At 72.4% G+C, this 57,671-nt stretch carries 49 protein-coding genes and 1 tRNA gene (1 of these 50 running past the window's edge); 35 read left to right on the top strand and 15 right to left on the bottom strand.

Going from position 1 to position 57,671, the window contains the following annotated elements:
* From AB0F58_RS02705 to AB0F58_RS02665, 9 genes are all read left to right on the top strand, one after another.
* A protein-coding gene (locus AB0F58_RS02705) for a hypothetical protein (protein ID WP_357136930.1) crosses the window boundary here: on the top strand, positions 1-326 show its end. The gene continues 472 nt to the left of window position 1, outside the view; 326 of the gene's 798 nt are visible here — the last part of the coding sequence; its start codon lies off the left edge, out of view; the stop codon is at positions 324-326.
* A gap of 237 nt (positions 327-563) precedes the next feature.
* On the top strand, positions 564-821 hold the full coding sequence (locus tag AB0F58_RS02700) for a hypothetical protein (RefSeq protein ID WP_357136928.1): 258 nt from the start codon (positions 564-566) through the stop codon (positions 819-821).
* 438 nt (positions 822-1,259) lie between these two features.
* Positions 1,260-1,332, top strand: a tRNA-Arg gene (locus AB0F58_RS02695).
* 649 nt (positions 1,333-1,981) lie between these two features.
* The gene (locus AB0F58_RS02690; RefSeq protein ID WP_357136925.1) at positions 1,982-2,548 is read left to right on the top strand and encodes an RNA polymerase sigma factor; all 567 of its coding nucleotides are present in this window, start codon (positions 1,982-1,984) and stop codon (positions 2,546-2,548) included.
* On the top strand, positions 2,545-3,309 hold the full coding sequence (locus tag AB0F58_RS02685; protein WP_357136923.1) for a hypothetical protein: 765 nt from the start codon (positions 2,545-2,547) through the stop codon (positions 3,307-3,309). The genes AB0F58_RS02690 and AB0F58_RS02685 overlap by 4 nt, the downstream gene beginning before the upstream one ends.
* Positions 3,310-3,730: 421 nt before the next feature.
* On the top strand, positions 3,731-4,171 hold the full coding sequence (locus AB0F58_RS02680; protein ID WP_357136921.1) for a hypothetical protein: 441 nt from the start codon (positions 3,731-3,733) through the stop codon (positions 4,169-4,171).
* A 217-nt stretch (positions 4,172-4,388) separates the two neighbouring features.
* Positions 4,389-5,306 carry a hypothetical protein gene (locus AB0F58_RS02675; RefSeq protein WP_357136918.1) on the top strand — a complete coding sequence of 306 codons (918 nt, stop codon included), beginning with the start codon at positions 4,389-4,391 and terminating at the stop codon, positions 5,304-5,306.
* Positions 5,307-5,402: 96 nt separating this feature from the next.
* The gene (locus AB0F58_RS02670; RefSeq protein ID WP_357136916.1) at positions 5,403-5,882 is read left to right on the top strand and encodes a hypothetical protein; all 480 of its coding nucleotides are present in this window, start codon (positions 5,403-5,405) and stop codon (positions 5,880-5,882) included.
* A gap of 101 nt (positions 5,883-5,983) precedes the next feature.
* Positions 5,984-7,957 (top strand): peptidoglycan recognition family protein, encoded by a 1,974-nt coding sequence (locus tag AB0F58_RS02665; RefSeq protein WP_357136913.1) that lies wholly within the window; start codon positions 5,984-5,986, stop codon positions 7,955-7,957.
* 225 nt (positions 7,958-8,182) lie between these two features.
* On the opposite strand, the gene AB0F58_RS02660 is transcribed toward AB0F58_RS02665, so the two are convergent.
* From AB0F58_RS02660 to AB0F58_RS02650, 3 genes are all read right to left on the bottom strand, one after another.
* On the bottom strand, positions 8,183-8,356 hold the full coding sequence (locus AB0F58_RS02660) for a hypothetical protein (RefSeq protein WP_357138774.1): 174 nt from the start codon (positions 8,354-8,356) through the stop codon (positions 8,183-8,185).
* Between the two features lie 377 nt (positions 8,357-8,733).
* Positions 8,734-9,312: an ATP-dependent Clp protease proteolytic subunit gene (locus AB0F58_RS02655; protein ID WP_357138628.1), complete on the bottom strand. Its 579-nt coding sequence runs from the start codon at positions 9,310-9,312 to the stop codon at positions 8,734-8,736.
* Positions 9,313-9,469: 157 nt separating this feature from the next.
* A complete protein-coding gene (locus AB0F58_RS02650) occupies positions 9,470-10,069 on the bottom strand; it encodes a helix-turn-helix domain-containing protein (RefSeq protein WP_357138626.1) in 600 nt (199 codons plus the stop codon).
* Between the two features lie 171 nt (positions 10,070-10,240).
* On the opposite strand from AB0F58_RS02650, the gene AB0F58_RS02645 reads away from it, so the two are divergent.
* A complete protein-coding gene (locus AB0F58_RS02645; RefSeq protein ID WP_357136911.1) occupies positions 10,241-11,257 on the top strand; it encodes a potassium channel family protein in 1,017 nt (338 codons plus the stop codon).
* A gap of 59 nt (positions 11,258-11,316) precedes the next feature.
* Here AB0F58_RS02645 and AB0F58_RS02640 read toward each other — a convergent pair whose 3' ends face one another.
* From AB0F58_RS02640 to AB0F58_RS02630, 3 genes are all read right to left on the bottom strand, one after another.
* The gene (locus tag AB0F58_RS02640; protein ID WP_357136909.1) at positions 11,317-12,351 is read right to left on the bottom strand and encodes a 2-oxoacid:ferredoxin oxidoreductase subunit beta; all 1,035 of its coding nucleotides are present in this window, start codon (positions 12,349-12,351) and stop codon (positions 11,317-11,319) included.
* Positions 12,344-14,188: a 2-oxoacid:acceptor oxidoreductase subunit alpha gene (locus tag AB0F58_RS02635; RefSeq protein ID WP_357136907.1), complete on the bottom strand. Its 1,845-nt coding sequence runs from the start codon at positions 14,186-14,188 to the stop codon at positions 12,344-12,346. Before AB0F58_RS02635 ends, AB0F58_RS02640 begins: the two co-directional genes overlap by 8 nt.
* 296 nt (positions 14,189-14,484) lie before the next feature.
* The gene (locus tag AB0F58_RS02630; protein WP_357136904.1) at positions 14,485-15,858 is read right to left on the bottom strand and encodes a hypothetical protein; all 1,374 of its coding nucleotides are present in this window, start codon (positions 15,856-15,858) and stop codon (positions 14,485-14,487) included.
* Between the two features lie 175 nt (positions 15,859-16,033).
* Here AB0F58_RS02630 and ndhC point away from each other — a divergent pair, with 175 nt between their 5' ends.
* Positions 16,034-16,411 carry an NADH-quinone oxidoreductase subunit A gene (gene ndhC, locus AB0F58_RS02625; protein ID WP_357136901.1) on the top strand — a complete coding sequence of 126 codons (378 nt, stop codon included), beginning with the start codon at positions 16,034-16,036 and terminating at the stop codon, positions 16,409-16,411.
* Positions 16,412-16,489: 78 nt separating this feature from the next.
* On the opposite strand, the gene folP is transcribed toward ndhC, so the two are convergent.
* Positions 16,490-17,359, bottom strand: a complete 870-nt coding sequence (folP, locus tag AB0F58_RS02620) for a dihydropteroate synthase (protein ID WP_357136898.1) — start codon at positions 17,357-17,359, stop codon at positions 16,490-16,492.
* A 149-nt stretch (positions 17,360-17,508) separates the two neighbouring features.
* Here folP and AB0F58_RS02615 point away from each other — a divergent pair, with 149 nt between their 5' ends.
* Positions 17,509-18,078 carry a DivIVA domain-containing protein gene (locus AB0F58_RS02615; protein ID WP_357136896.1) on the top strand — a complete coding sequence of 190 codons (570 nt, stop codon included), beginning with the start codon at positions 17,509-17,511 and terminating at the stop codon, positions 18,076-18,078.
* A complete protein-coding gene (locus tag AB0F58_RS02610) occupies positions 18,075-18,572 on the top strand; it encodes an SRPBCC family protein (protein ID WP_357136893.1) in 498 nt (165 codons plus the stop codon). Before AB0F58_RS02615 ends, AB0F58_RS02610 begins: the two co-directional genes overlap by 4 nt.
* Before the next feature lie 21 nt (positions 18,573-18,593).
* Here AB0F58_RS02610 and AB0F58_RS02605 read toward each other — a convergent pair whose 3' ends face one another.
* Positions 18,594-19,439 carry a sterol desaturase family protein gene (locus AB0F58_RS02605; protein WP_357136890.1) on the bottom strand — a complete coding sequence of 282 codons (846 nt, stop codon included), beginning with the start codon at positions 19,437-19,439 and terminating at the stop codon, positions 18,594-18,596.
* Between the two features lie 126 nt (positions 19,440-19,565).
* Between AB0F58_RS02605 and AB0F58_RS02600 the strand changes: the two genes are divergently transcribed.
* The 3 genes from AB0F58_RS02600 (at position 19,566) to AB0F58_RS02590 (ending at position 21,590) form a co-directional block, all read left to right on the top strand.
* A complete protein-coding gene (locus tag AB0F58_RS02600) occupies positions 19,566-20,147 on the top strand; it encodes a DNA-3-methyladenine glycosylase I (RefSeq protein ID WP_357136887.1) in 582 nt (193 codons plus the stop codon).
* Between the two features lie 4 nt (positions 20,148-20,151).
* Positions 20,152-20,745, top strand: coding sequence for a hypothetical protein (locus AB0F58_RS02595; RefSeq protein WP_357136885.1), 594 nt, complete (start codon positions 20,152-20,154; stop codon positions 20,743-20,745).
* 92 nt (positions 20,746-20,837) lie between these two features.
* Complete coding sequence (locus AB0F58_RS02590) at positions 20,838-21,590, top strand: SDR family oxidoreductase (RefSeq protein WP_357136883.1); 753 nt, start codon at positions 20,838-20,840, stop codon at positions 21,588-21,590.
* A gap of 10 nt (positions 21,591-21,600) precedes the next feature.
* Here the strand turns inward: AB0F58_RS02590 and AB0F58_RS02585 are convergent, their stop codons facing one another.
* Positions 21,601-22,392, bottom strand: a complete 792-nt coding sequence (locus AB0F58_RS02585; RefSeq protein ID WP_357136880.1) for an enoyl-CoA hydratase-related protein — start codon at positions 22,390-22,392, stop codon at positions 21,601-21,603.
* A 4-nt stretch (positions 22,393-22,396) separates the two neighbouring features.
* A complete protein-coding gene (locus AB0F58_RS02580) occupies positions 22,397-23,215 on the bottom strand; it encodes a PaaX family transcriptional regulator C-terminal domain-containing protein (RefSeq protein WP_357136878.1) in 819 nt (272 codons plus the stop codon).
* Positions 23,216-23,406: 191 nt separating this feature from the next.
* Between AB0F58_RS02580 and AB0F58_RS02575 the strand changes: the two genes are divergently transcribed.
* Positions 23,407-23,574 carry a DUF3117 domain-containing protein gene (locus AB0F58_RS02575; RefSeq protein ID WP_007455245.1) on the top strand — a complete coding sequence of 56 codons (168 nt, stop codon included), beginning with the start codon at positions 23,407-23,409 and terminating at the stop codon, positions 23,572-23,574.
* A 116-nt stretch (positions 23,575-23,690) separates the two neighbouring features.
* Complete coding sequence (locus tag AB0F58_RS02570; RefSeq protein ID WP_357136876.1) at positions 23,691-25,157, top strand: leucyl aminopeptidase family protein; 1,467 nt, start codon at positions 23,691-23,693, stop codon at positions 25,155-25,157.
* Between the two features lie 135 nt (positions 25,158-25,292).
* On the opposite strand, the gene AB0F58_RS02565 is transcribed toward AB0F58_RS02570, so the two are convergent.
* Positions 25,293-25,901, bottom strand: a complete 609-nt coding sequence (locus tag AB0F58_RS02565) for an O-methyltransferase (protein WP_357138623.1) — start codon at positions 25,899-25,901, stop codon at positions 25,293-25,295.
* Between the two features lie 264 nt (positions 25,902-26,165).
* On the opposite strand from AB0F58_RS02565, the gene AB0F58_RS02560 reads away from it, so the two are divergent.
* Entirely contained in the window at positions 26,166-27,533 is a 1,368-nt protein-coding gene (locus AB0F58_RS02560) for a trypsin-like peptidase domain-containing protein (protein ID WP_357138620.1), read from the top strand.
* Positions 27,534-27,607: 74 nt separating this feature from the next.
* A complete protein-coding gene (locus tag AB0F58_RS02555) occupies positions 27,608-28,012 on the top strand; it encodes a preprotein translocase subunit TatB (protein ID WP_357136874.1) in 405 nt (134 codons plus the stop codon).
* An 82-nt stretch (positions 28,013-28,094) separates the two neighbouring features.
* On the opposite strand, the gene AB0F58_RS02550 is transcribed toward AB0F58_RS02555, so the two are convergent.
* The 3 genes from AB0F58_RS02550 to AB0F58_RS02540 form a co-directional block, all read right to left on the bottom strand.
* A complete protein-coding gene (locus AB0F58_RS02550; RefSeq protein WP_357136872.1) occupies positions 28,095-29,243 on the bottom strand; it encodes an Mrp/NBP35 family ATP-binding protein in 1,149 nt (382 codons plus the stop codon).
* A gap of 171 nt (positions 29,244-29,414) precedes the next feature.
* Complete coding sequence (locus AB0F58_RS02545; protein WP_357136869.1) at positions 29,415-30,002, bottom strand: DUF1003 domain-containing protein; 588 nt, start codon at positions 30,000-30,002, stop codon at positions 29,415-29,417.
* On the bottom strand, positions 29,995-31,314 hold the full coding sequence (locus tag AB0F58_RS02540; RefSeq protein WP_357136867.1) for a CBS domain-containing protein: 1,320 nt from the start codon (positions 31,312-31,314) through the stop codon (positions 29,995-29,997). Before AB0F58_RS02540 ends, AB0F58_RS02545 begins: the two co-directional genes overlap by 8 nt.
* Positions 31,315-31,347: 33 nt before the next feature.
* Between AB0F58_RS02540 and AB0F58_RS02535 the strand changes: the two genes are divergently transcribed.
* The 3 genes from AB0F58_RS02535 (at position 31,348) to AB0F58_RS02525 (ending at position 33,881) form a co-directional block, all read left to right on the top strand.
* Positions 31,348-32,217: a PhzF family phenazine biosynthesis protein gene (locus tag AB0F58_RS02535; RefSeq protein WP_357136864.1), complete on the top strand. Its 870-nt coding sequence runs from the start codon at positions 31,348-31,350 to the stop codon at positions 32,215-32,217.
* Between the two features lie 117 nt (positions 32,218-32,334).
* The gene (locus tag AB0F58_RS02530; protein WP_357136862.1) at positions 32,335-32,850 is read left to right on the top strand and encodes a hypothetical protein; all 516 of its coding nucleotides are present in this window, start codon (positions 32,335-32,337) and stop codon (positions 32,848-32,850) included.
* Between the two features lie 14 nt (positions 32,851-32,864).
* Positions 32,865-33,881 carry a DMT family transporter gene (locus AB0F58_RS02525; protein WP_357136859.1) on the top strand — a complete coding sequence of 339 codons (1,017 nt, stop codon included), beginning with the start codon at positions 32,865-32,867 and terminating at the stop codon, positions 33,879-33,881.
* Positions 33,882-34,073: 192 nt separating this feature from the next.
* Here the strand turns inward: AB0F58_RS02525 and AB0F58_RS02520 are convergent, their stop codons facing one another.
* Entirely contained in the window at positions 34,074-34,997 is a 924-nt protein-coding gene (locus AB0F58_RS02520) for a sulfite exporter TauE/SafE family protein (RefSeq protein ID WP_357136856.1), read from the bottom strand.
* An 826-nt stretch (positions 34,998-35,823) separates the two neighbouring features.
* On the opposite strand from AB0F58_RS02520, the gene AB0F58_RS02515 reads away from it, so the two are divergent.
* The 12 genes from AB0F58_RS02515 to AB0F58_RS02460 form a co-directional block, all read left to right on the top strand.
* A complete protein-coding gene (locus tag AB0F58_RS02515) occupies positions 35,824-43,494 on the top strand; it encodes an SDR family NAD(P)-dependent oxidoreductase (RefSeq protein WP_357136853.1) in 7,671 nt (2,556 codons plus the stop codon).
* Between the two features lie 5 nt (positions 43,495-43,499).
* The gene (locus AB0F58_RS02510) at positions 43,500-48,299 is read left to right on the top strand and encodes a beta-ketoacyl synthase N-terminal-like domain-containing protein (RefSeq protein WP_357136852.1); all 4,800 of its coding nucleotides are present in this window, start codon (positions 43,500-43,502) and stop codon (positions 48,297-48,299) included.
* A gap of 39 nt (positions 48,300-48,338) precedes the next feature.
* Positions 48,339-48,653: an acyl carrier protein gene (locus AB0F58_RS02505; protein ID WP_357136850.1), complete on the top strand. Its 315-nt coding sequence runs from the start codon at positions 48,339-48,341 to the stop codon at positions 48,651-48,653.
* A 2-nt stretch (positions 48,654-48,655) separates the two neighbouring features.
* Positions 48,656-49,534, top strand: coding sequence for an alpha/beta hydrolase (locus AB0F58_RS02500; protein WP_357138617.1), 879 nt, complete (start codon positions 48,656-48,658; stop codon positions 49,532-49,534).
* Between the two features lie 26 nt (positions 49,535-49,560).
* Entirely contained in the window at positions 49,561-50,520 is a 960-nt protein-coding gene (locus AB0F58_RS02495; RefSeq protein ID WP_357136848.1) for a sulfotransferase domain-containing protein, read from the top strand.
* A gap of 80 nt (positions 50,521-50,600) precedes the next feature.
* A complete protein-coding gene (locus tag AB0F58_RS02490; RefSeq protein WP_357136846.1) occupies positions 50,601-52,427 on the top strand; it encodes a hypothetical protein in 1,827 nt (608 codons plus the stop codon).
* Between the two features lie 135 nt (positions 52,428-52,562).
* Positions 52,563-53,645, top strand: coding sequence for a PHB depolymerase family esterase (locus AB0F58_RS02485; RefSeq protein WP_357136844.1), 1,083 nt, complete (start codon positions 52,563-52,565; stop codon positions 53,643-53,645).
* A gap of 40 nt (positions 53,646-53,685) precedes the next feature.
* Positions 53,686-54,819 carry an ABC transporter ATP-binding protein gene (locus AB0F58_RS02480; protein ID WP_357136843.1) on the top strand — a complete coding sequence of 378 codons (1,134 nt, stop codon included), beginning with the start codon at positions 53,686-53,688 and terminating at the stop codon, positions 54,817-54,819.
* Positions 54,816-55,637, top strand: a complete 822-nt coding sequence (locus tag AB0F58_RS02475; RefSeq protein WP_357136841.1) for an ABC transporter permease — start codon at positions 54,816-54,818, stop codon at positions 55,635-55,637. The genes AB0F58_RS02480 and AB0F58_RS02475 overlap by 4 nt, the downstream gene beginning before the upstream one ends.
* Before the next feature lie 38 nt (positions 55,638-55,675).
* Positions 55,676-56,545: a 3'(2'),5'-bisphosphate nucleotidase CysQ gene (locus tag AB0F58_RS02470; protein WP_357136839.1), complete on the top strand. Its 870-nt coding sequence runs from the start codon at positions 55,676-55,678 to the stop codon at positions 56,543-56,545.
* The gene (gene cysD / locus AB0F58_RS02465; protein WP_357136837.1) at positions 56,542-57,456 is read left to right on the top strand and encodes a sulfate adenylyltransferase subunit CysD; all 915 of its coding nucleotides are present in this window, start codon (positions 56,542-56,544) and stop codon (positions 57,454-57,456) included. Before AB0F58_RS02470 ends, cysD begins: the two co-directional genes overlap by 4 nt.
* Positions 57,456-57,671, top strand: a 216-nt coding sequence (locus tag AB0F58_RS02460) for a GTP-binding protein (RefSeq protein WP_357136834.1), incomplete at its 3' end; no start/stop codon positions are given. The genes cysD and AB0F58_RS02460, both read left to right, overlap by 1 nt.

Here is a 57,671-nt window from a genome sequence, read left to right as displayed (position 1 = left end):
CGCTGGCACTCGGGATGACCGCGTTGGCGCTCGCTGCGGCTCTTGCCGAACATGGCCGGAGGGTTGCCCCGGCAGGTGCGGTATTGCTGGCCGTGATCGCGCTGCCCTACATGGACTGGAGCATCGGCGCGGTGCCGTTACCCCTTTACGCGGGCGACGACACCACACTGTTTGCCTGGGGTGCCCTCATGCCCAGCCCGTCTATGCCGCAACCTGTTCCAGCGCTTACGGCGATGCTGGAGTTGACCGCGTACTTGCTGCTCGTCGCAGGCCTGACCGGTTCCCGCCACCGGTCACAAGCTGCAACAACTGAAGCGTCCTCATAGCGGCTGCCGGGAAGCTGCGCCAAAGTGAATAGGCGTGGGCTGCTGTCGCCGGTCGGCTGGTGAGCCCGCTCGTGAGATAAGCGGAGAGGACGTCGCCGTACCGGGCATCCAGCGGTGATCCGATGGATCCAAAGCGGACCATCGCCGACGCGGTCGCCGTCGTTACCTGGCCGCAGTACGCCACCACGTTATGGCACGCCTCGACACACATGATCGGACGTAGTCCGCGCGTACCGGGTGCTGCTGAGCCTGCGTCACTACGGGCCGATCCTGGCCATCCCCGGTGTGCAGCTACGGCTGCATGACACGACGTTGTACGCGTCCATCTTCCGGGTGGAACGCCTCGACGTTGACGAGCGCATCGAGGAAATCCTCCGCCGGTACCCTGCCCAGAGCCCAGTTAACCGGGCGATCCAACATGCCGAGCCCATTCTCGTCGCGCACGTCCGTCGGACACTGAACCGGCTCGACGAGGCAGAGCACGCGGCACAATGACGGTCGCTGGCGACGAGCGTGGATCAGCTTAGGGCTGCGGGAACGGACCCCTGGCGGCCCGTAGCTGATCCAGGCACTGAGCGTCGTGCGGGACTCATCCCGGACGCTGACCCATCGTCGGCGTCTTGACCTGAGCCAGCAGACGAAGCTGGCGGAGGGTCGCCACCGAGCCGCGCTCCCGGCTGGTGGGTCCCGGGCCGGAGGAGCGCACGCCATGACCTTCGATGATGTGCGCGGCGTGTGCTCTCCAGCGGATGCCAACCCGGGTTAACGGGTGCCAGCGCGGGTCACCGTGGCGCACGACCGGTCGCAAACGGGGGTTCGTGTGCTCGGGGTGTGGTCCTGGCTGGGAGAACAGGGGTCCGGGTGACGTGGGTGAACGTGGGCCACTCCCTGCCACCCCGGGTGAACCCGCAGGTCGCTAGACTGGGCACTCGCGCCCTCGTAGCTCAGGGGATAGAGCATCGGTTTCCTAAACCGTGTGTCGCAGGTTCGAATCCTGCCGGGGGCACCTCGAAGATCAGCCAAAACGCCATCTGAGCAGCGGATACGTCACCGCGTCGATCGACCGACCTGTTGCAGTGGTGCGCCGCCCGCAGCCGCCGTTCATCGCCGTCCACGGGCTATTCACGGGCTGATCTTGGCGGAGTTTTCCCAGGTCACGCCCGCTGCTTTCGCCAAGGTCCGGACTGTCCAGGACACCGCCGAGACTCCGCATCCGAGCCTCGCAACGCAGCCTAGATCCGCTGGTTGACGGTCACCTCCTGGCCGTCGATGCACTTTCGGCCCCTGCTCGCCGAGTGGCGACCCAGCCGGCCCGGGGCCAGTGCAACAGATCTTCGCCGCAGTCGAACGCTTCCGCCGGGCGATATCCCGGTAAGCCTGAAGGGCTGGTCACGTCGCCTGGCCGACACCTTCAAACGTATGACACAAACTTGACCAAGTGATGTGCGACGGGGCCGGCGATCGAGGGGCGGCAGAGGGCAGCCACCGATCGACATCCTGTCATGCCGAGAAGAGTGCGTTGATAGCTTATCGATCGGTACGGCGCCAGAGTCGGCGGGAACGCCGCATGATCACTGTCCTGAGGGGCCTGCACCGGTTCGACCTCTCGGAGTTTGTCGCCGTAAGTTTCGGAGGGTGGTCGGACACTACGTGGTGTGAGAGAAGACCACGCGGCTGAACGGTATGAACAGCGATTCGTGGCGCTGTGGACCGAGCACGGACCACGGGTGATGGCGTACGCGTTGCGACATGTTGACTCCGATTCAGCGCAGGATGTGGTGTCGGAGACGTTCCTGGTGGCATGGCGGAAGCTCGCCAGCATCCCGGACGAACCCTTGCCGTGGTTGCTCGTGGTCGCCCGCAACACCATCTCCAACCTGCGTCGGTCAGGACGTCGGCAGGCGCGGGTGGCCGTCGAACTAGAACGGTTGCGGCAGGTCGCGGAGCCGGCGGCCGCCGCGGACGTTCTCGCCACGGAGCGCGCAACCGTACTGACCCAGTTGGCGGCGCTGACCCCCAAGGAGCGGGAGGCGCTACTGCTGATCACCTGGGACGGCTTGACCCCGGAGCAGGCGGCGCGAGCGGCAGGCTGCTCACTCCCGGCGTTCCACGTGCGTCTGTTCAGGGCGCGGCGGCGACTGCGCGTTGATGGCGAGCCGGATGCGCCGCCCCACGCCGACGCCGCCCAACGTCCACAGCCACTCGCAGGAGGCACCAAGTGACCACGGATCGTGACGCGATGATCATCGTTCAGAAACTCAGGCCGGTTACCACGATCGATGATCACTGGCCTGCCTCGGCGAGGAAAGCGGCGCTGGAACGTCTGTTGATCGCCACCGCCGCCGAACCGCCGGAGGCACCTCAACGGTCGCGCAGGCGACGAGTCGTGCTCACCGCCGCGTTGACCGCCGGGCTTGTCGTGTCGGGTGCGAGCGTCGCCGCCGCCGGAGGACTGCTGCCTGAGTCGTTCACCAAGCCGTTGTCGTTCTGGGCTAGCGAAACCGGCGGCCTGGTGGATGTCCAGACAGCACGACGAGTTGCCCAGGCCCCGGGCCCCGACGGCACTGTGCTGACCGTCTGGTCAGCCAAGAGCCAGGGCGGGACCACCTGCATCGCTCCGATGTTCGAGCCACCCGGTGACCTCGACCGGCCAGCCCCGACACGTTTCACGCTCGCCGGTGGGCAGTGTGCTGACGGCGACCAGGGCAAGGAGTCATTCGGGAGCATGGGCGGGTCGGCGGACGGTCAGGGAATACACACGATGTGGGCGGCCGCCGGTAATGCGGTACGGGCGGAACTGCGACTGCCCGACGGCACTGTACGGTCAGCCGTCCGCGCCGAGGAGCTGTTCTTCTTCTGGTATCTCGCCAACGAGAGCGTCGATCCGCCGGTCTTGGTCGCGTACAGCGCTGCTGGAGTGGTGCTGGCGGAACGGTCGCTGCCCAACCTGAAGACGCTCGGGCGCCCCAGCGCCGGCGGTTGAGTCTCAACGACGCGCACCGACCCGGGGTGGCTGGGCTCCATCGAGAGACAGAACTCCTATTCCCTGCTCTCAAGGCTTGGCTGGACAGCCATACGTACAGCCAAGCCGGCCGACGGACGCGGTCCGCGGCCGACGAGAGACGACACGGCGAGCAGGCCATGGGCAGTGAGCGACGCCGGCCGACAGAAGTCTTGATCTTTCCAGAGCAGGGGTCGGCTCCACGGCTTGCCTCCCGCGCTTGCGGCCCCGTTCTGCGGGCGGCCTCCGGAGTCCTGGCTGTCATCGGCATCGCGCGGTACAGCGCCGTGAGTCGAGACGGACGGGGCAGGAGCGCGATCCCCTGCACCCCTCCTTCGGACTGGTGGCGCTCGCTGCGGTCAGGATTGTCGCCAGCCGGGGGCTGACAGGCTAGTTTGCTCGGATGAGTCTCCTCGATGACGTCGCAAGGCGTGACAGCTGGCGGTGCTGGGTGTGCGACGAGCCGGTCGATGCCGACATGTCGGTGAACGACCCGCGTGGCCCGAGCGTCGACAGCCGTACGGCCGACAGGAAGGCCAAGGTCGTCGAGCGACTCGCGCATCGCGCCTGCAACACCCGCAAGGGTGCGGTCAAGGTGGTCATCGCCTGGCCGGACCGGCTGCACGTGGTGGAGCCCGCGCCGCTGATCACCGTCGCCGAGCGACTCGAACGCAAGGGTGGCCGCGAGTTGGTGGCCCGCTGTCCGAGCAAGAGGGACGCCCAGGAGGCGGCGGACTGGCTGATCGACCGGTTCTCTCGGCTGGTGCCCGGATTGCCGGTGACCGCAAGCGTCGACGCGGGCGGCGGCCAGTACCTCGTCACCCTGGCCACCGGCCGCCGCTGACCGGCTGCCCTGGTCTCCGGCCGGGACCCGCAGCGTTTCGCAGGAATTCCCAGTGCGTCGTGGATATCGTTTCGCGCGACTACAATGACTCCCGTCGTTGCCTTGACCGCCCTACCGTGGCGCAATAGCCTGCACTCGACGACCTGTGGGGCGCTCGGCCCCGGGTCGTCGGGAGTCCGAGGAGGGCAATATGCATTTTGGCAGACGACTGGCGATCATGGTCGCGGTGGTCATTGGTTCTTTGGTCCTGTCCGGAAACGCGGCTCACGCCGCTTATTACAATACGTACACCGACATCGCCAGCACACCCGATACCAGCTGCTGCACCGGGGTTCAGGGCTTCGCCGCCGGCGCCACCTATCTCTACTCGATCAAGAACCGCACCAATTACGACGACGTCTCCGTCATCTACCGTGTCAACAAGAGCACCGGTGACCGAGTGGTGATGAAGAACGGCACGAACAACACGTCGACCAACCCCTGGCTCGGGCACGGGAACGACATGACGATCGTCGACATCGATGGGCAGCACCACATGTTCATCGTCACCATGAAATCGAGCGGCGCGCAGCTCGTGAGGCTCCGCTACGACGGCACCACCTACTACCATGCCGGGTCGTACCAGGTCCGTCTCAACGGGGCGGTGTCGACGCCGTCCGGGATCAACCGGGTTTCGGTCACCGGCACGACGATCACGTTCATGTTCAAGAGTGGCAGGACGATCTACAACGGCAGTCTCCCGCTGCGCGCCTCGTCCGGGACCATCAACCTGACGAAGGCGTTCAGCCTGCAGGTCGAGGGCGCTCTCGTCAACGGTGCCACGGTGCCGGACCTGGGGACCTTCACCAACCAGGGGTTCTTCTACGACGAGGGCAAGAAGGTCCTCTACTACCCGCTGACCAAGGACAACCGCAGCATCGTGCTCGTCTACCGGAACGTGTCGCCGACGACGACGGGGACCGCGCCCGCGGCCACTGACCTCTCCTTCCGCATCACGTCGTCGAAATACTCGTCCAAGTTCGAGATCGAAGGTGTGGGCCTCAGCGGCGGCAAACTGTATTTCAGCACGAACCGGGCGAACTCGAGCGGTGCCTACGACGGGGTCCACGTGTTCAACGGATACGTCGCTGCCTGACGCACGCGACGGCGGGACCTGTTGCGGCGGCGATGGAGCCACAGCAGGTCCCACGGCCGGTTGCCGCTCCGACGGGCGGGTAGGGTGTCCGGCGCCATGCGTACGCTCGTGGGTGTCCTCTTCGCCGGCCTCGTGCTGCTGATGCTGGCCTGGCCGGTGCCGGCGGGGCTGGCCGTCGTCCTGGCGGTGCGGGCGGCGTTCGCCCTCCAGGACGGCCGGAGCGCACGACCGAGGGCGATGCGGCTGTCGATCGCCGTGGCGGCGTCGACGGCTCTCGCCGCCTACGGCTACGGGCTGGGCACGACCACGTTCGGTCTGCTCACCGATGCCGACGACCGGTGCGGGATCGCCCGGCCCGACCGCTACGGGTACGGGCACGACGGGCCGGCCGACGGGACGCACAGCATGTGGCCCCTGCGGGACACCACCTGCGGCCCGGACCTGGTGCCCTGGTTCGTCAACCCCCTGGTGGCCGGCTCGGTCGTCCTGCTCGTGGGCCTCGTGGTCGTCATGGTGGTGGCACGCGTCAGGTCCCGCCGTCGCGGAGCGGCTACCCGCCGTCCCGGGTGCGACTGAAGATTTCCTTCGTCGCGAGGTCGTACGCCGAAGGGTATTGACCCGAACTGATTACCGGGTAAGGGTGAGCCTCGGAGTCATCAATCCGACCAGGAGGCTCGATGCCCAGCGTGACGCCCCCGACGAGCAGACGCATCCTGCTCGCGGCCGTCGTGGCTGCTGCCACGGCGATCGTTCCCCTCACCAATACCCCTGCCGTCGCCGACGCGTCCGTCACCCGGCAGCAGCAGTACGCCGCCGCGGCGGCGGAATACGGCGTGCCGGAGAGCGTGCTGCTCGGCGTCTCCTACCTACAGTCCCGGTGGGACACCAACGCCGGCACGCCCAGCACCAGCGGTGGCTACGGCCCCATGCACCTGACCGACGCCGAGTACGTGGTGTCCCTGCCGGGCGGCAACCACCACGACGACGACGAGGACCCGCGCGGCGACGACTCGCGGCCGGCGCGCAAGGTCGACTCGGGCGGGGACGCGCCGCCGGCCGCGTCCCTCCAGACCCTCGACGCCGCCGCCACCCTCACCGGCACCAGCGAGCAGGCGTTGCGCGGCGAGCCGGTCGCCAACATCCGGGGCGGGGCGGCGCTGCTCGCGTCGTACCAGCGGGAACTGGCCGGTCCGACCGGGCGCACGAGCGACCCGGCCGCCTGGTACGGCGCGGTGGCCCGCTATGCCGGCGCGGACAGTGCGGACGCGGCGGCCGCCTTCGCCAACGAGGTGTACCGGACCATCCGGGAGGGCGCCAGTCGGACCACGGACGACGGCCAGCGGATCACCCTGGCCGCGCACGCGAACCTGGTCCCGGTCACGTCCTGGCTGGACAAGCTCGGGCTGCGCAAGCTGGCCCGCCCGGACGGCCTGGAGTGCCCGGACGACATCTCGTGCGAGTGGATCCCGGCCCCCTACCAGGAGCTCGGTGCCGGCGACTACGGCAACCACGACCTCTCCGACCGGCCCGGCCGGCAGAAGATCGAGTACATCGTCATCCACGACACCGAGGGCAGCTACGCGGGCACGGTGCGGATGGTCCAGGACCCGACCTACGTGAGCTGGCACTACACGCTGCGCTCGGTCGACGGGCACATCGCCCAGCACGTGAAGTCCAAGGACGTCGCCTGGCACGCCGGCAACTGGTACGTCAACTCCAAGGCCATCGGGCTGGAGCACGAGGGCTTCGCCGCCCAGGGCACCTGGTACACCGAGGCGATGTACCGGACCTCGGCGAAGCTGGTGCGGCACCTCGCCACCCGGCTCGGCATCCCGCTGGACCGGAACCACATCATCGGCCACGACAACGTCCCCGGCACGGTCGCGGCGAACGTACGCGGCATGCACTGGGACCCGGGACCGTACTGGGACTGGGACCACTACTTCGAGCTGATGAAGGCACCGGAGATCAACACCGGGACGCACCGGACCGGCCTGGTCCGCATCGAGCCGGACTTCGCCACCAACCGGCCGGCCTTCACCGGCTGTGTCACCGCCGGCGTGCCGTGCCCCTCGCGCGGCTCGTCCTCGGTGATCCTGCGCAGCGCGCCCAGCCAGGACGCACCGCTGGTCAACGACATCGCCCTGCGTCCGGACGGGACGCCGAACACCATGCACATCTCCGACTACGGCGCGCGGGCGTCGACCGGTCAGACGTACGCGGTCGCGGACCGGCAAGGTGACTGGACGGCGATCTGGTACCTCGGGCAGAAGGCGTGGTTCCACAACCCGGCGAGCGCGCCGACCGCGAAGTGGACGGTCGGTCTGGTCGCCGTCCCCAAGCCGGGGAAGGCGACGATTCCGGTGTACGGGCGGGCGTATCCGGAGGAGGCGGCGTACCCGGCGGGCGTGCCGTACCAGACGATCTCGCCGCTCCAGTACACCCTCTCGGCGGGCCAGCGGTACGCCGTCGGCAACGTGCTGGACAGCGAGTACTACCGGTCGACCACCTTCGACGGCTCGGCGCCGGGCGACTGGACCGTGATCCGGGGCGAGAAGCGGTACGTCCAGATCCAGTTCGGTCACCGCATCATGTTCGTCGACCGGGACGACGTGCAGCTGCTGCCCTCCGTCCTGGGGGCACCCCGGTAGGTCCGGTGACGCGGAGGGTTCCCGGCCGTTGTCCGGGAGCCCTCCCCACCCGGGCGGGACCACCGGTCCGGGTGCGTGCCGTCCCCGGTGTCCGGCTGGAAACACCGGCCCGGGTGTGGACGACCCCGGTGTCCGGGTGGAAACCCCGGTCCGGGTGCGGACGACCCCGGTGTCCGGGCGGAGACGGAACGGCCCCGCGTCCCCAGGGGACGCGGGGCCTGCTGGTCAGCGGGCCAGGATGCCCACCAGCGTTCCGATGCTGGCGACCATCGCGGCGATGATGGGACTGAGCGCCTTGATGTACGCCAGGATGAGCCGGTGCCGTCCGTCGTGGTCGGCCTCGGTCTCGTCCTCGGAATCCGGCGTCTCGATGTCTGGCCCTTGAGGGGCTACAGTCAACACGACTCCTTCCGTTGCGTGCGGTCGAGTCGATGCGGCGTCCGGTGCCAGCCGGGCGCCGCCTCTTTTGGGCGGCGCTGCGCCGTTCGACCGTTAGAGCATCCTCCCGCCGGGCGGCTAGCACAAGGGTCGACTTTTCACTGTCGTGTAGCTGACAGTCCGATGAAACGGACTAAGAAAATATCGGTGCAACTCCTTGCGTGACGGGGGATGACCATGCTGCCGTACAGCGGAAGGTGACCGCGCCACCACCTGTCCGTGAGTGCTGGTGGGAGTCGGATCCCTCAAGCGGGACGCCGCCGCCCGTACGGTGGCGGGCGGCGGCGTCGGTCGGACCGTTCCTACCCGGCCGCCCCGTGCCGGCCGGACGGGAACGGTCAGGTCGTGGGGAGTTGTGCGACGTGCTCCAGCACCTGGTCGATCAGGCCGTACTCCCGGGCCTGCTCGGCGGTGAACCAGCGGTCCCGGTCCGAGTCGCGCACGATGTCGGCGAAGGACTGGCCACTGTGCCGGGCGATCAACTCCTGCATGGTGCGCTTGACGTACAACATGTTCTCGGCCTGGATGGTGATGTCGGCGGCGGTGCCGCCGAAGCCGCCGGACGGCTGGTGCATCATGATCCGCGAGTGGGGGAGGGCGTACCGCTTGCCGGCCGTCCCGGTGGAGAGCAGGAATTGCCCCATCGAGCCGGCGAAGCCGAGCGCCAGGGTGGCCACGTCGTTGCGGACGTAGCGCATGGTGTCGTAGATGGCCAGCCCCGCGCTGACCGAGCCGCCCGGTGAGTTGATGTAGAGGAAGATGTCCCGCTCGGCGTCCTCGGCGGCGAGCAGCAGGATCTGTGCGCAGACCTGGTTGGCGGACGCCTCGGTCACCTCGGTGCCGAGGAAGACGATCCGCTCCCGCAGCAGCCGCTCGAAGACCTGGTCGCCGAAGGGCGGCTGGTTGACCTCCACCATGCGTACCGTGTAATCGATCGTCACCGTCGGCCTCCCCGCGTATTCGCCGGCGGGCGGCGCTCACCACCCGGTGTACCGGCCCGTCCAGCGTGCCGGCGGTGCGGGCGGTCGACCGAGGGTTTCTGCCGGCGGCAGATATGCCGACGGCAGAAGCCGGTCAGCAGCGTGGCGAGGGACCGGTGGCGAGCAGGACGTGAGGCTGCCCGGGGCCGCTCCGCAGGGCCCGGGTGACCCGCGCGGGGGAGCCGGGTCGGCGGCGGGTGGTCAGGGCGGGACGACGACCGGTCGTCAGCCGGGCGTCGGGGAGCCGGTTCGTGGGGCAGGTGGATCCGCCCGCCGCCGGACGGGTGACCGGGGCGGGACGGGTGACCGCGGTGGGGCGCCCAGCGGCCGGGGTGGGTCGGCCGGCCGGCAGGACCCGCCGACCCGCCGGAACCCGACCCGCCGGAACCCGACCGGTCGGGACCCGACCGGTCGGGACCCGACCGGTCGGGACCCGGGGCGGCGCGACCGGGGTCCGTGGCTCCACCCGGCGCAGGTCGTCACGGGCCTCTTCGAGCAGGTCGGAGAGGCGGATGCCGAGGGCCCGGCAGATCGCCGCGAGCACCTCCGAGGAGGCCTCCTTGCGCCCCCGCTCGACCTCGGAGAGATAGGGCACCGAGACCCCGGCCACCTCGGCGACCTCGCGCAGGGTGCGCCCCTGCCGGACCCGGAGCCGGCGCAGGACCCCACCGATCACCCGTCGTAGCAACGACATCCCGGCCTCCTCGTCGGCGGTGCGGTAGCCGACCCTGCTCATTGTGCCGGTTTCCGCCGGTTGCGGTTACCCGGCCCGCCCCGGCGGGGTCGTCACCTGCACGGCCGGTCTCCGGCGTACCGGCTATGTTGTGCACGTGCAGGTGGCAGCGGAGACAGGTCGGACCCGACGGTGATCCATTTTCCCGCGCAGCGGCGGGGGCCGCTCAGTGCGCTCAGCCTGCGACTGGCCGCCGCCGTCGCCCTGGTCTGTGCCGTGGTCGGCGCGGTCTACCTGGACCGCGAGGGCTACCGCGACGTCAACGAGGACGGCCTGACCCTCCTCGACTGTTTCTACTACGCGGTGGTCTCGCTCTCCACCACCGGCTACGGCGACATCACGCCGGCCTCGGACTCGGCCCGGCTGATCAACGTCCTCTTCGTCACGCCGGCCCGGGTGCTCTTCCTGATCATCCTGGTCGGCACCACTCTGGAAGTCCTGACCGAGCAGTACCGGACCGGCCGTCGGCTGAGCCAGTGGGGGAGAACCGTGAAGGACCACGTCATCATCTGCGGCTACGGCACCAAGGGCCGCAGCGCGGTCTCCGCCCTGCTGGAGAACGGGCTGGACAAGTCCCGGATCGTCGTCGTGGAGCGCAGCGGCGCCGCGATCCGGCAGGCCACCTCGGCCGGACTGGTGGCCATCGAGGGATCCGCCACCCGGTCGACCGTACTCAACGAGGCGCACGTCCGTACCGCCAAGGCGGTGATCATCGCGACCGACAGCGACGACGCCTCCGTGCTGGTGGCGCTGACCGTCCGGCAGCTCACCGCCGGGCAGGTCCGGATCATCGCGGCGGTCCGGGAGGCGGAGAACGCGCCGTTGCTCAAGCAGAGCGGCGCGCACCACGTGATCGTCTCCTCCGCCACCGCCGGCCGGCTGCTCGGCCTCTCCACCTCCGCGCCACCGTTGATCGACGTGGTCGAGGACCTGCTCACCCCCGGGCAGGGGATGGCGCTGGCGATGCGGTCGGCGGAACGGGCCGAGGTGGGCCGCTCGCCCCGGGAACTGGAGTCGCTGGTCATCGCCCTGGTCCGCCGGGGCAAGGTGGTCACTCTCTCCGACCAGGCCGGGGCCGTGATCGAGACCGGCGACATGCTGGTCTACGTCCGCGACGACCGGCCGCAGGCGGCGACGACCTCCTCCTGACGGTACGACGAAGGGGCGGCCCCGGACGGGACCGCCCCTTCGTCGTGTTCCGTGACGACCTAGAGGATGGTCCAGGTGTCGCCGCTGTTGAGCAGGCCGGCGAGCTGCTGCTCCGGCGTCTCGGTGGCGGCGGCCTTCGCCTCGGCGACCTGGGTCTGCACCACGCTGTCGTAGGTGGGGCGGTGTACCGAGCGGAACACGCCGATCGGGGTGTTGCTCAGGTCCGGCCTGGGCAGTCGGCTCAGCGCGAACGCGTAGGCCGGGTCGGTGACCGTCGCGTCGTGCACGACGATCTGCTCGGCCGGGGTGGACGCGGTCTCCCGGACCTCCAGACCGAAGCCGCCCGGCGGGTGGACCACGCAGAACCGGCCCTCGGCGCCGAACGTGATCGGCTGCCCGTGCTCCAGCCGGATCAGGAAGTCGTCCCGGGTGGCCGGCTCCTTGAGCTGCTCGAACGCGCCGTCGTTGAAGATGTTGCAGTTCTGGTAGATCTCCACGAACGCCGAGCCCTCGTGCTCGGCGGCGGCCCGCAGCACCGACTGGAGGTGCTTGCGGTCGGAGTCGATGGTGCGGCCGACGAAGGACGCCTCCGCGCCCAGTGCCAGCGAGATCGGGTTGAACGGCGCGTCCGCCGAGCCGGCCGGGGTCGACTTGGTGATCTTGCCGACCTCGGAGGTGGGCGAGTACTGCCCCTTGGTCAGCCCGTAGATCCGGTTGTTGAAGAGCAGGATCTTCAGGTTGACGTTGCGGCGCAGCGCGTGGATGAGGTGGTTGCCGCCGATGGAGAGGGCGTCACCGTCGCCGGTGACCACCCAGACCGACAGGTCCGGCCGGCTGACCGAGAGGCCGGTGGCGATCGCCGGGGCCCGGCCGTGGATCGAGTGCATCCCGTAGGTGTTCATGTAGTACGGGAAGCGCGAGGAACAGCCGATGCCGGAGACGAAGACGATGTTCTCGCGCGGGATCCTCAGCTCGGGCATGAACTGCTGCACGGCGGCGAGGATCGCGTAGTCACCGCAGCCGGGGCACCAGCGCACCTCCTGGTCGGACTTGAAGTCCTTGGCGGTGAGCTTGAGGGCGACGGGCTCAGACATTCTTCAGGACCTCTTCCAGCATCGTCTCCAGCTCCGCGGCCGTGAACGGCAGACCCCGGACCTGGTTGTACGCGATCGCGTCGACCAGGTAGCGGCCCCGGATCACCTGGGCGAGCTGGCCGAGGTTCATCTCGGGGACGACGACGCGGTCGTAGGAGCGCAGCACCGTGCCGAGGTTGGCCGGCATCGGGGCGAGGTGCCGCAGGTGCGCCTGGGCGATCGAGAGGCCGCGCTGCCGCAGCCCCCGGCAGGCCGCACCGATCGGCCCGTACGTCGAGCCCCAGCCGAGCACCAGCACCCGGGCGTCGCCGTCCGGGTCCTCCACCTCGACCTCCGGCACCGGGATGGTCTCGATCCGGGCGGCCCGGGTACGGACCATGAAGTCGTGGTTGGCCGGGTCGTAGGAGATGTCGCCGGTCTTGTCGGCCTTCTCCAGCCCGCCGATCCGGTGCTCCAGGCCCGGGGTGCCCGGGATGGCCCACGGGCGGGCCATCGTCTCCGGGTCACGCAGGTACGGCAGGAAGGTGCCGTTCTCGCCGTTGGGCTCGGTGGCGAACTCGACCCGCAGGTCGGGCAGGGAGTCCACCTCGGGCAGCAACCACGGCTCGGAGCCGTTGGCGACGTAGTTGTCGGAGAGCAGCAGCACCGGGGTGCGGTAGGTCAGCGCGATCCGGGCCGCCTCGATGGCCGCGTGGAAGCAGTCCGAGGGCGACTTCGGTGCGATCACCGCTACCGGGGCCTCGCCGTGCCGGCCGTAGAGGGCCATGTTCAGGTCGGCCTGCTCGGTCTTGGTGGGCATGCCCGTGGACGGGCCGGCCCGCTGCACGTCGACGATGACCAGGGGCAGCTCCAGCGCCACCGCCAGGGAGATCGTCTCGCTCTTGAGCGCGACACCCGGGCCGCTGGTGGTGGTGATGCCGAGCGCCCCGCCGTACGACGCGCCGAGCGCCGCGCCCACCGCCGCGATCTCGTCCTCGGCCTGCACGGTGACCACGCCGAAGCGCTTGTGCTTGCTCAGCTCGTGCAGGATGTCCGAGGCCGGGGTGATCGGGTACGCGCCGAGGAAGACCGGCAGCCCGGAACGGACCCCGGCGGCGACCAGCCCCAGCGAGAGGGCGGCGTTGCCGGTGATGTTGCGATAGGTGCCGGGGTGCATCTTCGCCGGCTTGACCTCGTACCGCACCGAGAAGGAGTCGGTGGTCTCGCCGAAGTTCCAGCCGGCCTTGAAGGCGGCGATGTTCGCGGCGACCAGCTCGGGCCGCTTGGCGAACTTGCGCTCCAGGAAGCGCAGCGTGGATTCGTACGGCCGGGAGTACATCCAGGAGAGCAGGCCGAGGGCGAACATGTTCTTGGCCCGCTCGGCGTCCTTCTTCGACACGGCCTGGTCGGCGAGCGCGCCGACCGTCATCGAGGTCAGCGCGACCGGGTGCACCACCCAGCCGGCGAGGGTGTCGTCCTCCAGCGGGTTGCTCTGGTAGCCGACCTTGGCCAGGTTGCGCTTGGTGAACTCGTCGGTGTTGACGATGATGTCCGCGCCCCGGGGCAGGTCGTGCAGGTTGGCCTTGAGGGCGGCCGGGTTCATCGCGACCAGGACGTTCGGCGCGTCACCCGGGGTGAGGATGTCGTAGTCGGCGAAGTGCACCTGGAAGCTGGAGACGCCGGGCAGGGTGCCGGCGGGGGCCCGGATCTCGGCGGGGAAGTTCGGCAACGTGGAGATGTCGTTGCCGAGCTGCGCGGTCTCCGAGGTGAACCGGTCGCCGGTGAGCTGCATGCCGTCGCCGGAGTCACCGGCGAACCGGATGACCACCCGGTCGAGTTGGCGGATCTGCTTGGTCACGCCTGAACCTCGTTTCGCGTGGCCCGGTCGCGCGGGCGGCCGAACCTGATGCTGGCCTCGCCTTGCCCGGCCACCTGACCTCCTTGGACGCACTGCTGGGGCGGGCCATCCGGAAAACCGACCCGGCCCGCTTCGCTCAACATCTAGGAGCCTACGTCGGGCAGGGGGTCCCATCGGGCCGCAGGTCCGCCGAATGGGACCGCCTTACCCTGGAAACTGTACGGTTTTGTGACGTTTCGCGGCTAGGGCCGTAATCGAAATCACCGGTCGGGCTTCCGTCAGTCGATCGATGGAGATCATTTGGAGCCGTCGCCGGCCCCGGCCGCCCCGCCCGGCACGCCGGTCAGCCGCCGACGCAGCGACGTGGTCGCCAGCGTCAGTGCCAGCACCACCAGGAGGCCGGAGACACCGATGAGGATGATCGCGGTCCGCTGCGCCGGGCTCAATCCGTCGTCCGGACCCGAACCTCTGGTCGAACCGGTGAGGACACCCTGCGAACCGGTCGGCTGGGGCGCGCCGGCCACCGGGGTGGTCAGCGCGGCGGCGGCGGTGATCCGGAAGCTCATCTGCACCCGGCGGCTCTCGACGTTGCGCGGGTCGAGCTGGCCGACCACCCCGCCGGAGAACGGTGCCCGCCGCTGCGCCTCCGGCGTCGCGACCACCGGAAGCCGCAGGACGGCCGTCCGGCCGGCCGACACCGTCCCCACCTCGCACCGGGTGCGCCCGGTGGCCGGCTGGGACGTGCAGCCGGCCGGCGGTTCGGGCACGCTCACCCCGTCGGGCAGGACCACCTCGACCAGGCCTGCGGCGTCCACCGAGCCGGTGTTGCCGAGCCGCACCTCCAGCGTGCTCGGCCCGCCGCCGATGTCGAAGGCCACCTCGTCGGCCTCCAGCGCGATGCCGGGCACCGGTGGGCCGGGCGGGAACAGGACTGCGAAGCCCTCGTCGTCGCTGACCGGGGCGGGCTGCCCCGGGGCGGTCGCGGTGACCGACACCGTGCCGCTGAGCGGCATCTGCCGCCAGGCGTCCCCGCTGACCCGGACCCGGATCAGGGTGCTGAACCGCGCGCCCGGCGCGACCGTCCACGCGCCGCACCGGTGGCCACCGTCGCCGGCCGGGGCGCACCCCGGCGTACCGGCGTCGGTGACCCCGGCCGGCAGGGCGTACGCCAGGCCGACCTGGCCGGTCACCTCGCCGGTGTTGGTCACGGTGACCCGGAGGGCTGCCGTGGTGCTCGCCGCGTTCCAGTACTCGGTGGTCAGGTGGACGTCCCCGGTGGTGACCCGGACGCCGAGCCGGGCGGCGGTCGGCTCACCCGGGGCGGACGTCGTCGGCAGGGAGTGGGTCGGCAGCGGCGGCCGGGGCGTCGCGCTTCGGGTGGGGGTGGGCGGCGGACCGGCCGTGGTCACCGTAGGTAGTGGGTCGGGTGCGGCGGTGGTCGGTGGCGGTGGCGTCTCGCCCGGCGGTTCCTCGGTGGGCGGCGCGGTGGTGGGCGCCGGCTCGGTCGGGGTGGGCGGATCCGTCGGCGGCTCCGGGTCGCCGTTGCCTGCCGGATCGGTGACCGGCGCAAACGCCTGCCCGGCGGTGACCGGCGCGGCGGTGGCCAGGCCCGGGGCCACGGCCGCCGCGGTGGCGGCGCCGACGGCGAGCGAGATCGACAGCAGGGACACCACCCACCGGTCTCGGAGGCGCTCACCGGGGCGTGCGTCGGGGCGCGTCATCTCTCCTCCGGTCACAGTGGGTGAGGATTCATTATTCGGTAACAGTTGTCGCATGACACTGGTCCGCCGGGAAACAGTTGCGTAACGGGTCGGGGCCGGCGGGTGGGCGGTAGGCTGTCGGGCCATGGGCGGGTACCTGGGCTCGTACGCGACGCTCGGGCTGTTGCTGGCCGCGAGCGTCCTCTTCTTCGTAGTGGCGTTCTCGGCCAACCGGGTGTTACGTCCCGCCCGTCCGGCCGATCCGCCGGGCAAGCGCGTCAGCTACGAGTGCGGCCTGGACCCGGTGGGTGGCGACTGGGCGCAGATGCAGATCCGCTACTACGTCTACGCGTACCTCTACGTGCTCTTCGCCGTCGAGGCGGTCTTCCTCTTCCCCTGGGCGGTGGTTTTCGACCGGCCCGGATTCGGCCTGGTCACCGTCGCCGAGATGGGCATCTTCGTGGCCGTGCTCGCGCTCGGCATCCTCTACGCCTGGCGGCGGAACATCCTGCGCTGGACCTGACCGGCGACGGTGCCGGTCCCGACCGGCGTCGTCCTCGCCGACCCCGCGAGAGATGGGTGGCGGGGCCGGGCGGCCGGCTCAGGCCAGGCCGCGTCGGGTGAGGGCGGGCGGCCGGTCCCCCCGGATCGAGGCCACCATGTCCAGCACCCGCCGGGTCTGCCGGACCTGGTGGGCCCGGAACACCCGGGCGCCCAGCCAGGCCGACACGGCGGTGGCGGCGAGGGTGCCCTCCAGCCGCTCGGCCACCGGCAGGTCGAGGGTCTCCCCGACGAAGTCCTTGTTCGACAGGGCGACCAGCAGCGGCCACCCGGTGCCGGCCAGCTCGCCGAGCCGCCGGGTGATCTCCAACGAGTGCCGGGTGTTCTTGCCGAAGTCGTGTGCCGGGTCGATGAGGATCCCGTCGCGGCGTACCCCCAGCCCCACCGCGCGGTCGGCCAGGCCGGTCACCGTGCTCAGCACGTCCGCCACCACGTCGTCGAAGGCGGCCCGGTGCGGCCGGGTCCGCGGCGCCAGCCCGCCGGCGTGTGAGCAGACCAGCCCCGCGCCGCTCTCGGCGGCCACCCGGGCCAGCGCCGGGTCCGCGCCGGACCAGGTGTCGTTGAGCAGGTCCGCCCCGGCGGCGACCGCCTCCACCGCCACCTCGGCCCGCCAGGTGTCGATCGAGATGACCACCTCCGGGAAGGCGGCCCGGACGGCGGCGATGGTGTCGACCGTACGGCGGATCTCCTCGGCGACGTCCACCTCGTCGCCGGGACCGGCCTTCACCCCACCGATGTCGACGATCTCGGCGCCCTCGGTCACCGCCCGCTCCACGGCCCGCAGGGCGCTGTCCGCGGCGTAGGTGGCACCCCGGTCGAAGAACGAGTCCGGGGTGCGGTTGACGATCGCCATCACCACCAACTCGCCCGGGGCGAACGTACGCCCGCCGAGCCGCAGCGTCCCGGTCATGCCCGCCTCCCGAACCCCGCCCGTAACCGACCGTCTGCGACGCTAGCCGGTCCGCCCGCCCCCGCGTGCCCCGGACACCGTCCGAACCGGTCGACGGCACGCGGTGATCCGGGGTCGCCCGACGGCGATCGTCATGCCACGATCTGTGCATGGGTCAGCTTCTGCTCCTGCTGGTCGTGGCGTTGACCGTCGCGGCGGTGGTGTTCGGTGTGACGGTCCTGGTGAGCGGTCGTGATCCGGGCCTGGTCCCGGTCGAGCCGGACGGCCGGTCGGTGCCGCTGCCCGGCGGCCGTCCGCTCGCCGAGTCGGACATCGGCACGGTTCGTTTCGACACCGCGCTGCGGGGGTACCGGATGGACCAGGTCGACCAGGCGCTGCGCCGGGCGGCCTACGACATCGGTTACAAGTCCGAGTTGATCGGCGTGCTGGAAGCGGAGGTCGCCGCCTTGCGGGAGGGACGCACCATCGAGGCCGACCAGCTGCGGGACACCCGGCTGGCCGCGCTGACCGGCGCCTCCGCCGCCGTGGCTGCCGACGACGTCCCGGGCGCCGGTCCCACCCCGGCCGACACGGACTCCCCGGCTACCGTGGCCAGCCCCTCCGCCGACGCCACCGCCCCGGCCGGTGACCCCCGGCGGGACGGCGACGCGGACGACGCCGGAGCGGAGCACCCCCCGGCCGGCCAGTCCGACCCGGTCGTCCGGTCGGAGTCGGCGTGACCGCACCGGGAGGCTCGGAGGAACTGCGGGAGGCGGCCCAACCCGGTGCCGGTGAGGTCACCGCGACGGTGATCGTCGACGCGCCCGCCGAACGGGTCTTCGCCGCCCTCACCGCGTGGGAGCGCCAGTCGGAGTGGATCCCCTTCACCCGGGTCCGCGTCGTGGAGGGGGACGGTGGCGAGGGGAGCCTGATCGAGGCGGTCACCACGATCGGGCCGGCGGCGCTGCGCGACGAGATGCGGGTGGTCCGGGTCGACGCGCCGTACGAGGTGGGTGTGGTCCACTGCGGGCGGCTGCTGCGCGGCCCCGGAGTGCTGCGCTGCACCCCGATGCAGGGCGACCGGACCCAGGTGGTGTGGCACGAGTGGTTCCACCTGCCCGGTGGCGCGGCCGGCCGGGTCGCCTGGCCGGTGCTCTGGCCCGGCTCGAAGTTCAGCCTGACCGGGGCGCTGCGGAAGTTCGGCCGGCTCGTCGAGCAGGGCCGCCTGCCCTGACCGGTGCGACGTCGGCGGCGGTCAGGAGCCGTCGGCGGGGTCGGGCCGCCAGCCCGGGGAACGCAGCAGGTGGCCGGCACGGTGCCGCCAGGACGCTGCCGCCCGTACGTCCCGGGCGATCGCGACGTACTCGTGGAACGCCACCCGCAGCGGGTTGTGGGTGGCGATGTTCGTGGTCAGGCCGTAGACGCAGCGGTCCCGTTCGGGGGCGAACGTGCCGAAGAGCCGGTCCCAGACGATCAGGATGCCGCCGAAGTTGCGGTCCAGGTAACCGCCCTGCGAGGCGTGGTGCACCCGATGGTGCGACGGGGTGTTGAAGACCGCCTCGAACCACCGGGGCATCCGGTCGATGCGCTCGGTGTGGATCCAGAACTGGTAGAGCAGGTTGACCGAGCCGCAGAAGGCGACCACCGCCGGATGCACCCCGACCAGGACCAGCGGTACGTAGAAGACCCAGCCGGCCGCGCTCGTCCAGGGCTGGCGCAGCGCGGTGGAGAGGTTGAACCGCTCCGAGGAGTGGTGCACCACGTGCGTCGCCCAGAGGATCCGGACGACGTGGTGGCCCCGGTGCGACCAGTAGTAGCAGAAGTCCTGCGCCAGCAGGATCAGCGGCCAGGTCCACCAGACCTCGCCGATCCGCAGTGGGGTGAGCGCGTACAGCAGCGCGTACGCGGCGGTGATCGGGATCTTCCAGAGCAGGTCCGCCCCGACGCTGCCCAGGCCCATGGTCAGGCTGGTGGCGGTGTCCGCCGTCGAGTAGCCGAGCTCGTCGTCGTCGCGGTGCAGCAGGTAGGAGACCCGTTCCAGCACGATCAGCAGCAGGAAGGCCGGGATCGACCAGGCGATGACGTCCGGGAAGTCCTTCATCGGGCCGCGCCTCCCACCGCCGTCGGCCGCGCCGGAGTGGCGCTGCTACCGATCGGTAACCAGCACGATAGGCAGCCCGGCGGGCCGAGGCAATGGTCCGGCACCGGGTGACCTACGGTGGATGCCGTGGACGACCTGGTGACCGGTGCCGACGGGCTGGCCCGCTGCGGATGGGGTGCGGGCACCCCGGACTACGCGGCCTACCACGACGGGGAATGGGGTCGGCCGCTGCGCGGCGACGACGCGCTCTACGAGCGGATCACGCTGGAGGCGTTCCAGTCCGGCCTCTCCTGGCTGACCATCCTGCGCAAGCGCGCGGCGTTCCGGCGGGCCTTCGACGACTTCCGGATCACCACGGTCGCCGGCTACGGCGAGGCCGACGTGACCCGACTCCTCGGCGACGCGGGAATCGTGCGCAACCGGGCCAAGATCGAGGCGGCGATCGCCAACGCGCGGGCCGCCCTCGACCTGCCCGAGGGGCTCTCCGCGCTGCTCTGGTCCTACGCCCCGCCCGCCCGGTCGATCCGTCCCGGCCGGCTGGCCGAGGTGCCGGCGGTGACGCCGGAGTCGACCGCGCTGGCCAAGGCGCTCAAGAAGCGCGGTTTCCGCTTCGTCGGGCCGACCACCGCGTACGCGCTGATGCAGGCCACCGGCATGGTCGACGACCACGTCGCCGGCTGCCACGTCGTCCTCGTCCCGGCGGCGTGACGGGATGGCGGACATGACCGGCACCGATCGGGCCTGGGCGGTGCTGCTCCCCGCCGACCGGTACGACGCCGAGCGGCTCGTCCAGCACGACACGCTGGAGCTGACCGGCCTGGAGACCGCGCACCGGCCGGCCCCCGGTGACCCGGTCGCGGTGGTCGTCGACGGGGAACCACCGGTGCTGGTCGCGCTCGGCCGGGTCGCGTCCGGCGTCGGGACCGAACAGGATCCGGACGACCCCGGCGCGGACGACGTGCCGACGCCGCTGGTGGTGTCGTACACCCGGCGGGCCTTCGACGAGCCGCTGCCGGTCGACGGGCTGGTACCCGAGGGTCCGGTCACCCCGCTCGCCGCCGACCGTTGGCAGGCCCTGGCCGACCGGCTCGGGCCCCCGCCACCCCGGCGGACCTGGCTGGTCAGCCTGGACCTGCCGATCGAGGCGGCGAACCCGGCCGAGGCGGTGCGGATCTTCTGGTCGTACGTGCGCGAGTTGGGCCCCCGGGAGCTGCCCGCGTACGTCTCGCCCAGCGGGGACGAGCTGGCCATGCAGGCGTTCGTGCTCGGCGCGGAGGCCAACCAGGACCCGGAGGAGGACGACTAGCACCCGTCCTCGCGGGTACGCAGCCGGCACGGAGCCGGCGCTGCCGGTTCCCGGTACGCCGCCCGAACGCGCGGCGCGGGAGAGGAACGCCGATGCGCTTTCAGGACAGGGTCGTCTTCGTCACCGGCGGTGCGTCCGGGCTGGGCGCCGCCACCGCCCGGCGGTTCGCCGCCGAGGGTGCCCGGGTGGCGATCGCCGACATCAACGCCGAGGGGGCCACGCGGGTCGCCGCCGAACTGCCGGATGCCCTGTGGGTGACGGTCGACACCGGTGACGCCGACTCGGTCGAGCAGGGCATCGCCACGACGCTCGACCGCTACGGACGGATCGACGTGATCTTCAACAACGCCGGCATCGACGGCAAGCAGCAGCCGCTGCACGAGATGGATCTGGAGAACTGGGAGCGGGTCCGGCGGATCAACGGCGACGGCGTCTTCCACGTGCTCAAGTACGGCATCGAGGCGATGCTGCGCGGTGGTGGCGGAGCGATCGTGAACACCTCGTCGACCACCGCGCTGGCCGCCCAGGAGAACGTCTCGCCGTACACCTTCACCAAGGCCGGGATCGTCGGGCTGACCAGGTCGGCGGCCATCGAGTACGCGGCGCGCGGGGTGCGGGTCAACGCGATCGCCCCGACCGTGGTGATGACGCCGCTGGTCGAGCACTTCATCGCGAGCGCACCGGATCCGGCACTGATGCGTCAGCAGATGGAGTCCTTCAACCCGAAACCCGGCATCCCCACCCCGGAGGACATCGCCGGGGTGGTCGCCTTCCTCGCCTCCGACGAGGCTGCCTGGATCACCGGCCACACCGTCCCGGTCGACGGCGGGTACGTTGCCCGCTGATCCCGCCGGCTCAGCGCCCCTCGTAGACCGGCTGCTCCTTGCGGACGAAGGCATGGGTGGCGGCGCGGTGGTCGGCGGTGCCCCCGCAGATCGTCTGCGCCTGCGCCTCGGCGGCCAGCGCGTCGGCGAGGGTGCCCGCGTCGGCGATGGAGAGCTGGCGCTTGATCGCCCCGTACGCGACGGTCGGACCGGCGGCCAGCCGGGCGGCGAGTTCCTGGGCGGTCGGCAGCACCTGCTCGTCGTCGGCCACGAGCTGGTTGAGCAGTCCCAGCTGGCGGGCTTCCTCGGCGCCCACCGGCTCGGCCAGCATCAGCAGCTCGACCGCCTTGGCGTGGCCGACCAGCCGGGGCAGCGTCCAGGACGCGCCGGTGTCGGCGGCCAACCCCACCTTCGCGAAGGCCATCAGGAACTTCGTCCTCGGCCCACCGATCCGGATGTCGGCGAGGAAGGCCAGCGACGCCCCGGCCCCGGCAGCCATGCCGCGTACCGCCGCGACCACCGGCTTGGGCAGGTTGGCCAGGCGGGCGGCGATCGGGTTGTAGTGCGCGCCGACGGTGGCCAGCGCGTCGCCCTTGGTCGACTCCAGGGTCGCCACGTGTTCCCGCAGGTCCTGGCCGGCACTGAACTGCCCGCCCGCCCCGGCGAGCACCACCGCCCGGCAGGTCCGGTCGGTCTCCAGTTCGGCGAGGGTGTCCCGCAGGGCCTCCTTGAGCGCCACGTCGAGCGCGTTCATGGCCGTCGGGCGGTTCAGCGTCAGGGTGACCACGGCGTCGGTGCGGTCGACCAGGAGCGGCTCGGTCACGTGTCTAACGACCCTTCTGTCGTACGGGGCGGCTGCCCAGGTCGAGGCACTGCTCCACGTACCGGTCGGCGGCCGGGCGGAGCCGGGCCGCGTGTCGGTCGAAGAAACTGGCGGCGCTGGTGCCGGGCCAGCGTTCGGGCAGCAGGGCCGGGGGCAACTGCGGATCCTTGAACAGGAAGGTACGCCACGCGTGCACCAGTCGGAATCGCGCCGCGTACGCCTCCTCGTCACCGCTGCGCGCGGTGACCGTGGCCAGCAGGGGGCGCTGTTCGGCGACGAACTCCTCGTACGCCCGGCCGATCTCGGCGAGGTCCCAGGCGCGACGGACCATGGCCACCGCGCCCGGGGTGCCGCCGGCGTGGGCGGCGGTGAAGCGTTCGTACCGGACGCCGCCCTCGGTCAGCACGACGTCGGCGTCCTCGGCGGCCCGGGTGGCGACCCAGGTCTGTTCGTCGAGGGTGCCGTAGCCGAGGAAGCGCAGGGTCGTGGCGAGTCGCTGCCGTTCCCGGCGATTGCTCGGGGCGTCGAGCACGATCAGGTCGAACCGGCCGTCCCAGCCGGTCCGGGCGGTGCGGTAGATCCGGGACGCCGCCTCGTCGAGTCGGCGGGCCGCCTTCGGGGTGATCCCGTAGCCCGGTCCGGAGGCGAGTCGGGTCGGGTCCAGCCAGCCCTGCCGCACCATCCGGGAGACCGCGGTACGCACGGCCGGGGGCGCGATACCGAGCGGTGCGAGCAGTTTGACCAGGGCGGCGACCGGTGCCCGGCCGCCCCGGGGACGGAGGTGGTCGCCGTACAGGTCGAAGAGTGCCGACCGTGCCTGCATGACCGCACATTGTGACAGGCCTATTCGGGATATGCTAGACGCTGTTACACCAATGCTGCTTCGGTTTGGGTCCGGCGGTGTTCATCAGGGAAAATCGTTGGTCAGCACCGCGCGTCGGCGCGTGGTGGGTTTAACGCGAAGTGGCTGTGGGGCAACCCACCGACCCTGGTGTAGGTCTGAGGGGAGACAACATGGCGGCGATGAAGCCGCGGACGGGCGACGGTCCGCTGGAGGTCACCAAGGAGGGCCGGGGCATCGTCATGCGGGTTCCGCTGGAGGGTGGTGGCCGGCTCGTCGTCGAGATGACTCCCGACGAGGCCAACGCGCTCGGTGACGCGTTGAAGGCAGCCGCCGGCTGATGGAGGAGTGGCCCGGGTGGCGTCCGCCGCCCGGGTGGTCCGGAAGAACCTGAGCCACCGGTACACCGGTGGCTCAGGCTCTTCGTGTTCCTGAATCCCAGGAGGTACGGCAAAGCGTGCTGGACATCCGTCTGGTGATCGGTCCCGACCGGTTCGACACCCTCGTCCTACCTGTCCGAAGCGCCGAGGGGACGGACGCCCCGGCGGCGCTGGTCCCGACGACGGCGACACTCCCCGACGACCTGGTCGCGGAGGCCACCGCCCTGGTCTCGGCGGCGGCCCTGACCGGGACCGCCGGTGAGACCCGGCTCCACCTGCGCCCACTGGCCACCCCCGCACGGCTGCTGCTGCTCGGCGTGGGCGACGACGACGAAGCCGGCTGGCGGGCCGCCGGGGCCGCGCTGGTCCGTACCCTCGCGGAGGAGACCTCCGCCACCGTGGCCCTGCCGGCCGGTGCACCGCCGGAGGCGGTACGCGGCCTGGCCGAGGGGGCGCTACTGGCCTCCTACCGCTTCCGGCTGGCCGACGCCACGTCGACCCCGGCGCTGGCCGAACTGGAGATCGCGGTCGACGAGCCGGGACGGTACGCCGCCGCGCTCGACACCGCCGGAACCACCGCCCGGATGACCTGTTTCGCCCGGGACCTGACCAACATGCCGTCGTCGGTGAAGAACCCGGACTGGTTCGCCGGCCAGGTCGCCGGGCTCGCCGCCGACCTGCCCGACGTCGATCTGCGGGTCTGGCAGCCCGACGAACTCGCCGAAGCGGGCTTCGGTGGCATCCTCGCCGTCGGCGGCGGCTCGGCCAAGGGGCCCCGCCTCGTCGAGCTGAGCTGGCACCCGGCCGGCGCGACGACCCACGTGGTGCTGGTCGGGAAGGGGATCACCTTCGACACCGGCGGCATCTCGATCAAGCCGTTGTCCGGCATGAAGCTGATGCGCAAGGACATGGCGGGGGCCGCCGCCGTGGTCGCCGCCACCCTCGGGGCCGCCGCGCTGCGCCTCCCCGTCCGGATCACCGCGCTCGCGCCGCTGGCCGAGAACATGGTCTCCGGGTCGGCCTTCCGTCCGGGCGACGTGATCCAGCACTACGGCGGGCTGACCAGCGAGTCGACCAACTCCGACGCCGAGGGCCGACTGGTGCTCGCCGACGCTCTGGCGTACGCGGTGGACCGGCTCGCCCCCGACGTGCTGATCGACCTGGCCACCCTGACCGGGGCCAACTCGATCGCGCTGGGTTCGCGGCACGCCGCGCTCTACACCGAGAACGACGAGCTGGCCGAGGCGTTGGTCTCGACCGCCGCCGAGGCGGGTGAGCGGTCCTGGCGGATGCCGTTGGTGGGTGACTACGTCGAGTACCTCGGCAGTGACCTGGCCGACTTCTACAGCGCCCCGAACCGGGGCGCGGGCTCGGTGGTCGCCGCCCTGTACCTGCGGGAGTTCACCGGCGACCTGCGGGACCGCTGGGTGCACTTCGACATGTCCGCGCCGGCCTGGTCGTCCGACGCCACCGGGGAACTCGCCCGGGGCGCCACCGGCTGGGGCGTGCGGGGCCTGCTGCGCTGGCTGGCGACACTGGCCTGAGCCGCACCCGGTGGCTGCCCGGTCGGACGTTGCCGCCCGGGGTGGTTGCAGGGGCCCTTCCTACCGCATCCTGCCGAGGAGGGGACCCCTGCACACACCCGGGGACCGTGCGGGGAAGCCCCGGTGGTGCGGCGGTCAGCAGCGGATGGCGGCCAGCAGGCCGTGCCCGACCGGGAGCAGGGCGGGCACCCACTCCTCCGACTCCCGGAGCGCCTTCATGGTCTCGCGCAGCATCACCGTCTCCGGGTCACGGGCGGCCGGGTCGCCGATCCGCCCGCCGGCCAGGGCACCGTTGACGGCGAGCACGCCGCCCGGACGGAGCAGCCGCAGCGCGGCGTCCACACAGGCACTGACCCCGGTCACGTCGGCGTCGACGAACAGCAGGTCGTACGCCCGATCGGCGAGGCGGGGCAGGACGTCGAGGGCACGTCCGGCGATGATCCGGGTACGGCCCGCCGGGAAGCCCGCCTCGGCGAAGATCCGCCGGGCGATCCGTTGGTGCTCGACCTCCACGTCGATGGTGGTCAGCACCCCGTCGGCGCGCATCCCGCGGAGCAGCCAGACGCCGCTGACCCCGGTCCCGGTGCCGACCTCCACCACCGCCCTTGCACTGCCGGCGGCGGCGAGCAGCCGCAGGGCGGCACCGGCCCCGGTGGTCACCGCGTCGACGCCCACCTCCTCGGCGAGACTGCGGGCGGTGCGCAGGACGAGATCCTCGGCGACGTACGACTCGGCGAACTGCAGGGCCTGCGCCGTGGAACTGCCGGAACTGGCGGCCGTGGCGATGGGACACCTCCGGGGGCGGCGGGAGCGGAGCGGGGCGGGTTGGCCGTATGAGCCTAGAGGCGACGGTCGAGGGGCGCAGTCACGCGGTCGGTCGCTGTGGTGTCCGCCGGTACGACCATGGGTCCCGGACCGGGCATCCGTGCAATCCTGGATGGTGATCCCGTCCGTCGCGGCCGGGCCGGTGCCGCCGGCCCGCCCCCGGTGGACGGGGCTCGGGACGGACTGGGAGGCACCGACGTGACCGACGGCTGGGACTGGCGCCGGCCCGCCGCGAACAACCCCGTACCGCCGCAGCCGCCGGTCGCCGGGGGCCTGCCGACGGGCGGGGGGTACGGGGGACCGACGAACGGGGGCGTACCGGCCGGCGGGCACGCCACGGGTACCGCCTCGCCCTGGTGGTCCGACGCGCTCGCCGACCCGTGGCGGGACCCGGCCGCGCCCACCGCCGTGGTGTTGCCGGCCGTGCCGGTGCGGGGAACGGAACCGGAACCGGTGGCCGACCCGGACGCGCCCCGTCGACCGGTGCTGCGCCAGATGTTGCTGATCGTCGTGGTCGCCGCGCTGCTCGCCGGCACGCTCGGCGGCGCGCTGGGCTACGTGTTCGCGGTACGCGGCGGCGCGGGCGGGACGGTGCTCGGGGCCCAGCCGCAGGAGGCGCCGGTGGCCGCCCAGCGCAAGCCCGACTCGCTGGCCGGGGTCGCCGCGCGGGTGCTGCCCAGCGTGGTCACCGTCCGGGTCGGCGGTGCCGCCGGCACCAGCGAGGGCTCGGGCTTCATCGCCAGCGCCGACGGCCACGTGATCACCAACGACCACGTGATCGCCGGGGGCAACGGCAGGGCGACGGTGATCTTCAACGACGGCTCCTCCGCCCCGGCCACCCTGGTCGGCCAGGATCCGGAGTCCGACATCGCTGTGATCAAGGTCGCCCGGACCGGGCTGCGGCCGGTCGAGTTCGGCGACTCGGACGCCCTCGCGGTCGGCGACCCGGTGCTCGCCATCGGTTCGCCGCTCTCCCTGGCGAACACGGTGACCGCCGGCATCGTCAGTGCCCTGGACCGGACCATGCGGGCCGGTGAGCCGGGCGGACCGGTGCGCTACTACGCGGCCATCCAGACCGACGCGGCGGTCAACCACGGCAACTCCGGCGGTCCGCTGGTGGACGGCGCGGGTCGGGTCGTCGGGGTGAACTCGACGATCAAGTCGCTGGTCTCCGACGGGCAGGAGGCCGGGAACATCGGCCTCGCCTTCGCCATCCCGATCAACCAGGCCAAGCGCATCACCCAGGACATCATCGGCACCGGCAAGGCCCGCCGTACGGTGATCGGCGCCGAGGTGCCCGGACCGGGCGCCGCCCCCAGCGCCACCGGTGGCGTACGACTGGTCGCGGTCGAGCCGTCCGGGCCGGCGGCCGGGGCCGGGCTGAGGGCCGGCGACGTGGTCCTCCGGCTGGCCGGGCGACCGTTGTCCGAGCCGACCGACCTGATCGCCCTGGTGCGCAAGTTCGCTCCCGGGTCGGTGGTGACGGTCGAGTACCGACGTGGCTCGTCCCTGGAGACCGCCTCGGTGACGCTGGCCGCGGACGCCAAGTAGGGGACGGCCGCCCCCTCCCGGAAGCTGCCCGGCGTGCGTACGCTTGCCGACAGGTGCCGAGGAGGAGGCTGCGCGTGTTCGACAACCTGGGCGGTTTCGAGATCGGTGCGCTGCTGCTGCTCGCGTTGCTGATTTTCGGCGACCGACTGCCGGCGGTCATCAGCGACGGCCTGCGGATGGTGCGCAACCTGCGCAACATGGCCCGCAACGCCACCACCGACCTGAGCCGGGAGTTGGGCACCGACATCCAGCTGGAGGACCTGCACCCCAAGGCGTTCATCCGCAAGCACCTGCTCAGCGAGGAGGACGAGCAGGCGATCCGGAAGCCGTTGCAGGGCATCTACGACGACCTGCGGGCCGACGTCGACGGGGTGCACAAGGAGCTGAAGGACGTGGCCGCCGCGGCGGACGTGCGCTCCGGTGCCACCGCGGCCAGCACGCCGCCCCGGCCCCGCAGCTACGACGTCGACGCCACCTGACCCCGGTCCGCGAGCGGCGGGGCCGGGCGGCGTCGGTCAGCGTCTGACCCGGCCCGCGAGCGGCGGAGCCGATCGAGGTCGGTCAGCGGCCGGCGGGCTTGAGGCCGAGGGGCTTGCCGAGCAGCGACTCACGACGTACGGCCAGCCGGTCGGCGACCGCGTCCAGTGCCTTCGCGGCCGGGGCGGTCGGATCGGCGAGCACGACCGGGGTGCCGGCGTCGCCGGCTTCGCGGACCCGGGTGTCGAGTGGGATCTGCCCGAGCAGCGGCACCTGCGCGCCGATGATCCGGGTCAGCGACTCGGCCACGGTCGCCCCGCCACCGGAGCCGAAGACCTCCATCCGGGAACCGTCCGGCAGCTCCAGCCAGGACATGTTCTCGATCACGCCGACCACCCGCTGGTGGGTCTGTAGCGAGATCGCGCCGGCCCGCTCGGCCACCTCGGCGGCGGCGGCCTGCGGGGTGGTGACCACCAGGATCTCCGCGTTCGGCAGCAGCTGGGCCAGCGAGATCGCCACGTCGCCGGTGCCCGGGGGCAGGTCGAGCAGGAGGACGTCCAGGTCGCCCCAGTAGACGTCGGCGAGGAACTGCTGCAACGCCCGGTGCAGCATCGGGCCGCGCCACACCACGGCGGCGTTGCCGGCGGTGAACATGCCGATCGAGATGACCTTCACGCCGTGCGACTGGGGCGGCATGATCATGTCTTCCACCCGGGTCGGGCGGGCGTCCGTGCCGAGCATCCGGGGCACCGAGTGGCCGTAGATGTCCGCGTCGACCACCCCGACGGAGAGCCCCCGGGCGGCGAGCGCGGCGGCCAGGTTCACCGTCACGCTGGACTTGCCGACGCCGCCCTTGCCGCTGGCCACCGCGTACACCCGGGTCCGGGAGCCGGGCTGGGCGAACGGGATGACCGGTTCCTCGGTCGAGCCCCCGCCACGCAGCTGGGCCTGGAGCGACTGCCGTTGCTCGGCGCTCATCACCCCGAACTCGATCTCCACCCCGGTCACCCCGGGCACCGCGCCGACGGCGGCGGTGATGTCGGAGCGCAGCTTCTCCTTCAGCGGACAGCCGGCGACGGTGAGCAACAGCTCGATCCGGACGACGCCGTCGTCGCCGACGACCGCGGAGCGGACCATGCCGAGGTCGGTGATCGGCCGGCGGATCTCGGGGTCGTCGACGGTGGCCAGCGCGGACTGGACGGCGTCGGAGACGGTGCTGACGGGTGCGGACATGCCCGCAATGCTACGTCGGTGCCCGTCCGTGACCACGGGCAGCGGGGGCGGTGTGAGCGAGTCGGCGGTCGTCCGGTTGGTCCGGTTCCGGCGACCCGGTCGGTCCGTGCCCGGCCGGTCCGGGCAGAGCGGCTCGACCAGCGGGCTCCGTGCCCGGCCGGTCCGTGTCGGTCAGTCCGTGCCCGGTGGGCCCGCTCTCGGTTCGTCCAAGGGCTCGTCGAGCGGTTCGGGGCGCTGGCCGGGCTTCTCCTGCTGCCGACGTTCGAGCCGGTGGCGGCGCTGCTGGGCCTCGTCCAGCTCCTCGGCCAGCCGGGCCAGCTCGGAGCGGAGGAAGTCCCGGGTGGCCACCTCGCCCAGGGCGATCCGCAGGGCGGCGATCTCCCGCGCCAGGTACTCGGTGTCCGCCTTCTGCGCGGTGGCGCGACGGCGGTCCTCCTCGAGCGAGACCCGGTCCCGGTCGGCCTGCCGGTTCTGTGCGAGCAGGATCAGCGGGGCCGCGTAGGACGCCTGCAGGGACAGCACCAGGGTCAGGAACGTGAAGGTGTACGGGTCGAAGCGCAGCTGGGCCGGGGCCAGGGTGTTCCAGACGAACCAGGCCGCGATCACCACCGTCATGTAGACGATGAAGTTCGCCGTGCCCATCCCCCGGGCGATCCCCTCGGACCAGCGTCCGAACGCCTCCGGGTCGAACCGGGGCAGCTTGATCGTGCGGGGCTCCGCCGGCTGGTCCAGCCGTTCGGAGCGGCGCTGCTCAGCCATGCCCACCGTCCGTCAGCCAGCTCCCGTCCGCCTCCCCGTGCAGGGCGCCGCCGGAGGAGTCGGAGAGGTCGGCCGCGGCGTCCCGGTCCCGCCAGTCCCGGGGCAGGGAGTGGTCCAGTACGTCGTCCACGGTGACCGCGCCGACCAGCCGGTTGTTGCGGTCCACGACGGGCATGGCGACCAGGTCGTAGGTGGCCATCCGACGGGTGATCTCCGGCAGGGGGGTGGTCTCGCGCAGCGGGTCGATGTCGTTGAGCACCACCCCGCCGAGCAGGTCGGCCGGGGGCTCCCGGAGCAGGCGCTGGAAGTGCACCATCCCCAGGTAGCGCCCGGTCGGGGTGGTCATCGGGGCCCGGGAGACGAAGACCTGTGCCGCCACGGCGGGGGAGAGCTGTGGCTCCCGGATCCGGGCCAGCGCCTCGGCGACCGTCGCATCCGGCGGGAGGATCACCGGCTCGGAGGTCATCACGCTGCCCGCGGTACCCGGCGTGTACTTCAGCAACTGGCGCACCGGGTCGGCCTCGTCCGGTTCCATCAGGTCGAGCAGCACGTCCTGTTCCGGCGGGGGCAGTTCGTTGAGCAGGTCGGCCGCGTCGTCCGGGTCCATCTCCTCCAGCACGTCGGCGGCGCGTTCCCGGCCCAGGGCGGTGAGGATCTCCACCTGGTCGCGCTCGGGCAGCTCGCTGAGCACGTCTGCCAGGCGCTCGTCGTCCAGGGCCGCCGCCACCTCGTTGCGGCGCAGGTCGGGCAGGTCCTGGAGGGCGTTGGCCAGGTCGGCCGGGCGCATGTCCTCCAGGACGGCGAGGAGGTTGGCCGTACCCCGGGTGTCGGCGAAGCCGGTCAGCCCCCGGACCTTGTCCCACTCCACCTGGTGCAGGTGTCCCCGACGGGTGAGCCGGCCGCTCTGCTCCCGGACCGCCACCCGGCCGAGCGACCACTCGCCGCCCCGGGTGCACTCCATCGCCACGTCGACCACGGTGCCGGGCCGCCCGTCCGCCTCGAGGTGCACCCGGCGGTCCAGCAGTTCCTGGAGGACCAGCAGCTCGTTGGGGCGCTTCTCGAAGCGGCGCAGGTTCAGCGTGCCGGTGCCGAGTACGACGGCGTCCGCCTCGAGCGTGGTGACCCGGTTGATGGAGAGGAAGATGCGTCGCCGCATCGGCATCTCGGCGACCAGTCCGACCACCTCGGGTGGGCGGTTGGTCGGCCGGAGCCGGGCCACCGCGTCACGGATCCGCCCCACCTGGTCGCCGTTCGGGTCGAAAACGGCCACGCCGGCGAGTCGGGCGAGGTAGATCCGGGTCGGCGTGCTCACGCCGACCAGCCTATGCGCCTAGTGTCTATCAACATGTCGACCTTGGCCTACGAGATCGTGGACGTCTTCACCGACCGCCCGTTCGCCGGCAACCCGCTGGCCGTGGTGTTCGGCGCGGAGGGGCTCGCGACCGAGCAGATGCAGACGCTCGCGCGGGAGTTCAACCTTTCCGAGACGGTGTTCGTGCTGCCCGCCACCCAGGCCGGTGCGACATACCGGGCCCGGATCTTCACCCCGGCGGCGGAGTTGCCCTTCGCCGGCCACCCGAGCGTTGGCGCGGCGGTGACCGCCTGCCGACGGGGCTTGTTCGACACCGGGCAGGTCACTCAGGAGTGCGGCGCGGGGGTGCTGCCGGTCGAGGTGACCGGGATGGCCGCCACGCTCACCGGCGGGATGCCGACGCTGGGACCGGAGCTGGACGTGGAGCCGCTGCTTGAGGTGGCCGGCCTGCGCGCCACCGACCACGCCGGACCGGCGCCCCGGGTGGCCGGCTGCGGGCTGGAGTTCCCCTACCTGCCGGTCCGCCCGGACGCGGTGGCCCGCGCGCGGGTCGACGCACGGGCGGCGGAGCGGTACGGAGTGGAGCATGTCAGCGTCTTCTCCTGGGACGCGGTCACGCAAACCGCCCGCTCCCGGGTCTTCGTGCCCGGGTTGGGGGTGCCCGAGGACCCGGCCACCGGCTCGGCCGCCCTCGGCCTGGGGGTGTGGCTGGTCGCCAGCGGCCTGCTCCCCGGCGAGGGGCGGTCGTCGTACACCGTCGAGCAGGGCTACGAGCTGAACCGCCCGTCCGTGTTGACCTGCACGGTCACCGCGGGCGGCGGCGCCGCGCTGGGGGCGACGGTCAGCGGCCACGTGATGCCGGTCGCCCGGGGCGAGATCAACGTCCCGCCCTTCCTCGGCTGACGGCCCGCTCCACGGCCGACGGCGGGGCGGCTCCCGGGCGGGGCCGCCGGCGGTGGCCCGGGTACGGGCGAAGGTCCGGCGGGCGGGAAGGGGGTCCGGTAGGGCAGGATTCCCGGTGTGAGCGACGAGGTGGGGGACCGGGCGACCACGCCCCTGGTCGACGAGGCGCTGAAGAAGGCCGCCGTGGCCTGGGTCCGGGTGCCGGACGGACCGGCGCTCGCCCTGTGGTGCGTACCGCTGGAGGGGGCGCTGTTCGTGGTGAGCGGTCCGGGGGAGCAGAAGGCGCCCGGACTGGCCGGGGCGACGGAGGCCGAGGTGACCATCCGGGGCGACCACGGCGGACGGATCGTGACCTTCCCGGCGCGGGTCTCGCGGGTGGAGCCGGCGAGCGAACTGTGGGCCTCGGTGGCCCCGGCGGTGGCCGGTAAACGGCTCAACGCCCCGGGCTCCGCGACCGAGATGGTGGACCGGTGGGTGGCGGACGGCTGCGCGCTGAGCCGGCTGGAGCCGGTGGGGACGCCGCTCGCCGGGGCCGCCCTGCCGGACGGCTCGCTGGCCGAGCCACCCCGGGACACCCCCGCCGTCCGGCGGACCCGCAAGCCCTTCCGCCTGCACCGGGTACGCCGCCGCTGACCGGCGGCCCTCCCGTGCAGCCGTCACCGGGCCGCCCGCCCCTCGACCCGCTGACCACCGGGGCGATCGTGCTGGCCGTCGCGGCGGTCTCCTCGTCGGCACCGCTCATCGCGTTCGCGACCGCGCCGGCCCTGGCCGTCGCCTTCTGGCGGAACCTCATCGCCACCGGTGTCATCGCGCCGTGGTCGCTGGTCCGCCGGCGCGCCGAGTTCCGGGCCCTGACCTCGGGTGCCGGGCGGCGTCAGGGCTGGTACTGCGTGCTCTCCGGGGTGGCGCTGGCCGGGCACTTCGCCACCTGGATGCCGAGCGCGCAGCTCACCTCGGTCGCCGCCGCGACCGCGCTGGGCGCCACCCAGCCGGTGTGGCAGGGGCTGATCGCCCGCTGGCAGGGCCGGCGGCTACCGGGCACGGTGTGGGCCGGCATCGGCATCGCGGTGCTCGGCGCGGTCCTGGCCAGCGGTGCCGACGTCGCCGTCTCCGGCCGGGCCTTCGCCGGCGACCTGCTGGCCGTCACGGGTGCCGTCTTCATCGCCGGCTACACCGCCCTCGGCGAGCGGGCCCGCGAGACGGTGAGCACCGCCGCCTACACCACGATCTGCTACAGCGTCTGTGCCGCGGTCCTGCTGGTGGTCTGCCTCGTCGGCGGGGTGCGGCTCGGTGGGTACGACACCGACACCTGGTTGGTGATCCTCGCGCTGGTCGCCGGGGCGCAACTGCTCGGGCACTCGATGTTCAACTACGCGCTGCGGCGGGTCTCGGCCACCACGGTGAGCGTGCTGATCCTGCTGGAGGTGCCGGGCGCGGCGGTGATCGGCTGGCTCTGGCTGGGGCAGCTCCCGCAGCCGGGCTCCCTGCCCGGTCTGGGGGTGCTGCTGGTCGGCACGGTCGTGGTGGTGCTGGGCGGGGCGCGGGCCGGCCGGTCGCAGCCGGTGCCGCTGCCCGGGGAGGTGGGACCGCCGCCGTCCGGTCCTGCCGGGCCGCCGACCGGTCCTGCCGGGCCGCCGTCCGGTCCTGCCGGGCCGGCGACCTGACGGTGGGCCGCCGCACCCCATCGGCTCCTCCGCGACGTACCGGTCGGTCCGGAGGTCACCGGTGCCGTGGGGGCGCGGCGGACCACCCGGGTGCGACCGTGCCGCACCGGAGCCGGCGGGGGCGCGCACCCGGGTGGCCCGGACCGCCCCGACGACGGGTGCCGTCCGGTCCGGATTCGGGGCGGGACGTGGTCAGGGGCTGACCTCGTCGGCCAGTCCGGCCCGTTCGGCGGGGGTGGCCGACGTCTCGTTCCGGGTGGCGAGATGCTGCCGGACCGACCAGAACACCGCTGCGGCCCAGGCGGCCGTCACGACGGCGTAGCAGACGTACCGGACGGCGTCCGGGGCGTCCACCCACTCGCTGCGCAGCAGGGTGCGGCCGTTGGTCAGGATGATCATGCCGCCGACCGCCGAGCCGAGCACCCGGGGCGGCACCTTCCGGACCAGCCACGCCGCGATCGGGGCGGCGGCCATGCCGCCGACCAGCAGGGCGAGCACCCAGCCGTAGTCGATGTTCTGCGAACCGAGTCCGAGCAGGAAGCCGAGGCTGGCGGCCACCGCCACCAGGAACTCGCTGGTGTCGATCGAGCCGATCACCCGGCGCGGCTCCATCCGGCCGCTGGCGAGGATGGCGGGCGTGCCGACCGGACCCCAACCGCCACCACCGGTGGCGTCGACGAAGCCGGCGACCAGACCCAGTGGACCGAGGAACCGCTTGCGCAGCGGCAGCCCGACCCGCCCGGTGGGCAACCCGGCGACGGTGAAGCGGATCAGCAGGTAGCAGCCGAGGGTGAGCAGGATCAGCGACATGACCGGTGCCGCGGCCTCGGTGGAGATGCTGGAGAGGAAGGTCGCTCCCAGGAAGGCCCCGAGGGCTCCCGGTACGCCGACCCGGCGTACCACCCGCCAGTCCACGTTGCCGAATCGCCAGTGGGCTGCACCGGAGGCGAGCGTGGTGCCGATCTCGGCCAGGTGAACGGTGGCGGACGCGCTGGCCGCACTGGTGTTGATGGCGAGCAGCAATGTGGTGGATGTCACTCCATAGGCCATCCCCAGGCTGCCGTCGACGAGTTGGGCGCCGAAGCCCACCAAGGCCAGCATGATGAGTTTACGCACTTTTAACCGCCGATCATAAAGAGGTAATCAAAGTTGGCCGCCGGGACACGGGAGTGCGCCGGCAATCCCGCAGGGGCCGGAGGGTCGGGTATTCGCACTGGTGGCGGGGGTGTTGCCGCGGCGGCGCGGCGACCGTCGGGGGGTGGAGCGGGGCGACGATCGGCCCACGTGGCAGTAAAACGATCGTTAAGGGTCGAATCGGTCGCCTGGTGATCTGTGACAGGGGCCGCATGTCACCAGTTGGGACCGCGTCGGGCGGTGGCTCCCCGGCGTCCCGGGGTGGTGCTGCGGTTTGTCGGTCGGCCGAACGTGCAGGTGGTGGGGGGATTCGGTCCGGCTGGTCAGGGCATCGGGTCGTCGGGGTGTCTCACCTCGCTCTCGCTCAAGTCAGAGCAATTCGATAGGGAATGGCGGCTGCGAGATGGGAAGGGATCGTCCACGGCCGCCGGGCACCCTGACAAGAGCCCGTCCGAATATTGAGACATGTTGATGCTTCAAGTGTTTCCCGTCAATGCGGGGCCGTCGGACCAAATTGTTTCGTGAGTCATTAACAACTTTCTTGCGGCCCGTTCCGGGTCCGCCTCTAGTGGTTCTCGACCGACTCTCGTTGGTTCTTCCTGGCAGCGGTTGAGGCATATCCCGCCTGCTCGGTAGGAATTCCGAGCCCTGCTCACGTTCGCGTCGGCGTTAATCATTCAGCAACAACGTGCCACTAGCTTGTTACGGAGCGCAACATCGATTCATGCGAATTCGGATCTGGTCACTCGCGGTTTGACCGATCCAGCCCGTCGCAACGCGAGACCCTCGCGAACGAAGTGGGAGCCCGATGAGTACTGCAACGTACACGCGCGACCTCGTCATGGTCGTCAACCCCGGCGGCGCCGTGGAGCCCGCCCCACGACTGGCTGCCGCCGCTCGCGTCGGCGGTGGGTTGGGAGTGTTGGACCTGGCGGGTGGCGACGACTGGGTGCTGCGTGCGCTGACCCAGGCCGTCGCCTGGTCGCCGGGGCCGCTGGGGATCCGGGTACCGGCCGGGTGCCAGGCCACGTTGGACGAGGTGGAACGGGTCGTGCCCGGTGGGGTCGACCTGGTGGTCCTGCCGGCGAACTCGCCCTGGACGGTGGCCGAGACCACTCCGCACTACCGGGTGCTGGTCGAGGTGACCAGCCGGGACGAGGCCCGCGCCGCCGCCGGCGCCGGTGCGCACGGCCTGATCGCCCGGGGCATGGAGGCCGGTGGCCGGGGCAGCGACCTCAGCTCGTTCGTCCTGCTCCAGCAGCTCGTCGCCGACGACACCCTCGACCTGCCGATCTGGGTCGCCGGTGGCGTCGGCCCCCGCACCGCCGCCGCCTGCCTGGTCGGCGGCGCGGCCGGCGTCGTGCTGGACAGCCAGCTCGCGCTGATGCCCGAGTCCGAGCTGCCGACCGACGTGCAGGCCGCCGTCCGACGGATGGACGGCTCCGAGACGGTGCTGGTCGACGGGGTCCGGGGGATCCGGCGCGGCGGCCCGCACGACGAGACCTCCGAGCTGGTGCCGATCGGCCAGGACGGCTGGCTCGCCCGCGTCTTCGCCGAGCGCTGGCCGGACACCGCCGCCGCCGTCCGGGGCATCCGGGACCTGCTGCTCGACGCCGCCACCGACGACGCCGCCGGCGAGGTGCTGGCGCCCGGTTCGCCGCTCGCCGTCGACCTCGGCATCCGGGTGCCCGTCGCGCAGGGGCCGATGACCCGGGTCAGCGACGAGCCCGGCTTCGCCGCCGCCGTCGCCGAGGACGGTGGCATGCCCTTCGTCGCGCTCGCCCTCAACGGCGCGAAGCAGACCCGGCGCATCCTCACCGAGACCGCCGCCCGCCTCGGCGACCGGCCCTGGGGCGTCGGCGTGCTCGGCTTCGCCCCCGAGGAACTGCGGGAGGCGCAGCTGGAGATCATCCGTGAGCTGCGCCCGGCCTGCGCGATCATCGCCGGTGGGCGACCGCCCCAGGCGAAGGCGCTGGAGCAGCAGGGGATCGTCACGTTCCTGCACGTCCCGTCGCCGGGACTGCTGCGGCAGTTCCTGCGCTCCGGGGCGCGCCGGTTCATCTTCGAGGGCGCCGAGTGCGGCGGCCACACCGGACCCCGCGCCAGCTTCCCGCTCTGGGAGGCCCAGCTGATGGTGCTCGAGGAGTACCTCGACGCCGAACCGGAGGCGGCCCCGGCGCTCCAGGTGTTCTTCGCCGGCGGCATCCACGACGCCCGCTCGGCCGCGATGGTCGCCGCCATGGCGGCGCCCCTGGCCCGCCGGGGCGCCCGGGTCGGCGTCCTGATGGGCACCGCGTACCTCTTCACGGACGAGGCGGTGGAACACAACGCGGTCCAGTCGCTCTTCCAGCGCGAGGCGATCGCCGCCGAGCGGACCGCGCTGCTGGAGACCGCCCCCGGGCACGTCACCCGGTGCCTGCCCACCCCGTTCGTCGACGACTTCCACCGGGTCCGTGACGAGATGCGCGAGTCCGGGGTGGAGAGCCGCGAGGCGTGGCAGCGCCTCGAGGGGCTCAACATCGGCCGGGCCCGGATCGCCAGCAAGGGCATCGTGCGCGAGGGCGACACGCTGCGCGCGGTCGACGAGGACGTGCAGGCCGCCGAGGGCATGTTCATGGCCGGGCAGGTGGTCGTGCTGCGCGACAGCGCGACCACCATCGCCGAGCTGCACGACTCGGTCAGCGCCGGAGCACGTGCCTACCACGGGAGCAGCCTCGACGCGATCCGGGACCGGCTGGCACCGTCCGTCGAGGTCGAGGACGCCCCCGCGCCGCTGGACATCGCCATCGTCGGGATGGCCTGCATCCTGCCCGGTTCGCCGGACCTGGAGAGCTTCTGGCGTACGGTGCTCAGCGGCGCGGACGCCGTCGGGGAGGTGCCCCCGCAGCGCTGGGACACCGATCTCTACTACGCCCCCGAGGTCGGCCCCGGGCAGACCGGCCGGATCAGCGTCTCCAAGTGGGGCGGCTTCATCGAGCCGGTGCCCTTCGACGCGATCGGCTACGGCATCCCCCCGGCCGCGCTGGCCAGCATCGACCCGACCCAGCTGCTCGCCCTGGAGATCTCCCACCGGGCGCTGGTCGACGCCGGGTACGCCTACGACTCCCCGGGGGTCGACCACTCCCGTACCGGCGTGGTGTTCGGCGCGGAGGCCGGCAGCGACATGGGGCACGCGCAGACCCTGCGCACCATGCTCCCGGCGTACTTCGGCGACGTGCCCGCCGAGATGGAGGAACTGCTCCCCACGGTCACCGAGGACAGCTTCCCCGGTGTGCTGGCGAACGTGATCGCCGGCCGGGTGGCGAACCGGCTCGACCTGGGCGGCCCCAACTACACCATCGACGCGGCCTGCGCCTCGTCCCTGGCCGCCATGGACGCCGCCTGCAAGGAACTGGCCAGCGGCGACAGCGACCTGATGATCTGCGGTGGCGCCGACCTGCACAACGGCATCAACGACTACCTGATGTTCACCTCGGCGCACGCGCTCTCGCCGACCGGCCGCTCCCGCCCGTTCGACAGCACCGGCGACGGCATCGCCCTCGGCGAGGGGGTGACCTGCATCGTGCTGAAGCGGCTCGCCGACGCCGAGCGGGACGGCGACCGGATCTACGCGGTGATCAAGGGCGTCGGCGGGTCCAGTGACGGACGTGCCCTCGGCCTCACCGCGCCCCGGCCGGACGGGCAGCGCCGGGCCCTGGACCGGGCGTACCGCCGCAGTGGTGTCTCGCCGCGCGAGGTCGGCCTGGTCGAGGCGCACGGCACCGGCACGGTGGTCGGCGACCGGACCGAACTGGAAACGCTCACCCGGATGTTCGCCGAGGCCGGCGCGGAGCCCGGGAGCTGCGCACTCGGCTCGGTGAAGTCGCAGATCGGGCACACCAAGTGCGCCGCCGGCCTGGCCGGCGTGATCAAGGTGGCGCTCTCCCTCTACAACGGCGTCCGCCCGCCGACCATCCACCTGGAGCGGCCCAACCCGGCCTGGCACCCGGAGCAGAGCCCGTTCGCCTTCTACACCGAGGCCCGCCCCTGGGCGGTCCCGGCACGGGAGCGGATCGCCGGGGTGAGCGCCTTCGGCTTCGGCGGTACCAACTTCCACACCGTGCTCGCCGCGTACGGCGACGCCCCGGAGCCCCGGCACGCCCGTCGGGCCTGGCCGGCGGAGCTGTTCTGCTTCCCCGGCGTGGACCGGGCCGCGGCCCACCAGGCGGTCGTGCAGTTCGCCGACCGGCTGGCCGCCGACGCGGACCGGAACCGCCCGGAGCGGTTGGCCGAGCTGGCCGCCCAGGTCGCCGGGGAGGCCGCCGGACGGCGGGGACCGACCCGGGTCGCGATCGTCGCCCGGGACGTGGCCGAGCTGGAAACCCTGCTGCGGCGGGCCCTCGCCGGTGAACACGAACCCGCCCGGGGCCTGGTGCAGCCGGCCGGGGACGCCGACCCGGGCAAGGTCGCCTTCCTCTTCCCCGGCCAGGGCAGCCAGCGCCCCGGCGCGCTCGCCGAACTCTTCGTCACCTTCCCCGAGCTGCGGCACTACCTGGAGCTGGACCGGGACGCGGCCGAGCTGCTCTTCCCGCCGACCGCCTTCGACCAGGAGAGCCGTAAGCGGCAGGAGGACCGGGTCCGCGACACCCGGGTCGCCCAGCCGGTGCTCGGCATCGGTGGGCTCGCCGTGGACCACCTGCTGCGCCGGCTCGGCGTCCGGCCGGACATGACCGGCGGGCACAGCTACGGCGAACTCGTCGGGCTCTGCGTCGCCGGGGTGTTCGACGCCCGTACCCTGCTCGAACTCAGCCGGGAGCGGGCTGCGGCGATCCTCGGCGCGACCGGGGAGGACCCGGGGACCATGGCCGCGGTCAGCGCCACCGGCGACCAGGTCGCCCAGGTGCTCGCCAGCGCCGGGCTGACCAGCGAGGTGGTGCTCGCCAACCGGAACGCCCCGAAGCAGATCGTCATCTCCGGCCCGACCGCCAAGGTCGAGGCGGCGGTGGTGGCGCTCCGGGAGGCCCGGATCTCGGCGAAGCTCATCCCGGTGGCCTGCGCGTTCCACAGTCCGCTGGTGGCCGGCGCGGTGGAGCGCTTCGCCGAGGTGCTCGCCGACCGGCGGGTCAGCGAACCGCGCATCCCGGTCTGGTCCAACCTGACCGCCGCCCCCTACGTCGACAACCTCGACCGGCTCCGCCAGCAACTCGCCGAGCAGATCGGTGAACCGGTCCGCTTCGTCGAGCAGATCGAGGCGATGTACGCCGCCGGTGCCCGCACCTTCGTCGAGGTCGGCCCCGGCCAGGTGCTCAGCAAGCTGGTGAAGGCGGTACTCGGCGACCGGCCGTACCGGGCCGTCGCCACCGAGCGGGGCCCGGCCGAGGGACTGCGCGGATTCCTCATCTCGGTCGGCGAGCTCGCCTGTGCCGGCGTGCCCGTCCGCACCGACTGGCTGTTCCACGGACGGACCAACGGCCGGCCCCGCAACGCCGCGCCGCACCGCCGTCCGGTCTGGACGGTCGACGGGCAGCTCGTCCGCGACCAGAACGGCGACTGCCTCCCCGGCGGCATGACCCCTCCCCGAATCGTCAAGGAGTTGCCGATGAGCCCCTCGAACGGTACCCACGCGCCCACCCACGCCCCCGCTCCTGCTCCCGCTCCCGCCCCCGTGCAGCACGTCGTCCAGGACATCCGGGGCGAGTTGCTCCACGAGTTCCTGCGGACCACCCGGGACATGGTCGCCTCGCAGCGGGACATCATGCTCGCCTTCCTCGGTGACGGCGGCAGCGGCGGACGCCTGGTCTGGCAGCCGGCCGACCCGCACCGGACCGACGGGTACCCGAACGGCTCGGCGACCGCGGCGGCTCCGGCCGCGCCCGCGCAGGTCGTCCCGGCGCAGATGGTTCAGGTGGCCGCGCCCGCGCCGGTCCCGGCGATGGCGGTCCACACCAACGGTGGATCGGCGATGGCCGCGACGGCGACCGTCACGTACGCTCCCGCGCCCACCATCGCCCCGCCCCCGCCGGCGCCCGCCGCGCCGGCCGGTCCGTCGGTGGCGGATTTCCAGGCCGCGATTCTGGCGGTGATCAGTGAGCGGACGGGTTATCCGGTGGATCTGATCGAGTTGGATCTGGATCTGGAGGCGGATCTGTCGATCGACTCGATCAAGCGGGCCGAGGTGGCCGGTGAGGTGGCGTCGCGGCTGGATCTGGCGGTGGAGGGTGACGAGTCGGAGCTGGAGGACCTGGTCAAGGCGCGCACCGTCCGCGCCATGGTCACCTGGCTCGACCAGAAGATGGGCAGCACCGCCGCGCCGTTCGCCACCGCGCCCGCCGTCACTGCTCCGGCCGGCCCGGTCGCCCCGTCGGGTGGTGCGTCGGTGGCGGATTTCCAGGCCGCGATTCTGGCGGTGATCAGTGAGCGGACGGGTTATCCGGTGGATCTGATCGAGTTGGATCTGGATCTGGAGGCGGATCTGTCGATCGACTCGATCAAGCGGGCCGAGGTGGCCGGTGAGGTGGCGTCGCGGCTGGATCTGGCGGTGGAGGGTGACGAGTCGGAGCTGGAGGACCTGGTCAAGGCGCGCACCGTCCGCGCCATGGTGACCTGGCTCGAGGCGAAGATGTCCGCCACCGTCACGGTGTCCGCGCCGTTCGCCGCCGCGCCCGTCGTGGCTGCTCCGGCTGGCCCGGTCGCCCCGTCGGGTGGTGCGTCGGTGGCGGATTTCCAGGCCGCGATTCTGGCGGTGATCAGTGAGCGGACGGGTTATCCGGTGGATCTGATCGAGTTGGATCTGGATCTGGAGGCGGATCTGTCGATCGACTCGATCAAGCGGGCCGAGGTGGCCGGTGAGGTGGCGTCGCGGCTGGATCTGGCGGTGGAGGGTGACGAGTCGGAGCTGGAGGACCTGGTCAAGGCGCGCACCGTCCGCGCCATGGTCACCTGGCTCGACCAGAAGATGAACGCCACGGCCGCCCCGGTCGAGGCCACGCCGACCCCGGCCGTCGCCCCGGCGGCGACCGAGGAGCAGGTGAACCCCGGCATCCCGCCGAAGCGGCTGGTGCCCCGGGAGTCGGTCCGGCCCGCGTCCCTCGGCGACGCCGCCGAACTCCTCGCCGGCAAGCAGTTCCTGATCACCGGGGGCGGAGCGGTCGGGGCGTACCTGGCGGAGCTGCTCGGTGAGCACGGCGCGGGTGGTCAGCTCGGCGTCCTCGACAGCGAGCAGGCCGACCAGGGCTTCGACGGGTTCCTGCTGCTCGACGGGCTCACCCGCACCGACGGGCCGCTGCTGCCGTCGGTGTTCCCGCTGGTCAAGCGGGTGCTGGCGACCGGGCCGCGCTGGCTGATCGGCGCCGGAGCGCCGGCCGCCGGCGGCACCGCCGACGGCATGCCCGGCCTGTTCCGCACCATCGCCCGGGAGTACCCGGAGCTGACCGCCCGCTTCGTCGAGCTGGACACCGAGGCGGAACCGGAGGTGCTGGCCCGGCAGCTCCTCGACGAACTGCTGACCGTCGGCGAGGAGAAGCCCCCGGTCGTCGCCCGGCGCGGCGAGGAGCGGTACGTCGCCGACCTGGTCCAGGTGGACCTGGGCGCCCTGGCCTCGCGGGGTGCCGGCCCGGCCGGTGACGGGGCCTCGGAGGTCGCCGCGCTCGGGCTCAGCCACGAGTCGGTGGTCGTGCTGATCGGCGGGGCCCGGGGCATCACCCCCTGGTTCGCCCGTGCCCTCGCCTCGGCGGGCCGGTGCCGGATCGAGCTGGTGGGTCGTACCCCCAGGCCGGCGGGTCCGGAGGACGCGGAACTGGCCGCCGCCCGGGACAAGACCGCGCTGCGCGCCGCACTGGTGAAGCAGGGGCTGCGCGCACCGGCGGAGATCGAGCGCCGGGCGCAGGCCATCATGGCCGGCCGGGAGGTCGAGGCGACCATCGCCGAGCTGACCGAACTCGGCGGCGAGGTGCGCTACCACACCCTCGACGTGCGGGACACGGACGCGACGAAGGCCCTGCTCGCCGAGATCCACCAGCACCACGGACGGCTCGACGGCCTGGTCTACGCGGCCGGCATCATCGAGGACAAGCTGATCGCCGAGAAGGACCCGGCATCGTTCACCCGGGTCTTCGACGTCAAGGTCAACGGGGCGCGGGCGGTGCTCGCCGGTCTCGACGAGCTGCCCGGCCAGCCGAGGTTCGTGGTCTTCTTCGGGAGCATCGCCGCCGCCTACGGCAACCGGGGCCAGGCCGACTACGCCGCCGCCAACGACGCCCTGGACACCATCGGCACCCGCTGGTCGGCCCGGACGGGGATCCGCTGCCTGACCGTCCACTGGGGCCCCTGGGCGCCGGGTGCCGGCCACGGCGGGATGGTCACCGCCGAGCTGAGCCGGGAGTACGCCCGTCGCGGCATCGGCCTGATCGACCCGGAGGAGGGTGCGCTCAGCCTGCTCCGCGAGCTGGCCTGGGCCGAGCCGGGTGACACCTCCGTCGTCTACACCGCGTCGGGCTGGTGACCGCCGTGACCACGCCCGATCAGCAGATCGCGATCGTCGGTATGGCGGCGCTCATGCCGTCCGCCGGTGACCTGGACAGCTACTGGCGCAACCTGGTCGCCGGGGTGGACGCGATCACCGACGTACCGACGCACCGCTGGGACGAGGAGTTCTACGACCCCGAGCAGGCCCACCGGGCGGACCGGATGTACTGCCGGCGGGGCGGCTTCGTCGACGAGTACGCCACCTTCGAGCCGCTGAAGTTCGGCGTGATGCCCGCGTCGGTGCACGAGATCGAGCCCGACCAGCTCATCACGCTGGAGGTGGCCGCGAAGGCGATCGACGACGCGGGTGGCCCGGACCGGCTCCCGCCGGGGGACCGGGTCGGCGTGATCCTGGGCCGGGGTGGCATCCTCAGCCCCGCCCAGGCCCGGTACGCCCAGCGGGTCCGGATGTCCAGCCAGGTCATCAGCATCCTCCGCGAGCTGATCCCGGACGTCGACCCGGCCCGGCTCGAGATGCTCCGCAAGAAGTTCGACGAGCGGCTCGGCCCGTACCAGCCGGAGGGGACGATCGGCCTGGTGCCGAACCTGGCCGCCTCCCGGGTCGCCAACCGGCTCGACCTGCGCGGCCCGGCGTACACCATCGACGCGGCGTGCGCCTCGTCGCTGATCGCGGTCGACCAGGGCATCACCGAACTCCGGAACGGCCGGTTGGACGCGGTGCTGGCCGGCGGCGTGCACCACGTGCACGACATCAGCTTCTGGTCGGTGTTCAACCAGCTCCGGGCGCTGTCCCGGCAGGGCGAGATCCGGCCGTTCGACGCGAACGCCGACGGCCTGCTGATCGGCGAGGGCACCGGCATCGTGGTGCTCAAGCGGTACGCCGACGCGCTGCGCGACGGCGACCGGATCTACGCCGTGATCCGGGGCAGCGGGGTCTCCAGCGACGGCAAGTCGGCGAGCATGTTCAACCCGGCCGTCTCCGGTCAGGTGCTGGCCATCGAGCGGGCCTGGGCGGCAGCCGGGCTCGACCCGACCGCGCCGGACGCGGTGGGCCTGCTGGAGGCGCACGGCACCGGCACCCCCACCGGCGACGCCGCCGAGCTGACCACCATCGGGCAGACCTTCGGGGCGCACCGGGGCGGGCCGAAGCCGGTGATCGGCTCGGTGAAGTCGATGATCGGCCACACCATGCCGGCGGCCGGCGCCGCCGGCCTGATCAAGGCGACGCTCGCCGTCTACCGGGGCGTGCTCCTGCCCACCCTGCACTGCGAGAACCCGCGTGCCGAGATGGCCCAGACCCGGTTCGCGCCGATCACCGCCGCGAAGCCGTGGGAGAGCGACGGCCCGCGTCGGGCCGGGGTCAACGCCTTCGGTTTCGGCGGCATCAACGCCCACGTGATCGTCGAGCAGGTGTCCGACTCGGCCGGGGTCGCCCTGCCGACGTCCGGGCTGACCGCGACGGCCGGCGGGACGGCCGTGGTGCACGAGCCGGACCAGGTGCTCTGGCTGGCCGCGCCGACCTCGGCCGCCCTCGCCGACCTGCTGGCGAAGGACGACGCGACGGTACGCCGGCTCGGCGCCGAGCGGGCCCAGGCCGCACCCGGCCCGGTCGACGGCTCCGAACGCGTCCGGCTCGGCATCGTCAACCCCAGCGACAAGCTGCTCACCGTGGCCCGCAAGACGGTGGCCCGGGGCCAGGCGTGGCGGGGCGGCCGGGACATCTGGTTCACCCCCGATCCGCTGCTGACCGGGGGCGGCAAGCTCATCTCGGTCTTCCCGGGTCTGGAGGCGGAGTTCGCCCCGCGGACCACCGACCTGGCCGCCCACTTCGGGCTGCCGGACCGCCCGTGGTCGATGGCGGACCTCGGGCAGCACGGCGCCGGCCTGATCGAGGTGGGCCGGATGCTGCACGAGGCACTGCGCCGGATGAACGTCTCCCCGGACGCGGTCGCCGGCCACAGCATCGGCGAGTGGACCGCCGCCGCGGTCAGCGGCCAGGCCGACGGGGCCACCATGGACGAGTTCCTCGCCATGTTCAGCGCCGAGTCGGTGGAGGTCTCCGGGTACGTCTTCGCCGCCGCCGCCACGGCGGCCGACCAGGTCACCCCCCTGCTTCCCGACTTCCCCGGGGTGGTGCTCTCGCACGACAACGCCCCGCAGCAGTGCGTGGTCAACGGGCCGGAGCCCGAGGTCGACCGGCTGGTGGAGGTGCTGCGCGGGCGGAACGTCTTCTGCCAGAAGCTGCCCTTCAGGTCGGCGTTCCACACCCCGATCTTCGGTGACGGGCTCCGCTCGATCGGCGACGCGCTGGGCCGGCTGAAGGTGCAGCAGAGTCGGCTCCCGATCTGGTCGGGCACCCTGGCCGCACCGTGCCCCGACGAGATCGACGAGATCCGGCACCTGTTCATCCGGCACATGATGGAGCCGGTCTGGTTCCGGCAGACCGTCGCCAACATGTACGACGCCGGTTTCCGGGTCTTCCTCCAGGTCGGTGCCGGCCAGCTCGCCTCGCTCATCGACGACAACCTGCGCGGCAAGGACCACCTGGCCATCCCGGTCAACGTCTCGCACCGCAGCGGCCTCAACCAGCTCCGCCGGGTGGCGACCGCGCTCTGGGTCGAGGGCGGGTCGCCGGACCTGCGGGTCCTCTCCACGCCGGGCGGTCGCGCCCCGGTGGCGAAGAGCACGGTGGGCAGTGGCAAGCGTGGCCCGACCATCAAGCTCGACCTGGGCGGACCGCTGGTCCGGCTCGGCGAGGACGCGGCCGGCCTGCTCGGCCTCCCCACCGGCGGACCGGTTGCCGCGGCACCGACCGCCGCCGCCCCGACCGCCGCGCCGGCCGGGCCGGCAGCGACCGGCGAGACCGCCGGGGCGTTGGCGGCGCTCAGCCAGCTCGCCGGCCACTCCCGGGCCGCCGCCGAACTCGCCGCCCTGCTCCGCGACACCGCCCAGGGCACGGCGAACGTGCTGGCCAAGGCGGGCGGCACGACCGCGCCCGTCCAGCAGCGGCCCGCCGCGCCGGTGACCCCGCCGGCCGCCCCGCCCCGGTCACCCGTCGTGCCGCCGGCCGCCCCCCGCACCGGCGCCGCGCCCCGACCGGGCACCGTGCCACCGCCGGCCGCCCCCCGGGCCGGTGGCCCGGCGGTCGCCGGGGCCCGTCCCGTCCCGCCGGCCCGTGCCGCCGCGCCGACCGTCGCCGCCCAGCGGCCGGCCGCCGTGCCGGCTCCCCGCCCCGCCCCGGCCGCCAGCCGGGAGGTCGGTCGGGTCACCCTGCGGGTCTCCATCGAGACCATGCCGTACCTGCGGGACCACTGCTTTTTCGTGCAGCCCGAGGACTGGCCGAACATCGAGGACCGCTGGCCGGTGGTGCCGGCGACCGCCCTGGTCCAGCACATGATGGACGCCGCCGAGCAGCTGCTGCCCGGCCAGCGGGTGATCGAGGTGCACGACGCCAAGTTCAACCGCTGGCTGATCGCCGAGCCGGCCCAGGACGTCGAGATCACCGTGCGGGAGGCCGGGCCGAACCGGTACACCTGCGCGATCGGCTCGTACGCCCGAGCCGTGGTGGAGATGGCGACCGCCTACCCGGAGCCGACCGAGCAGCCCTGGACGCACGACCCGGCGACCGAGCGGCCGACCACGCTCCCCGCCGACGAGATGTACGCCGAGCGGCTGATGTTCCACGGCCCCCAGTTCCAGGGCGTCTCCGAGATCCACGCGATCGGCGACATGCACGTGCGGGGCGTCGTGACCGCCCCGGTCCCGCCCGGCGCGCTGCTGGACAACGCGCTCCAGGTCATCGGCAACTGGCTGATCACCACCCAGCCGGTCCGGACCGTCGCGTTGCCGGTCGGTCTCCGGCACGTCCAGTTCTTCGGACCGCCCCCGCCGGCCGGGCGGGCGTTCGAGTGCGTCGCCCGGGTGCGGTCCATCGACGACGGGCAGCTCATCGCGGACACCCAGCTCAGCTACCAGGGGCGGGTGTGGGCACAGATCAACGGCGCGGTGGACCGGCGCTTCGACAGCCACCCGCAGGCCCGGGTCGCCGAGCGCTTCCCGGAGCGGTACCCGATGTCGCTGTTCCAGCCGGAGGGCTGGACGATGGCCTTCGACTGCTGGACCGACCTGGTGACCCGGGGCATGGCCGCCCGCGGCATCCTCGGCGGCGCGGCGAACGCCGAGTACGAGCGGCACCCGGCGAAGACCCGTAAGCAGTGGCTGCTCGGTCGGATCGCGGCCAAGGACGCCGTCCGTGCCCGGCTCTGGGAGGACGGGCACACCGACATCTACCCGATCGAGCTGACCGTCGGCAACGCCCCGGACGGCCGCCCGTTCGTGCAGGCCCGGGAGGGCCGGGGCATGCGTGCCTGCGACGTCTCGCTGGCGTACTGCCAGGAGGTCGGCGTGGCCATCGCGAAGCCGCGTACCCCCGGGGAGCCGGTCGGTGGACCGGGCGTCGGCATCGACGTCGCCGAGATCGCCGACCTGCCGGCGGGCTGCCTGCTCGACCCGGCGGAGAGCGCGCTGCTGGCGTCGCTGGCCGGCCCGGACGCCGCCCGACGGCAGCTCTGGGCGACCCGGTTCCGGGCGGCCCGGGAGGCGGTCGGCAAGGCGGAGGGCGTCGGTCCGGCCGGCGGCCCGCACCCGATCGCCGTCCGGGCGGCCACCGACGAGGCGCTCACCGTCGAGGTGGCCGGTCGCGCCTACCGGGTCGGCCACCGCGAGGTCGCCAACCCCGACGACCTGCCGCCCCGGCGGTACGTCGTGGCCTGGACCTGGGGTCCGGAGCCCGCCACCGCCCCCGGCGGTACCCGTTCCTGACCCCCGCACCGACCAGTCGAGACGCAAAGGAGCAACCCCATGTCCGCGACGCAGGCCAAGGTCCTCGCCGACATCACCCAGATGATCCAGGCCGTGCTCGGTGACTTCGTGGCCGACCAGGAGATCACCATGGACACCACGTTCCGGGAGGAACTCGGCATGGAGAGCATCGACGTGGTGTCGCTCGCCGGCCGGCTCCAGACCCGGTACGGGGACACCGTCAACTTCGCGCACTTCGTCGCCAAGCTGGACCTGGAGACGGTCGGTGACCTGACCGTCGGGCACCTGGTCACGCACATCGCCGACGCGGTGGACGCGAAGGCCGGCGGCACGGTCGAGGTGGCCGCCCGGTGACCATGGTCCGGGCGAACGGGATCACGCTGCACGCGCAGCGCCTGGACCCGCCCCACCCGCCGCCGGCCGAGGCGTCCGCGCCGATGCCGACCGCCGTGCTCATTCACGGCATGGCCTCGGACACCATGGCGAGCTGGTACTTCACGCTCGCCGAGCCGCTGGCCGCCGCCGGTTTCCCGGTCGTCCTGTACGACCTGCGCGGGCACGGTCGCAGCGACCGGCCCGCCACCGGGTACGCCCTCGCCGACTTCGTCGACGACCTGGCGGGACTCCTCGCCGAGCTGGACGTGACCGGTCCGCTGCTGCTCTGCGGCAACTCCTTCGGCGGCACGATCGCCTTCGGGTACGCGGCGCGGCACCCCGACCGGGTCGCCGGGATCGTGGCGGTCGAGTCGGCGCCCCCCGTGGAGGAGTGGATGGCCCGGGTGAAGGTCCGCCTCGCCCGGGTCGCCGACCGCCTCCCCCGGGAGGGCTCGGTGGCCGAGATCGGCCTCCGGCGGGGCCGGCTCGCCGCCCGCCGGGCCGACGACACCCGGCGGATGCTGACCACCACCACGCTCGCCGAGGAACTGCCGGCCAGTCCGTTGCCGCCGGTCGACCGGCTCACCGCCGTCGACTGCCCGGTGCTCTGCCTCTACGGGGGTCGGTCGGCGGTGCACGAGCTGGCCCCGACGGTCCGGCGGCTGCTTCCGCAGACCCACACGGTCGTCCTACCGGACGAGAAGCACACCGTCCTGGTCGACCAGCCCGAGCGGGTACGCCGGCACGTCTTCGACTGGCTGACCACCGAGTGTGCGCTGCCCACCGGGGCAGGGACGCCCGCCGGGCGCGGGGCCGCCGTCGCGGGTGGGCTCGCCGTCGACCACACCACCACCTCATGACCACGCAACTCGCAGGAGGACTCCCGATGGACACCCCGATCACCGGTCGGTCGATCATCATCAGCAGTGGACGGTGCGGGTCGACGCTCCTCTCCGACCTGATCGCGGAGGAGGCGGACACCCTCTCCGCCCAGGAGTTCTTCATGTCGGTGGCGCCCTGGGCGCGCAGCGCCGAGGTGATCACCGGGGCCGAGTACTGGGAGGTGCTGGCCAGCCCCAAGCCGGAACTGTCCACGCTGTTCCGGATCGGGCTGCCGCCGAAGGAGCTGCACTACCCGACCACCGGCCGGTGGGGCGACCGGATGACCGAGCTGCCCCGGATCCTGGCGATCACCCTGTCGAAGGTCTCCGACGACCCGGACGCCCTCTTCGACGAGCTGGGCCGGCGGGTGCCGGACTTCCCCGAGCAGAGCGTGGCCCGGCACCACCAGGACTTCCTCGACCTGCTGGCCGTGCTGACCGGCCGGAAGCGCTGGGTGGAACGGTCCGGTGGCTCCAGCCACGTGGCGCCGTACCTGCTCCGGGGTTTCCCCGAGGCGAAGATCGTCTACCTGACCCGGGACTGGGAGCCCACCGCGAAGTCGATGAGCCGGCACTCGTCGTTCCAGCTCATCCAGCTCCGGGTGGAGTTCCTCGGCCGCTGCGGGCTGGACCCGTTCCGGGTGCAGCCGGGCCAGGAGGTGCCGGCGGAGATGGAGCAGTACCTGCCGCACCGGCTGACCGCCGACGCGCTGCGCGAGCGCGGCCAGGACCTGCGCCGTTACCTCGGGCTCTGCGCGTTCATGGCGGCCCAGGCCGAGCAGGCGCTGGCCGACCACCCGCCGGCCCACCTGCTGACCATGCGGTACGAGGAACTGGTCGCCGACCCGATCGGCGAACTGGGTCGGCTCGGCCGCTTCCTCGACTTCGACCACCCGGAGACGTGGGCGGAGCAGGTGGCCGACCGCGTGGTCGACCCGTCCCGTGCCCGCCAGCCGGTCGGCTGACCGCACGTCGTCGTACCCCAGCCCCGGTCCGGCCGTCCCGGCCGGACCGTCTCCGATAACCGGCACGAAAGCGAGACAGTGTGAAACCCATCCGGATCCACCCGCGGCGGCTCTGGGCGGCCGTCGCCGTACTGGGGCTCGGGGCCGCGTTGACCGCCCCGGCGACCGCGCTCGGCGCACCGACCGCCGGGGCCGACCGGCACCACCAGCCGACGCCGAATCCGCAGGTGATCGCGAAGGCCGAGCCGGACGAGTGCTTCGCCGCCGTCGGGCAGCCCTATCCGGCGGGCCCGCCGTGCGCCTCCGGTAAGGCCAAGGTGAACCAGGGATACCTGTGGGGGATGACCCGGGCCGGCAAGAACCTGTACTTCGGCACCGGCGCCAACGTCAACTGCCTCACCAGCGGACGGCAGCTGGGCACCAACGAACCGGTCCTCAACGACGACTGGGTCTGCGAGTACCAGGAGAGCCAGATCGTCAAGACCAACCCGCAGCTGCCGGGTTACCTGGGTGACCACCGGATGCCCCGGCTCTACAGCTACGACACCCGGGCCAAGCAGCTCACCGAGAAGACCGCCCTGGTGACCGGTGCGGCGAAGGAACACTCGGACCGGCTGCGGAGCACGACCGGCATCCGGGCGGCCGGCAGCTTCGGCGGGGTGGCCCTGCTGGGTGGCCCGGCCATCGGCAAGAGCATCAACCTGTTCGCCTTCGACACCGACACCGGGGCCTTCCTGGGCTCGCGGAACTTCCCCGAGTTCGGCAACATCCGGCACTTCACCGTCGCCCACAACGCCCTGTACGCGGGCGTCGGCGTCGGCGCCAACGGTTCGCTGCGCGGGCACGTGTTGCGGTGGGCCGGCAGCAAGACCGACCCGTTCAACTTCCAGATCGTCGGCAACCTGCCGGCACAGGCCGCCGACATCACCGTCCACGACGGGCGGATCGTGGTCAGCACCTGGCCCGGTTCGGACGGCGAACTGACCGGCGTCACCGCCGCCGACGAGCCCGCCCCGCCGAGCAAGCTCGCCGCGGTCTGGATGAGCCCGCTGCTCGTCAGGGGCGCGCCCGGCCTCACCCCGGACGACGCGGACAGCTGGCAGCAGGTCTGGGACGTCTCCGCGTACGAACCGGACCCCGTGGTGGCCGGCGGCTACGGCCTGGGCGGCTTGGTCTCCTACCGGGGGTACCTCTACTGGGGCACCATGCACGTGCCGCTGAAGGCGACGAAGCAGCACCTGCTGGCCCACCCGCCGGCCACCGACGAGGCCCGGCAGGCGACGATCCAGAACACCCAGCGGTCGATCAGCATCTACCGGGGCAAGCGGCTGGGTGAGAGCAAGCAGAAGATCGAGCTGCTCTACGGGGCGACCGAGCTGCCGGCGTACGACCCGGCGGCGAACGGCGGCGTGGGCGCCTGGGCGAAGGTCTCGACCGGACAGACCCCGCTCTACGGCTCGTCCGGCTTCGGCAACCCGTACCTGAACTACACCTGGAAGATGGTGGTGGCCGGCGGCCGGCTCTACGTCGGCACGATGGACTGGAGCTACCTGGCCAAGGAACTCGGCCAGGAGGCCGCCGCGATGACCGGCCTGTCGGTCGAGGCGGCCACCGAGGCGCTCAGCCCCTCGTCGCTGGCGGCGGCGGCCGACGACCCGACCCTGCCGGAGCCGGTCTACGGCGGTGACCTGATGGTCTTCGAGTCCGCCGCCGAGCCGGCGAAACTGGTCAGCGACTCCGGTGTCGGCAACTACCTGAACTACGGGATCCGCAACATGGTCACCGACGGCGTCACGCTCTACCTGGGCATGGCGAACCCGATGAACCTGCGGGCCGACCCGACCGACGACGTGCCCGAGGGCGGCTGGGAACTGATCCGGTACGACACCCGCGGTCGCGGCCGGTAGGCACGGCCCACCGGGTCCCGGCGGTGCTGCGCCCGCAGACTCCACCGCCGGGGCCCGGCCCCGCCCGGCCCTTCCTTGCACGGTGCGTGGCGAAGTCCTGACACTCCTCGAACGTTCGTCGGTGAAAGTGGGCATATGATGCCTTTGACTACCCTCCGCCGGGAGGCCCCGACCTCCCGCCCCGAGGGTGCCCCGGGTGGCACCCGTCGGCTCCGCTCCCCGTCCCTGCTCGCCGGATTCCTCGCCGCCCTGGTCGGGCTGACCGGCGTCGCCGGCTGCACCGCCGACGAGGGCGAGCGGCGCGGCGGCGGCGGAACGCCGGCACCGAACGCCACCGCGTCCCGGTCCGGTTCCGACGTGCCGACCGGGTCGAGCGAGCACACCCTCACCGTCGACGATCGGGAGCGCACCTACCGGCTGTACCGGCCGGCCTCGCTCGACCTGACCGCCCCGGTGCCGCTGGTGGTCATGCTGCACGGCGCGGCCGGCACCGGCGAGCAGGCCGAGGAGGCGTACGGCTGGACCGGGGCGGCCGACCGGGGCGGCTTCGTGGTGGCCTTCCCGGACGGGGTGAAGCGGGCCTGGGCGGCCAGCGAACTCTGCTGCGGCCAGCCGGTCCGGCAGGGGGTCGACGACGTCGCCTTCATCGAGGCGCTCGTCGGCACCCTCGGTGACCGGATGCCGGTGGACCCGGCCCGCACCTACGTCACCGGGATCTCCAACGGTGGGCTGCTGGCGTACCGGCTGGCCTGCGACACCGACCTCTTCGCCGCGGTCGGCGTGGTGGCGACCACGCTGGCCGGCGAGTGCGCGTCCCCGGCACCGGTCAGCGTGCTGCACGTGCACGGCCTGCGCGACGAGACCATGCCGTTCCGGGGCGGTCCGGGCCGGCGCGACAACGACGGCACCGGCCGTAACCCGGTCAAGATCGACGGGCCGCCGGTGACCGAGCTGATGGCGAAATGGCGCGCGGTGGACGGCTGCCCCGCGCCCACGGAACGCACCGACGGGCCGGTGACCCGGTCGACGTCGTCCTGCCCGCAGGGTCGCGCGGTCGAGCTGATCACCATCGCCGACGCCGGTCACCAGTGGCCGGGCGGAAAACCGAACCCGCGTGCCGAGCAGCTCCTCGGCCTCGAACCCCCCTCGACCGCGTTGGACGCGACCGCGGAGATCTGGACGTTCTTCCGCGCGCACCCCCGCCCGGCCGGCTCCTGACGCCGACCGGCACCCCGCACCCCCAGGAACAGGAGAAGGCATGCCCAGCAGAGACGGTCCGGCGGTCGAGGTCGTCGATCTCGTCAAGTGCTACCCCCGGGCCACCACCAACGCCGTCGACGGGCTGTCGTTCACCGTCGCGCCGGGTGAGACCTTCGGGCTGTTCGGGCCGAACGGGGCCGGGAAGTCGACCACCATCGGCATCCTCACCACCCGGCTCCGGGCCACCGGCGGCCGGGCCCTGGTCGGCGGCGTTGACGTCAGCCGGGACCCGGTCGGTGCCCGCGCCCACCTGGCGGTGGTGCCCCAGCACAACAACCTCGACCGCGCGCTGACCCCCCGGCAGAACCTCCTCTACCACGCCGCCTACCACGGGGTGCCCCGCGCCGAGGCCGACGAGCGGGCGAAGGTGCTGCTGGACCGCTTCGGGCTGGCCGAGCGCGCGGACCGGCGGATCGAGGCGTACTCGGGGGGCATGGCGCAGCGGTTGATGATCGCGCGGGCCTGGATGCACGAGCCCGAGGTGCTCTTCCTCGACGAGCCGACCAACGCGCTCGACCCGCAGACCCGGCTGCTGATCTGGAGCCGGATCCGGGAGATGCGCGAGCGGGGCGTCTCCATCGTGCTCACCACGCACCAGATGAACGACGCGGCCAACCTGGTCGACCGGGTGGGCATCGTGGACAACGGCAAGCTGCTGACCGTGGACACCCCGCAGAACCTGGTGCGGGGCCTGGCCGGGCAGGCCATCCTGGATCTCACGGTCACCCCGGCCGCCCGCGACGGCGCCGACGAGGTGGTCGCCGCGCTGCGCGAGCTGGACGGCGTACGCAAGGCGGAGCGCCGGCCGCTGCCCGTCGGTACGGCCGGCCCGGGTCGGGGTGCCGGCCTGGGTGGCGCGGGCCGGGCCGCGCTCGCCAAGCTCGGACCGGGCGCGTTGGCCGCGCTCGCCGCCCGCGCGCGGGCCAACGGCACCGCGCCGACCGCCACCCTGGCCGCTGCCGGCGGGGGACGGATCCGGGTGCGCCTGCACCTCGCCACCGATCCCGCCAACCTGCTCGGTCCGGCGCTGTCCCTGCTCACCGCCCGGTCGGCGGCGCTCAACGACATCCACATCGGTGAGCCGAGCCTGGAGGACGTCTTCATCGAACTCACCGGAAGGGACCCACGGTGACCGCCCTCGACACCCCCACCCCGGTACGCCGCGGGGCCCGGGACCGCCCGCCCGCCGCCCGGGTCTTCCTCGCGCTGCTCCGCCGCGACCTGCTGGTCACCGGCAAGGAGCTGTGGGTGATCCTGATCCAGGTCGGCATGACCCCGCTGTTCATGCTCTTCGTGTTCAGCACGATCCTCGGCGGGCAGGGCATCGTCGAACGGTCGTTCGCCAACCTCTTCCTGCCCGGCGTGATCGCGCTGGCCGCGCTCACCACCGCGTTGCAGAGCACCGCCCTGCCGCTGGTGAAGGAGTTCGGCTTCACCATGGAGATCGAGGACCGGCTGCTCGCCCCACTCCCGACCGGCCTGGTCGCGGTGGGCAAGCTGGTGGTCGCCACCATCCGGGGCCTGCTCGCGGCGGTGCTGATGTACCCGCTCGGGGCCCTGGTGGTCGGCTCCGCGCCGTGGCGGCTGGAGGGCCTGCCGACCGCCCTGCTGGTGGCCCTGCTCGGGGCGTGGGTCGGTGGCGGCATCGGGATGACCCTCTCCACGATCCTCCCGATCCAACGGATCAACGTCACCTTCTCGGTCATCGTCACGCCGATCATCTGGACCGGCTGCATCCACTACCCGTGGCCCCGGTTGGAGTCGATGCGCTGGTTCCAGGTGGTCACCGCCTTCAACCCGATGACGTACGTCTCGGAGGGGGTGCGGGGCGCGATGCTGCCCGACGTACCGCACATGCCGGCCTGGGTCTGCGTGCTGGTGCTGACCGGCATGGCCGTCGCCCTGACCTGGCTCAGCGTCCGGTCGTTCACCCGGCGGGCCGTCCAGTGACCACGTCCGCCGGCCCCGATCCCGCAGGAGGAGCGCACATGTCGATCAACCCACCGGAGTCCGACGGCGGGCTCGCCCAGTGGCTCGCGGCCCGCGCGGGCGAACTGCTGCTCGCGGTACGTGCCGAGCACGGCCACGCGGATCCGGCCGAGCTGAAGGCTGCCGGCGACCGGGCCTCCCACGAGTTCCTCCTCGCCGAGCTGGCCCGCTGGCGGCCGACCGACACGGTGCTCTCCGAGGAGGACGACGACTCCCGCCGCTCGGTGGTCGAGGGGGGCGGGCCGACCCGGCTCACCGCCGACCGGGTGTGGATCGTCGACCCGTTGGACGGGACCCGGGAGTTCTCCGAGGAGGGCCGTTCGGACTGGGCGGTGCACGTGGCGCTCTGGCACCGGAACGCGTCCACCGCACACCGGCTGATCGCCGGGGCGGTGGCGCTGCCCGCCCAGGGACGGGTGCTCACCACCGAGTTCCCGCTGCGGTCGCGCGGCGACCGGGCTGGCGACGGCCCGATCCGGCTGGCGGCGAGCCGGAGCCGCCCGCCCGCGTTCGTGACCGACCTGGCCGGGGACATCGGTGCGGAGTTGGTGCCGATGGGGTCGGCGGGGGCGAAGATCGCGGCGGTGGTGACCGGTGAGGTGGACGCGTACGTCCACGCCGGGGGGCAGTACGAGTGGGACTCGGCCGCCCCGGTCGCGGTGGCCACCGCAGCCGGGTTCCACGCCTGCCGGATCGACGGGACCGCGCTGAGCTACAACGAGGTGGATCCCCGCCTGCCCGACCTGCTGGTCTGCCGCCCGGAACTGGCCACGCCGCTGCTGGAGGCCCTGAGCCGGCAGCTGTCGACGGCCACCGCCGGGACGGCCGCACCGGAGACGTCCCTGCTGCTCGGAAAGGAACAGCCATGAACGGCGGATCGGCGCTGTACCAGACGACCCACCTGGACGCGTTGGAGGCGGAGAGCATCTTCGTGATGCGTGAGGTGGTGGCGGAGATGGAGCGGCCGGTGCTGCTCTTCTCCGGGGGTAAGGACTCGATCGTGATGTTGCGGTTGGCGGAGAAGGCGTTCGCGCCGGCGAGTGTTCCGTTCCCGGTGATGCACGTCGACACCGGCCACAACTTCCCCGAGGTGCTGGAGTACCGCGACCGCCGGGTCGACGAACTCGGCCTGCACCTGATCGTGGCCAGTGTGCCGGAGGCGCTGGTCCGGGGCCTGGTCACCGAGCCGGCGGACGGCACCCGCAACCGGATCCAGACGCCGGTGTTGTTGGATGCGGTGGAGAAGCATCGGTTTGATGCGTTGTTCGGTGGGGCGCGTCGGGATGAGGAGAAGGCGCGGGCGAAGGAGCGGGTGTTCTCGTTCCGGGATGAGTTCGGGCAGTGGGATCCGAAGAATCAGCGGCCGGAGTTGTGGTCGTTGTACAACGGTCGGCATCATGCGGGTGAGTCCATTCGGGTGTTTCCGTTGTCGAACTGGACCGAGTTGGATGTGTGGCATTACATCGCTCGGGAGCGGATCGCGTTGCCGTCGATCTATTTTGCGCACGAGCGTGAGGTGGTCGAGCGGGACGGCATGCTCTACGCCGTCAACGAATTCCTGCCCGCTCGCCCGTCGGAGACGCCCTTCATGGCACGGGTCCGCTACCGGACGGTGGGTGACGCGTCCTGCACGGCCGCCGTCCGCTCGGACGCGGACACCGTGGAGAAGGTGATCGAGGAGGTCGGGGCGACCCGGATCACGGAGCGGGGTGCGACCCGGGGCGACGACCGGGTGAGTGAGGCCGCGATGGAGGACCGCAAGCGGGAGGGCTACTTCTGATGAGTACCGACACCATGCCATTACTCGACAACGACTCCGCGCTCCGGTCGATGGACCTGTTGCGGTTCGCCACGGCGGGCAGTGTGGACGACGGTAAGTCGACCCTGATCGGTCGGTTGTTGTATGACACGAAGTCGTTGTTCACGGATCAGTTGGAGGCGGTGGAGGCGGTCTCCGCGGCGCGGGGGGATGAGTACACGAATCTGGCGTTGTTG

It is taken from the genome of Micromonospora sp. NPDC023956 (assembly GCF_040639195.1).
In the GTDB taxonomy this organism is placed as follows: Bacteria; Actinomycetota; Actinomycetes; order Mycobacteriales; family Micromonosporaceae; genus Micromonospora.
This window is presented reverse-complemented; position numbering and strand designations above follow the sequence as displayed.

Bases quoted from the DNA above. Each gene is read 5' to 3' on its own strand.
- AB0F58_RS02535 (WP_357136864.1), top strand. From the start codon at position 31,348: ATGTCGACCTTGGCCTACGAGATCGTGGACGTCTTCACCGACCGCCCG.
- AB0F58_RS02650 (WP_357138626.1), bottom strand. From the start codon at position 10,069: ATGTCGTTGCTACGACGGGTGATCGGTGGGGTCCTGCGCCGGCTCCGG.
- AB0F58_RS02655 (WP_357138628.1), bottom strand. From the start codon at position 9,312: ATGGTGGAGGTCAACCAGCCGCCCTTCGGCGACCAGGTCTTCGAGCGG.
- AB0F58_RS02470 (WP_357136839.1), top strand. From the start codon at position 55,676: ATGTCGATCAACCCACCGGAGTCCGACGGCGGGCTCGCCCAGTGGCTC.
- AB0F58_RS02485 (WP_357136844.1), top strand. From the start codon at position 52,563: ATGATGCCTTTGACTACCCTCCGCCGGGAGGCCCCGACCTCCCGCCCC.
- AB0F58_RS02595 (WP_357136885.1), top strand. From the start codon at position 20,152: ATGGCGGACATGACCGGCACCGATCGGGCCTGGGCGGTGCTGCTCCCC.
- AB0F58_RS02495 (WP_357136848.1), top strand. From the start codon at position 49,561: ATGGACACCCCGATCACCGGTCGGTCGATCATCATCAGCAGTGGACGG.
- AB0F58_RS02665 (WP_357136913.1), top strand. From the start codon at position 5,984: ATGCCCAGCGTGACGCCCCCGACGAGCAGACGCATCCTGCTCGCGGCC.
- AB0F58_RS02580 (WP_357136878.1), bottom strand. From the start codon at position 23,215: ATGCAGGCACGGTCGGCACTCTTCGACCTGTACGGCGACCACCTCCGT.
- AB0F58_RS02675 (WP_357136918.1), top strand. From the start codon at position 4,389: ATGGTCGCGGTGGTCATTGGTTCTTTGGTCCTGTCCGGAAACGCGGCT.
- AB0F58_RS02550 (WP_357136872.1), bottom strand. From the start codon at position 29,243: ATGTCCGCACCCGTCAGCACCGTCTCCGACGCCGTCCAGTCCGCGCTG.
- AB0F58_RS02515 (WP_357136853.1), top strand. From the start codon at position 35,824: ATGAGTACTGCAACGTACACGCGCGACCTCGTCATGGTCGTCAACCCC.
- AB0F58_RS02640 (WP_357136909.1), bottom strand. From the start codon at position 12,351: ATGTCTGAGCCCGTCGCCCTCAAGCTCACCGCCAAGGACTTCAAGTCC.
- ndhC (WP_357136901.1), top strand. From the start codon at position 16,034: ATGGGCGGGTACCTGGGCTCGTACGCGACGCTCGGGCTGTTGCTGGCC.
- folP (WP_357136898.1), bottom strand. From the start codon at position 17,359: ATGACCGGGACGCTGCGGCTCGGCGGGCGTACGTTCGCCCCGGGCGAG.
- AB0F58_RS02500 (WP_357138617.1), top strand. From the start codon at position 48,656: ATGGTCCGGGCGAACGGGATCACGCTGCACGCGCAGCGCCTGGACCCG.
- AB0F58_RS02480 (WP_357136843.1), top strand. From the start codon at position 53,686: ATGCCCAGCAGAGACGGTCCGGCGGTCGAGGTCGTCGATCTCGTCAAG.
- cysD (WP_357136837.1), top strand. From the start codon at position 56,542: ATGAACGGCGGATCGGCGCTGTACCAGACGACCCACCTGGACGCGTTG.
- AB0F58_RS02575 (WP_007455245.1), top strand. From the start codon at position 23,407: ATGGCGGCGATGAAGCCGCGGACGGGCGACGGTCCGCTGGAGGTCACC.
- AB0F58_RS02505 (WP_357136850.1), top strand. From the start codon at position 48,339: ATGTCCGCGACGCAGGCCAAGGTCCTCGCCGACATCACCCAGATGATC.
- AB0F58_RS02590 (WP_357136883.1), top strand. From the start codon at position 20,838: ATGCGCTTTCAGGACAGGGTCGTCTTCGTCACCGGCGGTGCGTCCGGG.
- AB0F58_RS02545 (WP_357136869.1), bottom strand. From the start codon at position 30,002: ATGGCTGAGCAGCGCCGCTCCGAACGGCTGGACCAGCCGGCGGAGCCC.
- AB0F58_RS02615 (WP_357136896.1), top strand. From the start codon at position 17,509: ATGGGTCAGCTTCTGCTCCTGCTGGTCGTGGCGTTGACCGTCGCGGCG.
- AB0F58_RS02680 (WP_357136921.1), top strand. From the start codon at position 3,731: ATGAGTCTCCTCGATGACGTCGCAAGGCGTGACAGCTGGCGGTGCTGG.
- AB0F58_RS02670 (WP_357136916.1), top strand. From the start codon at position 5,403: ATGCGTACGCTCGTGGGTGTCCTCTTCGCCGGCCTCGTGCTGCTGATG.
- AB0F58_RS02605 (WP_357136890.1), bottom strand. From the start codon at position 19,439: ATGAAGGACTTCCCGGACGTCATCGCCTGGTCGATCCCGGCCTTCCTG.